Raw genomic sequence first — 57,671 nt, 5'->3', positions numbered from 1 at the left:
AGCGACAGGCCCACGGGGGAGACCAGCAGCTCGCCGATCGTCGCCACCAGCATGATCAGTGCGATCCACATGACTGCCACCATGGCAACGTTCACCTGGCTGAGGAAGATCAGGAACGCGGAACCCATCAACACGATGCCCAGCCCGAACTTGGTGGGCGTGGACGGCTGGCGGGTGCCGAGCTTGGTCCACAGGGCCGCGAACACGGGCGCCAGCACGATGATGAAGAACGGGTTGAAGGACTGGACCCAGGAGATGGGCATCTCCCAACCGAACAGCGACCGGTCCAGGCGGGTGTCCGCGTAGATCGTGAGCACCGTGAACTGCTGCTGGAACAGCGCGAAGAACGCCGCCTCACCGATGAACAGCGGGATGAAGGACAGGACGCGGGAACGCTCGTCACCGTCGACCTTGCTGCTGCTCAGCAGCAGCGTGAACACACCGATCGCCGCGATCACGATCAGGGTCACGATCACGTTGGCCAGATTGGCGGCGTTGAGGAGGCCCGTGACCACGGCAATTGCGATCAGAACGACGGCGACGACGACGATCCCGATCCACTTGGGGTACTGGGAACGAGGCAGCGGATCCGGAACGTGGTGAGCCGATTCGCGCATCGCACCGCGGGTCAACCAGTACTGCGCCAGACCGATGGCCATGCCGATCGCGGCCAGTCCGAAGCCCAGGTGGAAGCCCCAGGACTGCTGAACCAGACCGGTCAGCAGCGGGCCGAACAGACCGCCGATGTTGACGCTCATGTAGAACAGCGAGAAGCCGGCGTCGCGGCGCGGGTCCGTGCGCTCGTACAGGCCACCCACCAGGTTGGTGATGTTGGCCTTGAGCCCTCCGGAACCGACGGCGACCAGCATCAGACCCACGGCCAGGCCCGCCACGCCCGGTAGCAGCGCCAGCGCGATGTGGCCGGCCATGATCATGAGGGCGCTGACGAACATGGCCCGTTCGGAGCCCATCAGGCGGTCAGCCACCCAGGCGCCGACGATGGTGAACAGATACACGCTGCCGCCGTAGGCTCCGACGATGCCTGCGGCGACCGACTGGTCGATTCCCAAGCCACCGTCGGTGGTCTGGAAGTACATGTAGATCAGGACGATGCCCTGCATGCCGTAGAAGGAGAATCTCTCCCACAGCTCCACGTTGAACAGTGAGGCCAACATTCTGGGCTGGCCGAGGAAGGTTTTCTGGTCATTCTGACCAGGGTGGTTGTTGGTGGGGGACGGAGTGGCCGCGGGGTCAGCGGCGGTCTGTCCCCGGCTTTCGGGGGGTTGAATCGATGAATTCATGCGTCTACCTTGCGCCTCCTGCCCGCGATTGCACAGCAGGGATGCGGAACGGAGCCACGGTTTTCTCAGGCGGTGCGCACGACCATCTTTCCGGTGTTGGCCCCGCGCATCATGTCCAGGAAGGCGTCAACGGCGTGGTCGATTCCGTCCACCACCGTCTCGTCGTAGGCGATCTTTTCCTGGCCGAACCACTGCGCCATGCGCTGGTTGAACTCCGGCGCCAGGTCCATGTGGTCACCCAGGGTGAAGCCCCGGAGCGACAGGCCCTGCTGGATGATCTTGACCATGTTCTTGGGTCCCGGCACGGGCTCGTCCGAGTTGTACGCGGCGATCGCCCCGCACATTGCCACCCGTCCGTCCCGGTTCAACGTCCCCAGTGCCGCCTCCAGGTGGTCGGCCCCCACGTTGTCGAAGTACACGTCAATGCCCTGCGGCGCGGCAGCCGCCAACTGCTCTGCCACCGGTGCGTCCTTGTAGTTGAAGGCGGCGTCGTACCCGTACTTGGTGGTCAGCAGATCGACCTTCTCGGGTGAACCGGCGGAGCCGATGACGCGCTCCGCCCCGAGCAGGCGAGCGACCTGCCCGGCGGCCGTCCCAACCGCTCCGGCGGCGCCCGAGATGAACACCGTGTCCCCTTGCCGCACGGGCGCAATGCGGGTCAGACCCACATAGGCGGTCAGCCCGGTCAGCCCCAGAACGCCCAGATACAGGGACAGCGGTGCTCCGGGGAGTTCGGGAACCACACGGAACTTCTCGGCGTCGTCCTGCGCGATGTCCCGCCACCCGAGCGGGTGGAGCACGACGGCGCCGACGGGGACGTCGTCGTCCGTGGATTCGACCACCCGGCCGATCGCACCGCCGGTCATGGTTTCACCGAGTTCGAAGGGCGGGACGTAGCTCTTGGCGTCGTTCATCCGGCCGCGCATGTAGGGGTCCACGGAGATGAACTCGTTGCGGACCCGGACCTGCCCGGGGGTCAGTTCGCCGTAGGAGACGGTGGCGGTGCGGAAGTCCTCCGCGGACGGCCAGCCGGTGGGGCGGCGAACGAGCTGGATCTGTGTGCTGTCAACGGAAGTCATGAGTCCTCCAGGGGTTGAGGTCGTGCGGAATCTGCGGGTGATTGAGGGTGGCGTGGGTACGACGGCGCAGGCCGCCGGCAGGCCTCAGGCGGCCAGGCCGATCCCCAAGGCAATCACGCCGAGCAGCGGCAGGGTCAGTTGTTTGAGTGCGGCCGCCGTCTTGGTGCGGTCGGACAGGAGAAGCACCAGCCCGGCCGCGACCATGGATCCGGCGCCCGTGAAGATCAGGGTTGCGCCGACAGCGGTCGAGCCCAGTGCCATCAAGACCAGTCCCAGGAACACCGCGACGGCCAGGAACAAGTTGTAGAAGCCCTGGTTGAACGCCAGCGACTTGGTGGACTCCGCGAACTCGGCGGACGGGAGCCCGAAGGTGTGCCGGGCTGCGGGGCCGGTCCAGGCGAGGGACTCCATGTAGAAGATGTAGACGTGAATCAGGGCTGCCAACCCGGTCAGGATCAGGCCGATGACGGTCATGGAATACCTTTGCTCGATAGTTGAGGAGGGCCGAACAGAGCGAAGAGATGCTGAACCGGCCCACTAATTTGAACTGATCGTTCCAATATATGCTGATCTCGCGCGACCGCAACACGGGGGAAGGTCCGCGAGGGTCGAGCACCAGAGGTGGAGAGGGCGGATTCATGGGCCGGGCGCAGAGCTTTGACACGGACACGGTGGTTCGGGCTGCCCTGGGCGTGTTCTGGGAGCTGGGTTTTGAGGCGGCTTCCCTCCCGGATCTGGAGCGCGCAACCGGGCTGAACCGTTCCAGTCTCTACAACTCGTTCGGCAACAAGCGAGGACTTTTCGACGCGGCGGTTGAGGACTACCTGGACCGCGTGGTCCGGCCGCGACTGGCACCGATGACGGGTCCGGACGTGGCGCCGGAGGCCGTCGTGGACTATCTGCGTCAGCTACGGGCGTCCCTGGCCACTCCTGGGTCCTTGCCGGCCAGGTTCGGGTGCCTGCTGGTCAGTGTGGCCGGTGCGCCGCTGGGCCAGGATGACGTGGTGCGAGGCGTGATCTCCGGATACCGCACGGAGATGTTGGCCGCCATGACCCGAGGCGTGCAGGCGCACGCCCCGGACCTGTCCGACGAGGAGCTGCGGCAACAGGCCGAGATCACGACGGGTCTTGTCATCGCGGCTCTCGCCATGGCCCGGGTGGATCGGGGCGCGGCTCTGGCCAGTCTGGACGCCGCTCTGTGGCACCTGGGGGAGCGCTGACCCGAGTCGGGGGTGGCGCCGGTTCAGGGAGGGCGGGCCTGACAGGTGCGTGCACCGGTCGCTGATCGGAACCCGCGGTCCCGTGTGACCAATTGCCCCTGGAAGGCACTTTCCCGTAATGGTTCGCATGCGTAAACTCATGCGCTAGGAAATGCTTCCCGAGCCAATACCCGAGCCAACACCAGCGCCAGTATTCAAGCCAGTCGCCAAGGATCCAGAATCAGTACACGTACCGATGCTCCCTCACAGGGTCTCCGCGGAGGCCCCACCCGCCGCACCGAGATCCAGGGGCTGCGGGGTCTGGCGATCCTCCTGGTTGTCGGTTTCCACCTGTGGGGGACCGGTGTCTCCGGCGGGGTCGACGTGTTCTTCGTGGTCTCGGCGTACCTGCTGACCCTTTCCTTCACACGCAAGGCCGCGAGCGGCAAGCCACTGGACCTGCTGCACTACTGGTCACGGACGTTCGTACGCCTGCTGGTGCCGGTCGGAATCGTCCTGCTGAGTGTCCTGGTCGCCGCGATCGCCTTCTACCCCCGCTCGCGCTGGGAAGCCCTGTGGGAGCAGCTGCTGGCGGCGGCGACCTACCGCCTCAACTGGAATCTCGCGGAGCGATCCGTGGACTACTACGCCGGTGGAGGGGTCAATTCCAGCCCCGTCCAGCACATGTGGTCCCTGGCTGTTCAGGGCCAGGTCTTCGTGTTCTTCCCGCTCCTGATCGCACTGGCGCTGCTGGTGGCCCGATGGACCAACAGGTCCTTCCGAACCGTTGCCGTTTTGGTCTTCGGTGCGGTGTTCGTGGTCTCCCTGGCCACCTCCGTCCTGGTCACGCGACTGGATCCCGCGCCGAACTACTTCGACACGCGCTTGCGCCTGTGGGAGTTCGCGCTGGGGGCGCTGGTCGCACTGGTCGTCACCCGTCCGTTGCCGCGCCGCCTGGCGGTTGTGCTGGGGTGGACGGGCCTGGTCGCGGTGGTCAGCACCGGATTCGTGGTGGGACCGAACGCGCTGTTCCCGGGATGGGTGGCGATCATCCCCACCGTGGGCGCCGCCCTTCTTCTGATGGTCAAGGACGACGGCGGTGATCACGGTGCGCACGTGCCTCTCCGGGCGCGGTGGCTCACCTGGATCGGTGACCGTTCCTACGGGATCTACCTGTGGCACTGGCCGATGATGATCACCTACCTGTTGCGCACCGGCGCCCAGGACGTGCCGATCCACGTGGGGCTGGTGATCTTTGGTCTGTCGGTCCTGCTGTCCCTGGGGACGGAGCAGGCCGTCGCGTTCGTGACCCGGCCGCGATCTGCCAAGCAGAAGGCGTCCACGCGTCGGGAACTCGTGCGGCTGGTCGCCGTCGTCGGTGTCGTGGCCCTGCCTGTGACGGCGGCCCAGGCCTGGACGGACAGCCGCGCCCGTGCCCAGGCGTCCTACGAGCGCACCGCCGAGAACTACCCGGGGGCGGCCGTGCCGGCCGGAACCTACGACGAAACGGCGCTGCCGGACCTGGAACCGATCCCCATGTGGTCCGAGGTGAACGCGGAATGGGGCAGCCCGGGGGAGGCGTGCACGGAGGAGCAACAGCCGGACAGCTTCCAGGACAACTCCGAATGCTTCGTCTACGAACCCCAGCCCCAGGACGGCGGAACGGGTGAAGGCGGCGAGCCGCAGCGGACCGTGGTGTTGCTGGGCGATTCGCACGCCAAACAGCTTTCCGAACCTTTGAAGGCCGTGGCGGACGAGCAGAACTGGCGCGTCGTCAGCTATCTGTACCCGGCCTGTCGATACGCGGGTGAGACCGAAGGCAACACGGAGGAGTGCAACCGGTTCAACGCCGCCGCGCAGGAAGCGGTGCTCGAACTCGACCCGGACGCCGTGATCGCCCAAGGCACCCGGTCGCTCATGGACGGCGACCGCGAGGAGTTCGTACCCAACTGGTACGACGGGGTGGAGCCGTTCGAGGACGCGGGCATTCCCGTGGTGAGCGTGCGCGACAACCCGCGCTGGGACCGGGACATGTACGAATGCGTGGACCTCTACGGGGAGGACAGTCCGCTGTGCTCCGACTCCGCCGACGATGCCCTGGGTGGGCAGGAGATCCTGGACGAATGGGACAAGGAGAACCCCGGGGTGCCGCTGGTGGACCTGACGGACCTCTACTGCCCTGACGGTCATTGCGGTCCCGTGGTGGGCAACGTGATGGTCTACCGGGACCTGGACCACATCACCCGGACGTTCGGCCTGACCACCGCACCGGCCCTGGAGGAACGCCTGTTGGACGCGCTCCACTGGTGACGCCGCCCGTGATCGCGGCAGCCTTGCCGCGGATCGCGGCAGCGGTCGTGACGTTTCATGACGCCTCGAACTGCGGGGAACCCGCGCGAGGTGTCGGCCGTGTGGGGGTGGGGAGTGGGTCCAGCTGTCCCCATTTTCCGGGACGCAGGATTCCTCGGGGGAGGGGCCGACGCGGGCGGATCCGCCCGTCAACAGTGCCTCGGCGCCGAATTGGCGGGGATCCGCAGACTAGTGGGCATGCATAGAGTCGCCGCTGGGCCGTACGGTCGAGGAAACGGGAGTCTGTCAGGCTTTCACCAACGGCTCGACTTCTTCAGAGACCTCCGGGAAGCGTCCATCGTTGACCCGGAATCCGTGAGCGGGCTATGGCGTGCAAGGCATCGGGGGGTGCCTGCACGGTGAGTGGCTCGCCGCATCCGGGGGGAGAGCCGGCGAGCTGAGGGGTTGGGATCGGTCGGGGGGCCGATCCCAACCCCCACGCATTTCCTGACTCACACCGGCATCACCCGGAAGGCGATTCCACAGGGCGGATGACCGCCTGTTGTGTTGTCCGTGCACCTTGCCAGACTGGTCGCATGGCATCCCCGACTCCGCCCCTTGACCAAGCGCTGTACGCGCAGGCCGTCGATCTGCTGCGCGCGCTCACCGGTCGGCCCGATGCCACGTTCCACCCCGGTCAGTTCGAGGCCATCCAGGCACTGGTCGCCCAGGGGCGCCGAGCGCTGGTGGTTCAACGCACGGGCTGGGGGAAGTCCGCGGTGTACTTCATCGCATCCTTGCTCCTGCGCGCACGGGGCCGGGGGCCCACGCTCATCGTGTCCCCGCTGCTGGCACTCATGCGTGACCAGGTCGCGGCTGCAGCTCGCGCGGGCGTCCGGGCCGCCTCCATCAGTTCCGCGAACGCCACGGAGTGGGGCGAGATCCTCGGTCGGCTGGACTACGACGACGTCGACGTCCTGCTGATCTCACCTGAACGGCTCAACAACGCCCGGTTCCGGGACGAGCAGTTGCCGCAGCTCGTGCAGCGCATGGGGCTCCTGGTGATCGACGAGGCTCACTGTATCTCCGACTGGGGACACGACTTCCGGCCGGATTACCGCAGAATCCGTGATCTGATCGGGCGGCTGCCCACAACCGTGCCCGTCCTGGCCACCACGGCCACCGCCAACCAGCGGGTGGTCCACGACGTGGAGGAACAACTGGGCGTGGGGCTCGTGTCCCAGGACCGTGAGCCGGTGCTCACCCTGCGCGGGCCCCTGGCCCGTGAGTCCTTGCGCCTGGGGGTCCTGCGTCTGCCGTCGAACACGGTGCGGCTCGCGTGGCTGCTGGAACACCTGGGGGAGTTCGAGGGGTCCGGAATCGTGTACGCCCTCACGATCAGCGCGGCCGAGGACACCGCCCATGCCCTGCGGGAAGTGGGCTACCAGGTGGAGGCCTACACGGGCAGGACCGATCCGGCCGATCGGGAGCGGCTCGAGCTCGCTCTCAAGGACAACCAGGTGAAAGCACTCGTGGCCACCTCTGCCCTGGGAATGGGTTTCGACAAACCCGACCTGGGGTTCGTGGTGCACCTGGGGGCGCCGTCGTCACCCGTGGCCTACTACCAGCAGGTCGGCCGTGCGGGCCGTGCCACGGAGCGCGCGGACGTGCTCCTGCTGCCGGGGACCGAGGACCGGGAGATCTGGGAGTACTTCGCCACCGCGTCCATGCCCACGGAGGCCAAGGCGCAGGCCGTGTTGAAAGAGCTGGGTGCGGCCGAGCGTCCGCTCAGCGTCGGGGCTCTCGAAGCGCGGGTGGACATCAAACGGTCGCCCCTGAACATGCTGCTGCGGGTCCTGGCCGTGGACGGCGCCGTCGAACAGGTCCAGGGCGGATGGCAGTCCACCGGACAGCCCTGGAGCTACGACGCCGAACGGTACGGCCGGATCCGTCAGGCCCGGATCGACGAGCAGAACGCCATGCTGGACTACGAGAACAAGTCCACCTGCCGCATGCAGATGCTCGTGGAGCAACTCGACGACCCCCAGGCGGAGCCCTGCGGGCGGTGCGACAACTGCGCCGGGCCCTGGTATCCCACGGAGGTCAGCCGTGCGGCCTCCGAATCTGCGACGGCCACGTTGAAGCGAGTGGGCGTTGCCATCGATCCGCGGGCGCAGTGGCCGGTGGGCATGGACCGACTGGGGGTTCCCCTCAAGGGCAACATTCCTCCCGCCGAACGCGCCTCGGAAGGACGCGCGGTGGCCCGACTCACGGACCTGGGGTGGGGTAATCGTCTGCGCGAGATCTTCCACACCGATGAGCAGGGCCGCCCCGTGGACCAGGACGTCGATCAGGCGCTGGGGCGGGCCTGCGTGGAGGTCCTGGCCCAGTGGAGTCATGACGGTTGGGGTGGGGCTGGGCGACCCGCCGGCATCGTGGCCATGCCGTCCCTTGCAAGGCCCCGTCTTGTGCATTCCCTGGCTCAGGGACTGGCGGCAGCCGGGCACCTGCCGTATCTCGGTGACTTGGGTCTGGTTGAGGGGCATCCAGGTGGCGGCGGGGGTAACGGCGCCTACCAGTTGGCTGCGGTGTGGGGGAAGTTTGTGGTGACCCCGGACCTTCGCCAGGCCTTGGAGCAGATCGACGGGCAGCCCGTGTTGCTGATCGACGACCTGGTGGACAGCAGGTGGTCGCTGACCGTGGCCGCCCGCGAACTCCGCCTGGCCGGGAGCGGACCTGTGCTGCCGTTCGTGCTCGCCTCCCGGGGGTGACGGCCCGCCTGACCGACCACGTGGTTTTGACCCGAGTCACGCGCTCCGACTAGCATGGCGCGTGCTGTTTCCTATCGGGGTCCATGGCCTCCGCGGGGTGCAGCGGGGAGACGTGCCAGAGCGGCCGAATGGACTTCACTGCTAATGAAGGATCCGGGGAAACCTGGATCGAGGGTTCAAATCCCTCCGTCTCCGCCGACCGAAGTGAATCTGGCCGGGGTCGATGTCCTGCCGAAAGGAGGACATCGACCCCAATCTTTTTCGTTTCGCCACTGGCGCCAGGCGGCCGGTGTGCGGTGAGGTCACGCACTTCCTATCCTGGAACAGTGGTCCGAGTTCACCCGCGACGCAGCGGGGATTCTCCGGCATCGACGAGACGCACCGGGCGGGCCCGAACACCTGGATGGGAGCCACACGTCCCAGCCGACCCGCGATCGTTGACCACCCCCGAGGCCGCCCAGGGCCCCGGGATCTCCGGGACTCGGCCGCTCGAGAAATCCGGCCTGGACGGCGACTTGACCAAGATCCAGGACGCCCACGCGCTCCCAACCCAGGACGTGGAGCAGTGTCTGGCCGTGGACCCGCACCGGGGGTTGTCCACCGAGGAGGTCAGCCGTCGTCGTGATGTGCTGGGGCCCAACAAGCTCCCGGATCCGCCGCGCGACAGCGTCATCGTCCGCTTCCTGCGGCATTTCAACGACGTTCTGATCTACGTCCTCCTGGCTGCGGCCGTCCTCACGGCCGTGCTGCAGGAATGGGTGGACACCGGCGTGATTGTTCTGGTCGTGGTGATCAACGCGGTGATCGGCTTCGTCCAGGAAGGCCGGGCGGAGAAGGCGCTGGAAGGCATCCGCCAGATGCTCTCGGCCAGCGCGAGTGTGCGTCGGGACGGCCTGTGGTCCACCGTCGAAGCGGAGGACTTGGTACCCGGCGACATCGTTCGCCTGAGTGCGGGGGACCGGGTCCCCGCGGACATTCGACTCCTGGAGGCCGCCAACCTGACCGCGGAGGAATCCGCGTTGACCGGTGAATCCGTCCCGGCGGACAAGACGACGGCCGCCGTGGAGAAGGACGCACCCCTGGGGGACCGCACCGGAATGCTGTTCTCCAGCTCGATGGTGGCCTCCGGGCCGGGCACCGGCGTCGTCGTCGCCACCGGGGCACAGGCCGAGATCGAGCGCATCAACGCCATGATCTCGGAGGTGGAAACCCTGGAGACCCCGCTGACCCGGCAGATCGCGTCGTTCAGCACGTGGCTGTCAGCCATCGTGTTCATCGCCTCGCTCGTGCTGATCGCGGTGGGTCGGTTGGTTCACGGGACGGACCTGCTGCCGGCCGCCGTCGGATTCGCCGTCGCCGCGATTCCCGAAGGGCTCCCGGCACTGATCACGATCACCCTAGCGCTGGGCGTGCAGACCATGGCCAGGCAGAAGGCGATCACGCGCAAACTGCCCGCCGTGCAGACCCTGGGCGGCGTGACCACCATCTGCTCCGACACGACGGGCACCCTCACCAAGAACGAGATGACCGTGGTCAAGGGTGTGGTCGGTGACCTCGAATTCGACGTTTCCGGGGCCGGCTACGAACCCCGCGGATCCGTCACGGCGGGCGGGCAGGACCTGGACCTGTCCCACCCCGGCATCCGCCCCTGGTGGAGGCAGTAGGGACGGTCAACGACGCCGATCTGACCGAGAACGGCGACGGCTGGACGATCGTCGGCGAGCCCACGGAAGGTGCCCTGCGCACGTTCGCCGCCAAGCTCGACCTGGACCACCAGGCCGCCCGGCGCCACGCCACCCTGCCGTTCAGCTCGGACTACAAGTTCATGGCCGCGGCCCTGGACCTCCCCGACCGGGAAGACACCTACGTGCTGGTCAAGGGCGCACCGGACGTGCTCCTTGCGCGGTCAACCACCCAGATCGAGGCGGACGGGCAGAGCTCCGAACTCCAACTGGAGACCTGGCAACAGCGGATCGAGGACCTCAGCAACCAGGGCCTCCGCGACCTGGCGGCCGCACGGAGAACGGCCTCCGACCAGGACACGGGAGAAATCACCCCGGATTCCCTGGGCCACGAGCTGCAGTTCCTCGGCCTGGTGGGCATCGTGGATCCGCCCCGCGAGGAAGCCATGGCCGCGGTGCGCAGCTGCCGGGACGCGGGGATCGTCGTCAAGATGATCACCGGGGACCACGCGGGCACTGCCACCGCGATCGTCCGGCAGATGTGCATCGACGACGGCGCAGGTGCGGTCACGGGCGTCGAACTCGAGGCGGCCGACGATGCCACCTTGCAGCACCTGGCCCTGACGCACAACGTGTTCGCGCGGACCAGCCCCGAACACAAACTGCGCCTGGTCAGGGCGCTGCAGGACCACGGTGACGTCGTGGCCATGACCGGCGACGGCGTCAACGACGCCCCCGCTCTCCGGCGCGCTGACGTGGGCGTGGCCATGGGCATCAAGGGCACCGAGGTGACCAAGGAATCCGCCGAAGTGGTCCTGGGGGACGACAACTTCGCCACGATCGAGACCGCCGTGGAGGAAGGTCGGCGGATCTACGACAACCTGCGCAAAGCCATCGTGTTCATCCTCCCGACCAACGGCGCCCAGTCGCTCGTGATCCTCCTGGCCGCCCTTCTGGGGTGGATGCTCCCGCTGACGCCGCTGCAGATCCTCTGGGTCAACATGGCGGTGGCGGTGACTCTTGCCTTTGCCTTTGCCTTCGCCTTCGACACCCGGCCCCTGGGAGCGGATGCTTTGCTCATTGCGACGGCGATGGGTGCGGCCGTGTTCGTGATCGTGGAGGTGACCAAGGCCCTGACCAACGCCGTGGTCAGCCGGAGGAAGCGGGCTACAGCGTCCCCGTGACGCAGCGCCACAGGAACTCGGAGGACAACGCGTGCGAGCGGGCGGCCTGCTTGTTGTCGCCCGCTCCCGCGTGGCCACCTTCCAGGGTCTCGTGGAACCACACCCGTTCGTGGCCCTGCTCCTGCATCAACGCGGCCATCTTGCGCGCCTGCACCGGGCCCACCCGGTCATCGCTCGTGGCGGTCCAGAACAGGACCGGCGGGTAGTCGGCATCCGCCCGCACCAGGTGGTACGGGGAGAAGGTGCGGATGAACTCCCACTCCTTCGGGTCCTCCGGGTCCCCGTACTCGGCGACCCAGGAGGTTCCCGCGGACAGTTTGGTGTAGCGGCGCATGTCCAATAGGGGCACGCCGCAGGAGATACCGCCGAACAGGTGCGGATAGGTCGCGAGCATGTTCCCCACCAGCAGCCCACCGTTGGAACCGCCCGAACAGGCCAGCGACGCCGGACTGGACACCCCGCGGTCGTGCAGGTCCTGGGCCACGGCGGCAAAGTCCTGGTAGGCGCGGTGTCTGTTCTTCTTGAGGGCAGCACGGTGCCACTCGGGTCCGAATTCACCACCGCCGCGGATGTTGGCCACCACGTACACACCGCTGCGACCGGCGGCCACGGGCCCGTCGTCGGCTCCGTCGTCGTCGTTGCCGGGGGTGAAGGCCCGGGTCAGCCAGGAGCGGCCGGTGACCCCGGAATAGGCGGGTGTGCGGGAGACCTCGAACCCTCCGTACCCGGAGAGCAGGACGGGATTGCGGCCGTCCAGCGGCAGCTCGGCGGGCCCCACCTGGTAGTACGGGACGCGGGTTCCGTCGGCTGAGGTGGCCCAGTGCTGCTCCACGCGCAGCCCGTACGCGTCGAAGAACGACGGCGCCCGCTTCACCTCCCGCGGAGCCTCGTCCCGGGTGGGGTCGGCGCCGAGTGTGCCGCGCATGATCGTGGTCGGCCGGAGGAACCCCGAGGTCGAGACCCAGATGTCGTTGCCGTCCCGCGGATCCTCGTCGTCGACGGCCCAGACGCTGGTCGAGTGGTGGGCCAGGGCGGTGGCCAGGGGGCGGGAGGTCCAGGTGCCCGGTTCGACCACGCGCACCTCGGAGGAGACGTCGTGCAGCAGCTGCAGGACCAGTCGATCCGCGGTCCACGACCATCCCTGAAGACTCACGTGCGGGTCCGGTTCGAACACCACGTGAAGATCGCGGTCACCCGCCTGGTACCGATCGAACTCGGCGGCCAGCAGCGTGCCCGGGGCGAACGTGCGGCCTTCGAGCTCCCAAGCCTCCTGCGGACGAAACAGCACCCACTGCTTGTGGATGTCCACCTCCACGGATTCCGGGACCTCCACCGGCACCGGATGCCCCGCGGCGTCGAAGACGTAGGTCACGGAGCGGAAGAAGTCGATCACGTCCAAGGCCAGCGTGCGTTCGTGTCCGGGCGTGTGATCGTGACCGGCCCAGGCCTGCACGTGGTCGTGGGCCACCTCGAAGACCACCGGAGCCTCGGTGAGCCCCGTCCCGCGGGACAGACGACGAACCTGCGCGGGGTAGGAGGAGGCAGTCAATGATCCCGGACCGGCCTCCGTGGCCACCAGGAGGGTGTCGGCATCCAGCCAGGACGCGGAGGTCTTGGCCACCGGGATGTCGAACCCGCCGTCGGAGGGGTCCACGAAGGAACGGGTGACCAGGTCGAATTCACGCACCCTGCGGGCATCGCCGCCGTCGGGGCTCAGCGAGATCAGCGCACGGCGCCACTGCCCGTCCGTGTAGCGCGGACGCAACAGCCGTGACCCCGCCCAGACCCACGGCGTGCCCTCCCGCTCGGAGAGTTCGTCAAGGTCCAACAGGACGTCCCACTCGGGGCGCTCGCTGATCCACGACTCCCAAGAGGTCCTGCGGAACAGACCCCGCGGGTGATCTGCGTCGCGCCAGAAGTTGTAGTAGAAGTCGCCCTGCTTGGAGACCATGGGGATCTTGTCCGTGGAGTCCATGACCTCCAACGCACCGGCCTCCAGCCGCAACAGATCGTCCGTGACCAGCAGGGATTCGGTGCGTCGATTCTGTTTCTCGACCCATGAGAGTGGCTCGGTGCCGTGGATCTCTTCGAGCCACAGGAAATCGTCAGGATGGTGATGGGTCATGCCGTCGAGCCTATGCGTGACCGTGCCCGTTCCGGCGTGGTTCTATGCTGAAATCCATGACCTCCCCCTCCGAGTCTGCGCCGATTGCCCCTGCTCCCACCCCGTCTGACCAGCCCGCTCACGGCGCGGCGGGGGTGCCGGAGCCATCGGGTGAAGCCGCACGTGCGACGGGCGTGCCCCGGGTGGTCGTCATCGGCGCGGGGCCACGCGGGCTGTCGGCCCTCGAACGGATCGTGGCCCACAGCGCGGCCACCGGCAGGCGCGTCCAGGTGGACGTCGTGGACCCCTTCCCTCCCGGGCCGGGTCACGTGTGGCGCACCAATCAGTCGCCGCGGTTCCTGATGAACACCCCCAGTCTGTTCCCCACGGTGATCGCCGATGACGGGGTGCTCCCGGTGGACCCCCTGCCCGCCCTGCGGGGTATGAGTTTCGACGCCTGGCGTGCGTCGATTGCCGACGGCTCCCTGGTCCTCGAATCCCTGAACGACGACGACGCCGCCCTGCTGAAGACCATGACGCGCACGGACTTTCCACCCCGCCGGATCTACGGTCTGTACCTGGAATGGGTGTTCACCACGATCCGACGAAATCTCCCGGAGTCGGTGGAACTGCTGGTTCACCGGGACGCCGCGGTGGCGGCGCGACCCGTGGACGCGGGGCGTCACCGGTTCGCGGTGGAGATCGCCGGACAGCAGGAGCTGCCCGCCGACCACGTGGTCCTGGCGCTGGGGCACTTGGACGCGCACCTGCGCCGGGACCAGAAGGACCTGGTGGACGCCGCCGCGGAACACGGTTTGCAGTACCGTCCACCGGCGGTTCCCGGGGACGTGCACTGGGAGGAACTGCCGGCCGGTGAGACGGTCCTGTTCCGCGGGATGGGGTTGAACTTTCACGACGTGGTCACCGAACTGACCGAGGGCCGCGGTGGTCAGTTCGTCGAAGCTCCGGGCGAGGACGGTGCGGGGCGATTGGTGTACCGGCCCTCCGGGCGGGAACCGTTCGTCGTCGTCGGGTCCCGGCGTGGAACGCCGTACCGGGCCAAAGCGGAGATCGACGGGTACTACGCCCGGAGCCTGGACCACAAGTTCCTGACCCCTGAGCGGGTGCGGGAGCTGGCCGACGGTGAGCCGCTGGTATTCGACACGGACCTGTTGCCCCTGGTGCGCAAGGACGCCACCCGCGCCTTCTACCAGACCCTGGCCAGGGTCAGTCCAGGCGCCTTCGACCGGCCCGCGGACCAGTTCCTGGCGGACCTGGACCGCGCGCTCGGACTGGGCGGGCCCGAAGATCCCGAGGACCCGACGCCGTGGGACGTGCACGTGGAGCGTCTGGTCAACCAGGCCGTGGCCTACGAGAACCGGCTCAACATCAAGTGGCAGTCCTATCCCTTCCTGGACGAACGGTTCAGCTCCCACGAGGAGTACGCCGCGGCCCTCGTGCACTGGCTGGACCGCGATGCCGCAGGCTCCGCGGCCGGGGAGGACGATCCCGCCAAGGTCGCCTTCTCGTCACTGAACTGGTCGCGCACGCTGCTCAAGCAGGTGGTGGCCGAGAGGGGGTTGCAGGACGAGTCCTGGTACGAAGAACTCATGCGCGCGTTCTCCCCGCTGGTCGAGGGCCTGGCCTCCGGCCCGCCGGCCTTGCGCATCCGGCAGCTGGCGGCGCTGGCCAGAGCCGGGGTGGTGCGCTTCCTGGGGCCCAATCCCGTGTTCCGTGTGGACACCGAACGCGGTTGCTTCGAGGCGAGTTCCCCCTGGGTGGCGGATGAACCCTTCCGAGCCGGGTGGATGATCGAGGCGATGTCCCCGCCCAACGAGGTGCGCCGCAACGTTTCACCGTTGCTCACCGCCATGCACGAGCACGGCCTGGTCCGCGCCAAGTCGCTGCACGTCGACGACGGCGCCGCTCACGTGGCGGGTCCCGGGCTGGACGTCACCGCCGCACCGTACCGCGCCGTCGGGACGGACGGTCAGGCGCGGGAAGGGGTGTGGGTCCTCGGACTGCAACTGGCCTCGGCCCAATGGGGCACGTCCATCGCAGCCGAGGCGGGAGCCCCCGCCGCGCTGGGCTCGCGGACCTTGGCCGACGCCGACCGGGTCGCGGCAGCCATCCTGGGCTGATGCTTTGCGCAGCAGCACCTTCCGGACGGTACGGGGCTACTGCTTGTGGTCCTGGGAGTCATCGGGCCGGAGGCCCCTGAGGTAGATCTCGACCAGCCACGCGTCCATCTCCTCGTGGGGGAACACCCTGGAGGCAGGCTCCGGCAGTGGGCGGGTGATGGCCCCCAGGCCAATGAAGAACCGCTGCGGCGTCAACGTGGGTTCGATCAGCCCGTGGGACCGGGCGCGATCCAGGACCGGGGTCAGCACCTGCATCAGCCGATCGCGGCGCTCCATGAACGGGCCCAAGTCCTTTTCCGCCAGGGCAGTCGGGGCATTTGAGCCCGTGGCAATCGCACCCGTCCGCAGCGCACCACACCCCCGGACGAACTCCGCCCACGCACCCTGGGGGCCGGCCTCCCAATCAGCCAGAGCCTTGGTCGCCAGGGCCTCGACTTGCTGGGCGATCTCATCCACGATGCCCAGGATCAAGTCCGGACGCTCGGGGAAATGACGGTAGAGAGTCCCGACTCCGACGCCCGCGGTCTGGGCTATCTGACGCGCGGTGAGCGGGCCCGAGATGGGGGTTGATGCGATGACCGATCAACTCGAGACCGCCAACCCCGGCGCATTCGAGACCACCACGTATGACTCGGCCGACGAGGTGCGGGACGCGGTCGAGAACCGGGAGGCCATTGGCGGCGTGAGCCTGAGCCCGGAGGGTGCAACGATCACCACGGCTGCCGGGGCCGGGACGCCTTACGCCACCATGCTCACGCAGATGGGCGCGGGCCTGGAACAGAGCGGGCAGTCCGTGACGTACCAGGAAGTGGCACCCATGACCGCCGACGACCCCAATGGCGCGGGCCTGAACGCCCTGGGCCTGCCACTCGTGTTCGGCGGCATGATCTCCGGGGTTCTGCTCTCGACCGTTCTCAAGAACCGTCCCGTGCACAAGATCCTCGGATCCCTTGGGATTGCGATCTTCGGAGGGGCCGCCGTCGCAGCAGTGCTGCAGTTCGGATTCCACTCGACCGACGGCAATTACTGGCTGCTGGCCGCAGGGGTGTCGTTGGGTATCGCGGCCGTGTCCCTGACGATCCTGGGACTCGAATCCACCCTGGGTAGGGCGGGGCTGGCGCTTGGTGCCCTGGTGATGATGTTCGTCGCGAATCCGCTGTCCGGCATGACGGCCGGTGCCGCGTGGCTGCCCCAACCCTGGGGTGCCATCGGTCAGCTCCTGCCGCTGGGTGCCGCCAGCACGTTCATCCGTTCCGCGGCGTACTTCGACGGCGCCGGGGCCGGGACTGCGCTGACGGTTCTGGTGTGCTGGATCGTGCTCGGCCTGGCGCTCATCGTCCTGGGCAGCTTGCGCCGGCGTTCGTCGTCGGTGGCGAAGTGAGGCGCTGAGGAACTTTGACAGGGAAAGGGCCACGAATCGAGCAGATTCGTGGCCCTTTCCCTGTCAAAGTTCACCGCTTGGGGTGCCCAGCCGTGACGCAGGGTCCTGTTCAGGCGGTATCAGGCCTGAGGCTCGGCCCAGCACAGGCAGAAGGGGTGGCCCGCTGGATCGGCGTAGACCTGGAAGCCCATGGGGGAGTGCAGGTCCTCCGCGGCCTGGAGCAGGGTGGCGCCCAATTGCACCACCTCCTTGTGCGTCGCATCCAGGGCATCACGTTCCACATAGAGATCGAGATGGATCTGTTGCTGTTGATCACCCGAGGGCCACTGCGGCGGCTGGTGGGTCGGCGACCACTGGATGCCGAGTTCCTCACGCCCCTCGACCACGACGGTGTGCCAATCCACCTCCTCGTGATTGACCATGCCGCGTTCGACCGTGCCGCCCAGGACCGCGGCCCAGAAGGTGCTCTCCGCCTCGATGTCGGTGGCATCGAGAACCGGGTACTTCTTGATGATCTTCATGGGACGTCCTCCTGAAACCGCACTTCGCGGGGTTAGTTCTCTTTGAGCAGGTGGTTCGGCAGCCGGTTGCCCGGCGCGCGGCCGCGGATTTCCAGCATGTCCCGCGCCAACTGCCACAGGCGCTTGTCCTCCGACGACGACGGCTCCCACCGTGGCACCGGAACTGACGTTCCCTCGTCGTCGCGGGCGACCATCACGGTGATGCAGTTGGTCGTCACGCGGAGGTCACCACTCTTGGGGTCGCCCGAACGGACCTCCACCCAGACGTGCATGCCCTTCCTGCCGGTGTAGATCAGGCGGGCATCGACCTCGACCAGGTCTCCGATGTGCAGCGGCTGCAGGAATCGGATGCCACCGGAGAACACCGCCACCGTGTCCTGACCGCAGTAGCGGCTGGAACACAGATGGGCGGCGGAGTCGATCCACTCCATCACGATGCCGCCGTGGACCTTCCCGCCCCAGTTCACATCGGTGGGTGCCGCCAGGAAGCGGAGGACCACGCGCTCCGCGGTGCCCTCACCGGCGGGTTCCTGGCTGTTGAGCAGGGCGGTGATTTCGTTGCGCACGGGCACGCGATCCAGTGCGTACTGCTGGGCGAGTTCCTGTTCCAGGGACTGCGGCTCGAACCGCGGGACTTGGGTGGACTTCCCGTTGCCGTCGACCGCCACGAAGATCACCAGGCAGCGGGCGCGTTCCTCGAGTTGTCCGGTCTTGGGATCGCCCGATCGCACCACGGTGTTGATGTGCATGGACGAGCGCCCGGTGTGCAGGACGGTGCCGGTGACCTCGACCATCTCGCCCACCTGGACGGGGTAGCGGAAGTGGATGTTGCCCACGTAGGCAGTCACACAGTAGGACCCGGACCAGGCCGTGGCCGCGGCGAAGGCCGCCTTGTCCACCCATTCCAGAACCCGGCCTGCGTCCACGGTGCCGGAGTGGCCCAGGTCGGTGGGTGCGGCCAGGAAGCGCAGCGTCACCTCGTGGCGGCGGTCGTGGGCGGAGGAGGGCGACGGCGTCGTTGCGGTGTCCATGGGAGTCAAGTTACCCGCTGGCCGGAAACGTTGTGCTCAGATCAGGGTGCAGGCCTTGTCAGGATTGCCGTGGGTATATCGCCGTCGATAACCCTGGCTGTAGGGTCGGTTCATGGACATCAGAGCCCAGCGCCTGGCCGCAGGGATGAGTCAAGCTGAGCTGGCGCAGGCAGCGAACGTGGCGCAACCCAACTTGTCCGCCTACGAGAACCGCCGGCGGACACCAACGCCAGAAGTGCTCCACCGCATTGCGCAAGCACTACGGAAGAGGCCGTCGGCGCGCGTTGCAGAACATCGCCAAACGGTCTTGGAGATCGTGGCGCGCCACCGCGCCGCGGCGCCGCGCATCTTCGGCTCGGTGGCCCGCGGGGAGGATGACGACGAATCCGATCTGGACATCTTGGTGGATTTCGCTCCGGACGCGACGCTGTTTGACGAGGTCGGGCTTCGGGTGGACCTGCAGGAGCTGCTGGATGTCAGAGTGGACGTGGTTGCCTCCGACTCCTTGCGCGGAGAGATCCGCTCACGGGTCTTGGCCGAAGCGGTCCCGCTGTGAACCAGCACGAGCGGAAAGCATTGGACACCCTGACGCAGATCGTCGCCGTCTGCGACGTCTTGGACCAGATGACCAAAGATGGATCGGCCGTTTTCCTCGCTGACATCCGGTCACAGTGGGCAGCGGAAATGGGGCTCATTCGAATCGGGGAATACGTGAATCGCCTGCCGGTGGAACTGCTGAGGCAATACCCGGAGCAGCCCTGGCGGACGGTGGTGGCCATGCGCAACTTTGCAGCCCATCAGTACGACGACCTTGAACCGCGGCGTGTATGGCAAACCCTTGTGGTCAACATCCCATCCCTGCGCGACTACGTTTCCACCGTGATCATTCCAGGGCTCGGGAACGCTGCACAGCCGGACGGCGACACCGCAAAATCCCACGAGTGACTTCGAGTCCATCCAGCTGGACTGATCTCCCGCCCATGAGACCGCCCGGGTACGACGAAGGCCCCGAGTCCCGCGTGATTTCGCGGTTCTCGGGGCCTTTGCCGAATGCGGAAGGTGTAGGATTCGAACCTACGGTACGGGGTTACCGCACACCGGTTTTCAAGACCGGCTCCTTCGGCCGCTCGGACAACCTTCCATGTACCGAGTCGGCTTCCACCGCCCGTACGGGGGAACACATTAGCACACCCGGTGGTACGGCGGCCCCGCCGGCGGTGCCACCGGCATCGCCCACCGGTACACCCGAGCTAGAGGTCAGGAGCGCCCATGCGAGTCGTCGTGAACAGCCGGCCGGGAGGCCCTGAGGTCCTGGAAGTGCAGGAGCGGACACCTTCGGAGCTGCCTTCGGACGGGGTACGCATCAAGGTCGCGGCCGCGGGGATCAACCGGGCCGATGTCCTCCAGAGAGAAGGTAATTACAAGATTCCGCAGGGGGCCTCAGAGGTCCTCGGCCTGGAGGTCGCCGGCACCGTCGTCGAGGTCGGCCCCGACGTCGACCCTGACTCCGGGATCGAACACGGCGCGGAGGTGTGCGCCCTGGTGGACTCCGGGGGCTACTCGGATGAGGTGGTGGCTCCCGCCGCGCAGGTGCTGCCCGCCCCGTCCGCTGTCACGCTGGAAGAAGCTGCGGGCCTGCCCGAGGTGGCCGCCACCGTGTGGTCCAACATCTTCATGGAGGCTCGCGCGCAGGAGGGCGAGACCGTTCTGATCCACGGGGGTTCCGGAGGTGTGGGAACCGCGGCGATCCAGATCTGCAAGGCCGCGGGACTGCGGGTCCTGACCACCGTGGGCAGCGCCGAGAAAGCGGCCTACGCGCAGCGGCTGGGTGCCGAGCCGATTCGATACGACGTCGAGGACTTCGCCGCCCGGGTCAAAGAACTGACCGACGGCAGGGGAGTGGACGTGATCCTGGACGTCGTCGGCCCGGACTACCTGGAGGGCAACCTCAAGTCCCTCGCGGTGGACGGGCGGCTGGTGATCATCGGCATCCGCGGGCGAACCGGCCAGATCGACCTGGGTCGACTGGTGGCCAAGAGGCTGCACGTGGCCGGCACCGCCCTGCGCCCGCGACCGGCGGCTCAGAAGGCGCACATCATGCAACAGGTCCGCGACCACGTCTGGCCCATGATCGAGCGCGGCCAGGTCCACGTGGTGGTGGACCGCATGTTCATGTTGAGCCAAGTTACCGAGGCCCACGAGTACTTCGATTCCGGTGCGCACAAAGGCAAGGTGCTGCTGCGCCCGTGATGATCCCTGCTCACACGGCATCCGTGGCGGCCCGTGGTTGACCGAGCGGACCGACGGCGCAACGGTGCTCAGGCCTGGGCCACGGCAATCGACATGTTCCGCGTCACAATTGAGCCTAGACTCACGGTGTCTCGAGGCTGACCACACCCCTCAAACGAGCATCCTCAACCTTCCTCAGGAGCATCATGAGCACCACAGTTCATCCCCCGAGCGGCGGTGGTTCCGGGTCGCAACCCGACATGGAACTGCCCCCGGTCGCCGTCGACCCCGAAGTCCTGGAAGCGGAACACCGCCGCTGGACCCCCGCCAAGATCGCCATCTGGGTGGCCATCGCACTCCTGGGCGGCGTTGCCTGGGCCATGATCGCGATTGTCCGTGGCGAGACCATCAACGCGATCTGGTTCGTGCTGGCGGCCGTGTGCAGTTACCTGATTGCGTACCGGTTCTACGCCAAGTTCATCGAGGCCAAGTTGGTCCAACCCGATGACACCCGGGCGACCCCCGCGGAGTACAAGGCCAACGGTCGCGACTACCTGGCCACGGACCGTCGGGTCCTCTACGGCCACCACTTCGCCGCGATCGCCGGTGCCGGACCCCTGGTCGGCCCCGTCCTGGCAGCTCAGATGGGTTACCTGCCCGGCACCATCTGGATCGTCGTCGGCGTGATCCTGGCCGGTGCCGTCCAGGACTACCTGGTGCTGTTCTTCTCCATGCGCCGCGGCGGCCGTTCCCTGGGCCAGATGGCCCGGGAGGAACTGGGCGTGGTGGGAGGCTGGGCCGCGATCATCGCGACCCTGACCATCATGGTCATCATCGTGGCCATCCTGGCCCTGGTGGTGGTCAACGCCCTGGGTGAATCCCCGTGGGGGGTCTTCTCCGTGGGCATGACCATCCCGATCGCGCTCTTCATGGGCCTGTACCTGCGCTACATCCGCCCCGGCAAGGTCATGGAGATCTCCGTGATCGGCTTCGCCCTGCTCATGCTGGCGATCGTGGCCGGTGGTTGGGTTGCAGAGTCCTCGTGGGGTGCCGAGCTCTTCACCCTGGAGCGCACCACCCTGGCGTGGCTGGTGATCGCCTACGGTTTCATTGCAGCGATCTTGCCCGTGTGGCTGCTGCTCTCCCCGCGCGACTACCTCTCGACCTTCATGAAGGTCGGCGTGATCGTGTTGCTGGCGCTGGCGATCGTCGTCGTACGTCCCGAGATTTCGGTGCCCGCCGTGTCCGAATTCGCCGGGCGCAGTGACGGACCCGTGTTCGCGGGCGCACTGTTCCCGTTCCTGTTCGTGACCATCGCCTGCGGTGCGCTGTCCGGGTTCCACGCCCTGATCGCCTCCGGAACCACCCCCAAGATGGTGGAGAAGGAACGCCAGACCCGCATGATCGGCTACGGCGGCATGCTCATGGAGTCCTTCGTGGCGATCATGGCCCTGGTGGCGGCGATCTCCATCGACCGCGGCATCTACTTCGCCATGAACTCCTCGGCAGCAGCGACCGGCGGAACAGTCGAAGGCGCCGTGGCCTGGGTGAACTCCCTGGGTCTGACCGGCGTCAACGTCACACCGGAGATGCTTCAGGGCACCGCCGACGCCGTGGGTGAGGAGACCATCGTCTCCCGCACGGGGGGCGCACCCACCCTGGCCGTGGGGCTGGCCCACATCATGCAGCAGTGGTTCGGTGGACCGGGGATGATGAGCTTCTGGTACCACTTCGCGATCATGTTCGAAGCCCTGTTCATCCTGACCGCGGTCGACGCCGGTACGCGTGTGGCCCGCTTCATGCTGCAGGACTCCCTGGGCAACTTCGTTCCCAAGTTCGCGGACACCAACTGGCGGCTGGGTTCCTGGCTCACGATGGCGATCATGGTCGCCGGGTGGGGATCCATCCTGATCCTGGGTGTGACCGACCCCCTGGGCGGGATCAACACGTTCTTCCCGCTGTTCGGCATCGCCAACCAGTTGCTCGCGGCGATCGCGCTGTCCGTGTGCCTTGCCATCGCTGCGTCGCGCGGAAGCTTCAAGTACCTGTGGATCATCGTGGTTCCGCTGGCCTTCGACCTGGTGGTCACCGTGGTGGGTTCGTACCAGAAGATCTTCTCGGACAACCCCGCCGTCGGGTACTGGGCCAACCACAACGCGTTCAAGCAAGCGCTGGCTGCGGGCGAGTCCAGCCACGGCACAGCCAAGACCGTGGAGGCCATGGAGGCCGTGGTGCGCAACACCGCGGTCCAGGGCACCCTGTCGATCGTGTTCGTGGTGCTCTCCCTGATCGTGGCAATCACCGCGATCCTGCGCACCATCCGTTGCTTCCGCGAACGGACCCCCGAAGTGCACGAGGACCCCTACGTGCCCTCCAAGTTCTTCGCCCCGGCCGGATTCGTTCCCACCGCTGCGGAGAAGGACCTGGAGAACCAATGGGCAGAGCTCCCACTGGAGGTTCGCACCCCGGGAGCCGCACACGGTCACGGGCACGGCCACTGACGTTCGCGTCGGCAGGGTCGGTCACATCGACTCACGGTTCGACGACGGCGCCACCCGGCGTCGTCGTCGAGCCCACCGAACGGGTTGGGCCTTCGAGGCCCCGTCCCGAGGATCGAATCAACTGAGAGGAGCCGAGCCACCGTGAATGCACTCAACACTGTGCTGACCTCGACGGGTCGGCGCGCAGGGCAGGCCAGGCGCTGGTTCTCCGGGGTCATGGGTGCCGACAAGTACCAGCGCTACCTGGAGTTCCACGCCGCACACGGGCAGCCCGGTGAAGCACCCATGACCGAACGGGAGTTCTGGCGGGACTGGCAGGACTATCAGGAGAAGAACCCGCAGGGCCGTTGTTGCTGACGGTCTGAGAACATGTGAGCACCATGGGCTTCTTCAGCGAACACATTGCCGCACGCCGGGACGAGAAAGAACTCGGCCGGGGCGCTTGGCGGCGGGCACACGACCGGTTCCGGCGCGGACTGGACCGGTTCCACCAGGTGCTCGAGCAGTTCCAGGATCCTGCCGTGCTGGACGCCGTGGTGCCCGTGGCCAACGAACTCGCGGACCTGCTGCCCAGGATGCGGGGTCTGTGTTCCCGCTTGCAGACTCTCGCTCCCGCTGAGACGGAGGACATCCCGCCGTCGGAGGGTGGGTGGCTGCACGACGTCCACCGCGAACTCTCCCGCGCGGGCAACGATTTGGCGCAGGCGGCCGAAGCGCTCGCGATGGCCCGGTTCCATGGGCAGGGGACTGCGACGGATTCGAGTCAGCGGCCCGATGCGGCCCGCTTGCGGCTCGATGCCATTGCGCGACGTGCGGCGGCCGTGGCCGAACGGGTCGACCGGGCGGAGCAACTCTTCACGCTGCACGATTCCTGAATGCTTTCAGGTGGGCGTCGAACGACCGGCTGGAGCAGGTCAGAAGCTGTTCGGCGACCAGTCGTAGTCCGAACGACGTGACCGCTCGAAGCGGTAGGACATGAAACCGGTGACGGTCACGGGGCTCGTCGTTCCCGTGTTGGTCACTCTCAGCAGCAACACGTCCCCCGCGTCGAGTTTCTCGGCCCGGGTCCACCAGGGTGCCTGATAGCCGCTGTCGAAGGCACGGTCCAGAGCGTTGGTCTGCAGCCCGCCCACCCTGCTGTTCGTGCGTGGGTTCCACACTTCCACCACGGCGGTGTTCGGGCCTGAGACGATGTACCGGCCCATGTCAAAGACCACGAGGTCCCGGCGTCGGCGTGGGACCCGCAGGTGGCCAAGAACAGCGGAAGATCCGGGGTCAACCGTGGCAGTTCCGTGCAGACGTTCCGTGGGCATGGCGCCGATTTCGCGCCGGTCTCTGCCTTCGACGGCAATCCCGGTGGACATCGTGGCCGCGAAGTACCCAGACCAGTTGGACGAGAAGAACCGCGAGTTCATCCAGAACCGCGACTTGCCGTCCCGTGGACCCACGCATTGCACCGACAGCGGCCCGCCCCACTCACCTTGCCCGGGGACGGTGCCGACCTCGTGGACCTCCAGACCTTCGTCACCCACGATGTACAGGTGACAAGCGGTGTCGATGTTGGTGTAGGCGCTGTCATTGGATCCGGACATCATCCAGCGTGTGCCCTGGGGGTCCAGCGGCCAGGCCCACCAGTTGCTCGAGTTGGTCCGGAACGTCTTCTCCACCTGCGGGTTGGTGGCACCGATCTGGTCCCTTGCCATCCGGAAGATGCCCAGTTCCGAGGAATTGTCCGTGCCCCACACGATGTGATTCGGGAAGAACATCAAGTCGATCGCACAGGCCAGATAATTGGGAACCTGGGTGTTGAGCAGGACCGGTTCTACACCGGTGCCGTCAGCGGTCACCCGGTAAATGCCACCACCGGGCTGTAGGTCACCCACGGTCAGGTAGAGGCGCTGGGAATACTGGTCCCAGGTGATCGAGTGGATGTGACGGGTGACGGGTTGCCCAGTGGTCGAGGACATCCCGGGAAAGACATGGAACACGCTCCAATTCACCCCTTGGTCCGTGGAACGCCACAGGCGCAACTCGGGCACGCGGTCGGCCCCGGACGGCAGGTAGGCACCGAAGTAGAGGTGTCCCGAATTGGGATCACGTCCCATTGAAGTGGCGCCCAGGGGCTGGTCCCCGGTGAGCAACGTTCCGGATGCGGCGTTCGTCCAGGTCCGCCCGCCGTCCGCGGAATACATGGGTTGCATGACTGGTGCCGTGAATGTTCCTGCGTTACCCATTGCCACGATCCGTTGGAGGTCTGTGTCCGGAATGGGCATGAAGACGTCTTTGTATCCCGGGATGGGGTCGTTCGGCCCAGGGGAGTGGAGCCGAACCCAGTCCACTCCGGAAGACTGGGTTCGCATCAGGAAACCGTCCTGGTGCACGGCGTATGCGTTGTCACCGTCGCCCCAGATGATCCGCAAGGGGAAGGCGTCTGCGGGGAAGGTGCGTACGGCCGTGATGGTCGGTTGGCGCTGTCGCGGTGGTTGGTCTCCGGAGATGTCCAACAGGGTCGCTCCCGCGGCCACCGGTGTGGTGTTTTCAGGGGTCGGCGTTGTCATCCCGATGCCTCCTCATCGATTGGCATTTCGGCCAGTCTGAAGGCAGCGGCGGCATGGGACCAGAGATGTGGGCGGAAGTGTCCAACCTGTGTGACGAAGGTATGGGCGGAGCGTGTGGAGGGTTCTGGGCCCTGGCGTCTGATCGGTGCGGCACTCGGGCGTTCCATGAGACGAAAGGAGCCCGGTACCGTGGGGTACCGGGCTCCTTGACCGAGCCGCCTGCCGGAATCGAACCGGCGACCTATTCATTACGAGTGAATCGCTCTACCGACTGAGCTAAGGCGGCGCACAAAAGTGCGGCGCTGCGAGCAGCGCGCACGACACTTTAGCACCGCCGCGGGTCAGCACCACAAATCACCCGGGGTTCGGCTCGGGGATCTTCAGGGTTGGGTGTCATCCGCGCACGTGAACGACTGTTCTCCCAGCGTTCACCCGGCCGTCGACCCCAGGTCGGACCTGGGATTGTCCGCCCCTGGACGATGTGTGCTTCGAGATATTCCACGCACACGAACGCGGCGGTGAGTTATGGGGCACGACCTCACCCGTGGCCTGAAACTGGCCTTCATCGACATGTCAGGGACGACCTTCCAGGACAACGGGTTGATGGAGCGCGCCTTCATTCGGACCGTCCAGGACCTGGGTGTGGATACGGGCTCCCTGCGTTTCGCCGGGATGCTGGCTTATCTGCGGGACACGCTGGGACAGTCCAAGGTCCGGGTCTTCCAGCAGCTCTTCCAGGGCGACCCCGCCACGGCTCTCCGCGCCACCCACGAGTTCGAACGGCAACTGGACGAGTTGTTGAGCGCGGAGGGCGTCCAGCCCGTCGAGGGTGCGGCGGAATCCATCGAAAGACTGCACAAGGCCGGCCTCAAGGTCTGTTTGGCCACCGGGTACAACCGGCACAGCCAGAACATGATCCTGGAGTCCCTGGGGTGGATGGGTCTGGCCGACCTGAGCCTGTGCCCGGCGGATGCGGGACGCGGCCGGCCTTACCCGGACATGATCCTGACTGCGTTGCTGGCGCTGGACATCGGCGACGTCCGGGAGGTCATGGTCGTGGGGGACACCACGGCCGACATGCAGGCCGGGACGCGGGCCGGGGCCGGTTTGAAGGTGGGTGTGCTCACGGGTGCGCACCTGGGGCCGGCGTTGAAGTCGGCCGGGGCGGACGTGGTGGTTGATTCCATCCGCGCCGTCCCTGCACTGCTGCAGTTGCCGAGCTCGCACCGCGATTCGGGCTCGCACGGTTCCAGGGGAGAGTCCGTCCGCCGCCTGGCGATGCCCGGGTGACGCTGGGGGCATCCGGGAACGACGGCGGTGCCCACCTCGCGGACGGCTAGTTGTACTGACCGGGGACGTTGATCAATCGCGAGAAGGGCGGCTGGTTCCCGCAGGCCGTGTGAGGCCGGTGCTGGTTGTAGTAGTGCAGCCAACCATCCAGCTCGCCCCGACGCTCAGCCTCGCAGGTGTAGTAGCGGGCGTAGGCCCAGCCGTCAGCCAGGGTGCGGTGGAAGCGCTCCACCTTGCCGTTGGTCTGCGGACGATACGGGCGGGTACGTTTGTGCTTGATGCCGAGTTCGGTGCAGGCATCGCGCCACAGGTGTGAGCGGTAGGCGCCGCCGTTGTCGGACAGGACTCGCTCGACGGTGACGCCGCGGGCGTTGAACCACTCGACCGCCCGGACCAGCACGGCCGTGGCGGTGAGGGCGGTTTCGTCGTCGTGGATCTCAGCGTAGGCGACGCGGGAGTGGTCGTCGATGACGGTGTGGACGTAGGCCTTGCCCATCAACGGGTCGCTGTACTTGTTGCGGGGCTTGTCTGGGGTGGCGGCTCGGTTCTTCTCGCCTTGTTGGCGGCCGACGTAGCACCAGCCGCCTCCGTTTGGGATGTTGCCGAGCTTCTTCACATCGACGTGCAGCATGGCGCCGGGATGGTCGTGTTCGTAGCGCCGGACGGGTTCGCCGGTGGCGCGGTCCACGTGGGACAGTCGGTTCAGATGCGCGTCCGTGAGGATGCGGTGGACCGTCGAGGGAGCGATGCCGAGCCGGCAGGCCAACTGCACTGGCCCCTCTCGGAGGCGCAGCCGCAGGTTGATGCAACGCCGGGTGGTCGTTGGGCTGGTTCGGTTCGGCGAGCGGCGTGGGCGCGAGCTGCGGTCTTGCATGGACTCACCGCTGCGGTAGCGGTCGGCCCAGCGCTTCACGGTTGGCCAAGACACTTGGAAGCGGGCGGCGACCTCGCTAATCGGCCACCCGTCGTCGATCACCAGGCGAGCAACGATCAATCGGTGGCGCGGCGTGAGGGCGGCGTTGGCGTGGGACATGTGCGAGCTTTCTGGACGGGTCGCCGCGCTCGCCCAGGCTCACTCCGGATGGTTCGCGTCGGTGTAGTGGTGCAGTGCGTGGGCGGCGAAGGTGGCGGCTTCGGCGCTGCCGAAGGCGGGATGGAAGGCGGGGTTGGTGGCGTAGAGGTTGGCTATGCCGTGGAGCATGGCGCGGGTCTTGGCGGTGTCCCCGTCGTGGGCGGGGGTGCCGGGGATCTGGGCGAACCAAGCTGCGTGAACTGCTGCGTGGTCTTGGGCGGCCGTGTCTGTTGGTGCGATTCCGTGGGCATGCAGCTCGCCCCAACGGGCCAACAGCGCTTCGGCGTCGGCTTGGAACTGTCGTTGCTGGTCGATGCTCTTGGTGTGCCACCAGCGGTTCGACTGCTCGAACACGTCACGGCCCCACCGCTGGGTGACCTCGTCCTCGTAGCGGTCGTTGAAGCCTTCGAGCATCATGTCCATCCGGGGCTGGCGACCCTCGCGCCGCATCGCCACGGTGTGCTCGACAGCAGCAATGCGCCTCGCAAGGGCATCCTGGTCCCGGCGCAGCCGGAGCAGGTGGGCTTCGAGAGCTTCGACTTCGACACCATGGTCGGCCTCGCCAGCCAGTACTGCCTTGATGGCAGTCAGCGACAGACCGGCTTCACGCAGCAGCAGGATCCGTTGGAGTCGCGCAACCGCAGTGGGCCCGTAGTAGCGGTAGCCGTTGGCGCCGATCCGATCCGGGGCCAGGAGGCCGATCTGGTGGTAATGGCGCAGGGTCCGTGGGCTGATACCGGCCCGGTCTGCGAGTTCACGGACAGTCCACTCCACCATCGCGCTCCTCCTGTCAGCCGTCGTGTCGCGTCAGGCCCAACTGTGGCAGGGCGACGTCCAAGATCTCAGCGGCGGGCGTGGTGACACACTCGGCTGCCGTGCGACCGGTCGCCTCCAGATATGCCTGGGCAATGCGGGCCCCGGCCGCGTATCCGGCGCCGGTGGGCAGTCCAACCGGCGTGGAACCGAACAGGCGAGCACTGGCGTCGCCGAGGACCCAGGCGGCTAAGTCCTGCATCCCTGTCACGTCCAACCCCTCGACGACCCTGCGCAGAACGTCGTCACTGCGGCGGGTCTGATCGGTGACGAAGTGCGTGTAGCCGCGCCGGCTGTGGGACTGGGCAGCAAACAGGTCGGCGAGCCCCTCGGCAACGACGTGTTCACCGACCGTGACGGTCTGCGGGTTCCACACGATGCCACCGGGCGAGTAGCGCACGTTGTGGTGCAGTTCGTGCAGGGCGATCGCTTCCAGTCGGTCGAGGACCTCGTCGGTGGGCCAGACCGTGATCGCGATGTAGCCACTGATCCCGCCGAAGGCCGACAGGCCACCGATCTCGTCCATGAAGTGTCGGTTGGTGGGATCGCCCAGGATCAGCAGCACCGTCAGTTCGGGAATCGTTGCCACAGGACAGGCCGCCGCCAAGTCCTCAGTGCCCTGCGTGAGGGCCCGCTCCATGCGGTTCCACGCGTCGGCCTGCTCCAACCGATGGAGTGCGTCAAGCATGTCCTGGCGCGGGGCGCTCGGCCCGAAGCCGAAGTTCTGCCCGTGAACTGCGGCCATGTCGGGACCATCAGGGATGAAGAAGTACATGCCGACCATCGGCTCCCACAACCGGCGGGCCGCCTCCGGCCACTGGTCAGGGGAGCTATCGAACATGGCGTGCATGCCTGCGGCGCTGTCGAGCATCGTGATTGTCATGCCTTGGACGCTAAGCATTGACGTTACGGCAAGGTCAACCCTGCAGGTCGATCAACGTGTCCGGTCAGTACAGCTAGTAGGGGCCCGTTATCGGGTGGCGCCGGTCAGCTCGCGGCGCACACCGTCCCCTGGTCCGGCAGGTCGCCGTCGACCAGATAGGTGTTGACGGCGGAGATCACGCACGAGTTCCCGCTCGTGTACGCACCGTGGCCCCAGCCGTCGTAGGTCAGCAGACGGGCATTGCCCAGCTGCTCGGTCAGGGCCTCCGCCCACGGATACGGCGTGGCCGGGTCGTGGCGGGTTCCCACCACCAGGATCTGCGAGTCACCGTCGTACTCGGCCGCGGCCGGTTGATCCACGGACTCCACCGGCCAGCCCTGGCACGCTGCGTCCGAGTAGCCCAGGAACTCACCGAAGGTCGGTGAGACCTGGTTCAGTTCGTCCTGGTTCCGGGCCATCTGTTCGTCGGTCACCGCGTCGGCGTCGTAGTCCAGACAATTGACGGCGGCGAAGGCCACGCTCGAATTGCCGCGGTAGCTTCCGTCGGCCTCCCGCCCGTGGTTCGAGTCCGAGATCTCCAGCAACGCCGTGTAGTCGCCGCCCTGCGCATCCACCAGCGCTTGGTTGAGGGTCGAGTACCCGGAGGGGGAGTACAGCGGGACCAGAACCCCCTCGACGGCGGAGACCGACGAGACCTCGCGCCCGTCGTCCGCGGTCACGGACCCGTCCCGGGTGCGGTCGATGATGCTCTGGATCTCCTCCAGCCCGTCGTCCACGGATCCGTCGGTGAAGCACTCGCTGTTGGTCTCCGCGCAGTCCTCCACGAAACGCCGCAGGGTTTCCTCGAAGGAAGCGGCCTGGCCCACCGTGACCTCGGAATTGGTCAGCTCGGGATCCACGGCGCCGTCCAGAACGAACCGCCCCACGCGGTCCGGGAACAGGCCCGCGTAGGTCGAGCCGATCTGCGTCCCGTAGGAGAACCCCACGTAATTGGTGGTCGCATCACCCAGGACGGCGCGCATGACGTCCATGTCCCGCGCCACGGATTCCGTGTCCATGTGTTCCAGAACGGGACCTGAGTTCTCCTCGCAGGCCTGACCGACGTCCTCGTACTCAGAGCGGAGGTCGTCCAGGGACTCGGTCTCAGGGTCGAAGGCCGACTCCGCCCGCCACTCGTCCACCTCGGCGTCGTCCAGACACTCGATCCCGTCGGAGCGGTAGACCCCGCGAGGGTCGAAGGAGACCAGGTCGTAGGTCTCCTGGACGTCCTCGTCGAAGTACGCAGGGGCCGCCTGCATGAGGTCCACACCGGATCCGCCGGGCCCACCGGGGTTCATCAGCAACGATCCCTTACTGGCGTTCCCGCCGGAGGTTGACCGGGCCATGACCACGGTGGTGGTTTCACCCTCCGGGTCGGAGTAGTCCACGGGCACGGTCAGGTCCGCGCACTCGAGGTCCGACCCGCGGGCGACGTCCTGGCAGTCATCCCAGGTGATCTCCTGTTCGTAGTACTCGGCCAGCGCCGGGTCCGTACCGTCCAGGGCCGCCGAATCAGCCGTCGAGGTCTCCTTGGGGGCGCAGCCGGCCAGGGCGAGCACGGTGGCCATCAGCGCGACGACGGCCGCGGCCACAAGTGCCCGCGACGAAGAGAGCCGGTGGTAGCAGGACCGGCTCAGGGAAGATCGGCGTGGGGAAAACCGGCTGGGAAACCTCGTCACAACAACGACACCGCCATTGCCTCGAAGGCCAGGCCCGCGGCGGCGTTGGTGCGGATCCTGGAACGCGTCCGGGTGATCACGTCAATGCGCTTGAGGGATTCCTCCGGCGAACTGTTCGCGGCGTAGTCCTGCAGAGGCCCCTCCAGATGGGAATTGACCAGGTGGGACCCCGTTCCCAGTTGGAGGGTCAGCACGTCGCGGTAGAACGTGGTCAGATCGATCAGGAACCGGTCCAGGGTGTCCGTGCGGATGCGCTTGGAGCGCCGCTTCTGATCGTCCTCGAGTCGCTTCAAGGCGCTGCGCACGCTGGGGGGCATCCGCCCGGATTCCGGTGCTCCCAAGGCCACCATCAGGTGGGCGCGCTCCTCCTCGTGGCGGGTCTCCGCGTCGGCGGTGGCTTCTTCCTCGGCAAGTTTGGTCAACCGGTCGGCCTCCCGCACGGCGTCGGCCACGCCACCCAGGCGAAGCGGCAGTTCCACCACCCGACGACGCCGCTCGCGGGCGTCGTCGTACTGGGCCAGGCGCCTGGCGACGCCCACGTGCGACTGGGCGAGCCGGGCGCATTCCGCGGCCAACGCGGGGGGAACGCCGTCGCGGGTTTCGAGCAGTTCGGCCACGGCCTCGACCGGTGGGATCCGGAGGGTGACCGGGCGGCACCGGGAGCGGATGGTGACCAGCACGTCCATGGGGCTGGGGGCGCACAGGAGCCAGATCGTGTTGGGCGGCGGTTCCTCGATGGCCTTGAGCATGACGTTGGAGGTCCGCTCAACCATACGGTCGGCGTCCTCGACCACCATGACCCGCCACCGGCCCACGGAGGGTTTGTCCTGGGCCCGGACCACGAGCTCCCGGGCATCGTCGATGCGGATCTCGTTGTGTTCGGTGCGGAAATGCGTGAGGTCCGCGTGCGACCCGGATGCGACCGTGCGGCAGGACGTGCAGCGCCCGCACCCGCGCTCCGCAGGGTCCGGCTGTTCACACAGCAAGGCGGCGGCCAGCGCCAGGGCCGCGCTGGATCGCCCCGAACCCGGGGGGCCCGTGAACAACCACGCGTGCGTGGGGCGTTCGTCCTGTGCTGCGCGCTGCAACTGGGCCACCACGGCGTCCTGACCCACCAGTTCGTCCCAGACCGTCACGGCAACCGCCTCGCTCCCAGCATCTCCTGTGCATGTGCGGCGATCCGCTCGGCCAGGGCGGGAACGGGGGAGTCCGCCGGAAGGACCAGGTAGCGGTCCGGGGACTGTGCGGCGAGGTCCAGGAAGGCCTGACGGACCTGGTCGTGGAACTCCTCGGATTCCTGCTCCATGCGATCCTCCGTGCGGGAGGACCGGCGCGCGCGCCCCGTGGCCGCACTCACGTCCAGCAGCACCGTCAGATCGGGCATGAGTCCGCTCACGGCCCAGGTGTTGAGGTCGCGCACCACGGCGGTACCCAGTCCACGGCCTGCGCCCTGGTACGCCACCGAGGAATCGAGGTAGCGGTCGGTCACCACCACCTCCCCGCGCTGCAAAGCAGGGCGGATCACGGTCTCCACGTGGGCACTGCGCGAGGCGGCGAACAGCAGCGCCTCCGTCCGTGCGTCCACGGGGGCGTACGCAGGATTCAGGACCAGGTCACGAATCTCCTCACCCATGGGTGAGCCGCCGGGTTCGCGGGTGGTCAGGACGGTGTGGCCGGTGTCCTGGAGGTTGCGGGTCAACCGCTTGATCTGGGTGCTCTTGCCTGCGCCGTCTCCGCCTTCCAACGCGATGAACAGCCCCGGGTACCGTTCGACCGAGCCAGGTTCGTCTGAGCTGCGGTCCTCGGAGGCCTGGCCGGTCGGATCGCCATGGGGAGCGGTGGAAGTCACTGCTCAACTGTAACGGCGGGATCGGACGACGCGACGGGCGAGCCTATTCTTGTGGCATGTCTGATTCCACGGGCCTCCGGCCTGACACGGTCGTGGTCACCGGCGGCCGTCCCGAACCCGTTCACGACGCACCCGTGAGCCCCGCCGTCGTCCTGACCTCGACCTATCGCGGAGCCGGGGAGATGACCGACACCGACCGTGGGTACGGTCGGATGTCCAATCCCACGTGGGAGGACTTCGAAGGGGTGCTCGGTCGGCTCGAGCACGCGGACCTGCCCGCACTGGCGGTGGCCTCCGGGCTGGCCGCCGTGGGGACCGTCATGTCACTCGTACCCGTCGGTGGGCGGGTGGTCATGCCCACCCACGCCTACCAGGGCTCCCAGGTCCTGGTCGACGACGCACAACGCGCGGGCCACTTCACCGTGACCCGGGTGGACGTCACGGACACGCAGGCGGTCCTGGAGGCTGCCGACGGTGCCGACCTGGTCTGGCTGGAGTCTCCGACGAACCCCATGCTGGAAGTGGCCGACCTGCCCGAGATCCTGGCGGCCACCCGTGCCTCTGGGGTGCTGACCGCCGTCGACAACACCTTTGCCACGCCCTTGCTGCAACGGCCCCTGACTCTCGGCGCGGACATCGTGGTGCACTCGGTGACCAAGTACCTGGCCGGGCATTCCGACGTCGTCCTGGGGGCCGTGCTGACCACCGACCCCGACCTGTGGGCGCGGTTGAAGCACCACCGCACCATCAACGGTGCGATCCCCGGGACTTTCGAGACCTGGCTGGCCCTGCGGGGCATGCGCACCCTGTCGCTGCGGGTCGAGCGTTCGGGCCGCTCAGCGCTGGACCTGGCCGCGCGCCTGGCCGCGCACCCCGCCGTGACACGGGTGCGGTACCCCGGCCTGACCTCGGACCCGGGGCACTTCCGGGCGGCGGCCCAGATGGACGGTGGGTACGGGGCGATCATCAGCGTCGAGCTGGCCACGGATGCCGACGGCGCTCAACGAGTGGTCGAAGCCCTCGAGGTGTGGACCCCGGCGACCTCGCTGGGAGGAGTGGAGTCCCTGGTGGAGCGGCGGCGAAGGCACCACGACGAACCGGCGACCGTCCCCGAATCACTGCTGCGGCTGTCCGTGGGGATCGAGAACGTCGAGGACCTGTGGGCGGACCTGGATCGCGCGTTGGCGACCGTTAGGCTCGGATCATGACCCTCTCGCCCTTCGAGTACCTGATCTCGCAGCTCGTCACCTGGACCGATGTGGCGGCTGTTGTGTTCGTGGCTGTCCTGTGCGGCCTCGCCTTCTTCCACTGCCTGGCCAGGACCAAGGCCGTCCAGTTCCAGCGCGCGTTCAAGCGGACGCGGAGCTTCTGGCTGGCCGCGACCGGCGCTTGCTTTGCCGTGATCGCACTGGTCCTGGCCATGATTCTCACCGGGCAGTTGGCAAGCAGCAGCTCCTACTTCGTGGCGCTCATCACCGCCACGGTCTGCGGCGTCTATCTCGCGGACGTCAAGCCCGCCGTCGACGTGGAATCCTCCGGTCCCTCTGCCTGGTGACCCGCGGTCCCGCGGCGATCCCAGACCTTTCAGCACGCGGAACCACGAATTCACACAGGAACGCAGACACAGGGCTGCAACACGAGACATCGGCGGTCGCCGCGGTGAAATACTGGGCGCATGGCTACTGAAGCGAAGTACAAGCTGATCCTGCTGCGCCACGGGCAGTCGGACTGGAACGAGAAGAACCTCTTCACCGGCTGGGTTGACGTGCCGTTGACCGAGAAGGGCAAGGGCGAGGCCACCCGCGGCGGTGAGCTGCTCAAGGAACGCGACATCCTCCCGGACATCGTGCACACCTCCCTGCTGCGTCGCGCGATCATGACCGCCAACCTCTCCCTGGACGCCGCGGACCGTCACTGGATCCCCGTCAAGCGGTCCTGGCGCCTCAACGAGCGTCACTACGGTGCGCTTCAGGGCAAGGACAAGACCCAGGTGCGTGACGAGTACGGCGAAGAGCAGTTCATGACCTGGCGCCGTTCCTACGACGTGCCGCCGCCCGAGTTGGACGACGACGACGAGTTCTCGCAGGCCCACGATCCCCGCTACGCCGACGTGCAGGACGCCCCGCGCACCGAGTGCCTCAAGGACGTCCTGGAGCGTTTCCTGCCGTACTGGGAAGAGCAGATCGTCCCCGACCTCAAGGCCGGAAACGTGGTTCTGGTCGCCGCGCACGGCAACTCGCTGCGCGCGCTGGTGAAGCACCTGGACGGGATCTCCGACGACGACATCGCCGGCCTCAACATCCCGACCGGCATCCCCCTGTACTACGAGCTGGACCAGAACTTCCGCCCCGTGACTGCGGGCGGCGAGTACCTGGACCCGGAGGCCGCAGCGGCCAACATCCAGGCCGTGGCCAACCAGGGCAAGAAGTGACCTGATCCTGGCGGGCCCCCACCGACGGCCTCAGCACAAGGGCGGGGCCCACAACCGGATGGTTGTGGGCCCCGCCCTTGTGTGTTGATCCCGCGGGTGACTCAGGCGTCAGAGCCGACGTGCCCGTGACCCGTCGGGTGCTCCACGGAGGCCGACGGGGTCCATTCACCCGTGACCAGGTAGGCAACCTTGCGGGTCACGGAGACCCCGTGGTCTCCGATGCGCTCGAGGTAACGGGCGGAGAGGGTCACATCCACGGCGGTGGAGACGGGGGAGTCCCAGTCCTCGTTGGTCAGCGCGGTGAAGACGCTCTGGTGCAGCTCGTTGACCTTTGCCTTCTTTGCGTAGATCGAGTCGGCCACCCCCATGTCGCGGGTTTCCAGGACCTGGATGACACCCTCGATGATCTCCAGGTCCAGATCGAACATCTGGGTGAACGTGTCCACCAGCTGCGGGGGCAGAACGGGCTCCGGGTAGCGACGACGGGCGTCCTGGGCAAGGTGGCGCGCCAGGTCGCCCATACGCTCGAGCGAAGAACTCATCCGCAGCGCACCCACGATCATCCGCAGGTCGGAGGCCACGGGCGCCTGCAGGGCCAGGATGTCGATCGACCGCTCGTCGAGTTCGTTCTGCATGAAGTCGATGCGGGCGTCTCCCGCGATGACTTCCTGCGCGGTCTCCAGGTCGGCGTCCAAGAAGGCCTGGCGGGCCTCGCTCAAGGCCTTGTCCACCAGTTTGGCGATTTCAACCAGTTCCTCGCCGACCTGCTTCAGTTCAGCCTGGAAAACTTCGCGCATCGCGCGCTCCTCTCACATCGCGTGTCCAGCGCGGGAGGAAACGGCGGCCGGATCAGTCGGCCGCGTCCCCCGTGTGGGCATCGACAATTTTCGGGCGCACGGCAGCACCCGTAGATCCATCAGAAGAGTTTACCGGCGGTGCCGACCCCGTGCGTGCCCGGGCCGGTCCCGACGGCGGTCGGGTGGGTGAACGTCTGACCAACTCGTGCGTAACCGTTCATGACCAGGTGACGCGCGGGGTCCCCACGGGGGTGGTTCTGCCCCCACCGGGTAGTTCGGCCGCTTACTCTAGGTGCCGTGGACTCATCCGTCGTCGCCGCCGTCTCCGGGCTCATCGGCCTGCTGCTTGGCCTGAGCGGTCTCCTGGTGCTCCGGGGGACCCCCCGTCGCCGTGCGGACGCACTGGAGATCGACGAACCGGGCCTGCCCGACGGAGCCGCCGACGTGCTGTCCGTGATCGGACAGGCCTACGTGGTGGTGGACGGTGTGGACGGTGTTGTCAGGGCATCACCGGCCGCCTACGCCTTCGGACTGGTGCGCGGATACTCCGTGGCCCAGGAGGACTTGCTGAAGATGGTCCGGTCCGTGCGGGCCACGGGAGTGACGGAGGAATACCGCCTGGAACTCGGACGCGGTCCCAACCACTCCGGTGCCACGGTCCTGGACGTGCGCGTGGCGATCCTGGGCGACGAGTACGTCCTGCTGCTCGCGGAGGACCAGACGGAGATCGTCCGGGCACAGTCCGTGCGCAGCGACTTCGTGGCCAACGTGTCGCACGAACTTAAGACCCCCGTGGGTGCCATCCGCCTGCTGTCCGAAGCCATCGGCGACGCCGCCGACGATCCCGACGCCATCCGTCACTTCACCCAGAGCCTGCACAAGGAGTCAGAACGCCTGACCGCGCTGGTGCAGGACATCATGGAACTCTCCCGCCTGCAGGGCACCGACGTCGTCGCGGCGGGCCGCCCCGTGGACCTGGACCGGGTCATCGGTGAGGCCGTGGACCGGAACCGCCTCACCGCTGAGTCGCGCGAGATCAAGATCGTCGTGGGCGGGCAGGTCCAGGCCCAGGCCTTCGGCGACGCCGACCTGCTCACCACCGCCCTGCGCAACCTGATCGACAATGCCATCCGCTACTCGCCGCCCGCAACACGCGTGGGGGTGGGTGTCCGGGAGCGCGAGGGCATGATCCAGATCTCCGTGACCGACCAAGGCCCCGGCATCTCCGAAGAGGAGCAGGAACGGATCTTCGAGCGCTTCTACCGCGTGGACGCGGCGCGCTCGCGGCAGACCGGCGGCACCGGGCTGGGACTGAGCATCGTCAAGCACGTGATGCAGCAGCACGGCGGTGAGGTCACGGTCTGGTCCCGGGAAGGGCAGGGCTCCACCTTCACTCTGTCGGTTCCGGTCATGGAGGAAATGGACGCCCTCGATCAAGCGGCCGAGGGGACCGAGAAGCCCGGCGAACCACCGCAGCCCGCAAGGAACCAACCGACCGACCGCGGTGCCGGAGAGCTCGCGGCGCCGATGACCAACCAAGACGCGAACGGAGAACTACGATGACCCGGATCCTGATCGTCGAAGACGAGGAATCCCTGTCGGATCCCCTGTCCTACCTGCTCGGTCGTGAGGGGTTCGAGACCGAGGTCGTGGACAACGGCCTCGACGCCGTCAGCGAATTCGAACGCGCCGGGGCCGACCTGATCCTTCTGGACCTCATGCTCCCGGGCCAGTCAGGAACCGAGGTCTGCCGTCAGATCCGCCAACGCTCCGCAGTGCCCATCATCATGCTCACCGCCAAGGACGCGGAGATCGACAAGGTCGTGGGCCTCGAGCTGGGCGCGGACGACTACGTGACCAAGCCCTACTCCTCCCGCGAGCTCGTCGCCCGGATTCGGGCCGTGCTGCGTCGTCGTACCGAACCCGAGGAGGTGGAGACGGCCACGGTGGCCGCCGGACCGGTCCGCATGGACGTCGAACGCCACGTGGTCAGCGTCGCGGGCGAGGACATCAGCATGCCCCTCAAGGAGTTCGAGCTGCTCGAGATGCTGCTGCGCAACGCCGGTCGGGTGCTGACCCGCGGCCAGCTGATCGACCGCGTGTGGGGTTCCGACTACGTCGGCGACACCAAGACCCTGGACGTCCACGTCAAACGTCTGCGCTCCAAGATCGAGCCGGACCCCTCGGATCCCAAACACCTGGTCACGGTCCGTGGCCTGGGGTACAAGTTCGAACTGTGAACCCTTGCGCCTGAGCGCCGCGCAACCCTGAGCGCTCCGTCGCTGGGTGCGGGCACGACGAAGGCCGGGGAGGAACCCATCCAGTGGGTTCCTCCCCGGCCTTCGTCGAAGCGTAGGAGTTTGATGCGCAGACGGGTCAGTGCCCGCCTTCTTCACCCTCCGGGGCCGGGGTGTTGGACGGGTTGCCCGGCGTGGACGGCGCCCCGCCCGGGATGTACTCCGCGTAGCGCGGGAACGTGTGGTCCAGAACCGGGACGGACTTGGTCAGGGAACCGCCGTCGGTGGTGAAGGTGACCTCGACCATCTCACCGGGCTGGGCTCCGGCGGGTTCCAGCAAGGTCTGGTTGTCGGTGTCCTCGAGCCGCGTCTCGCTGTCCGCCGGGACCTCGATCTGCGCGTTGGCTTCGGAGGTCTTCAGCTCCAGCGTGATGTCCTGGTCCGAATCGTTGACCACGGTGCCCAGGACGCGGCCGGGATCCTGCTCCGACTTGGCAACGATCAGGATGTTGTTCAGTGAGACGTCGTCGATCTTCTCCACCAAGCCGTCCGAACCCGAGTACTCAAACGTGGTGGCTTCGGGGTTGACGTACGAGCAACCGGTCACTGACACGGTGGCTGCGACAACTGCAGCACACAGGCCAACCATCCTGACCTGCTTGCGGGCGGCGATGTTCACGGCGCGAACTCCTCGACGGTTCGATGTCTTTTGGATCTCATGCTATCCGCTTGACGACGGTTCGTCCGCATCCGAGACCCGGATGGCGGCGCAGGTTGCAGGCCGCTACATGGTTCGAACGTCCGGGCCGGGGCCGATCGCAGCCCGCGGACGCCCGGAAACACGCCGCAGCGCCGTGCTAGAATCGGTCGTCGGAAAGGGGCACAAAACATGGTTTTCGAGGTTGGCGAGACAGTCGTCTACCCCCACCACGGGGCGGCACTGATCGAAGAGATCAAGACCCGCACCATCAAGGGCGAAGAGAAGATGTACCTCAAGCTCAAGGTCACCCAGGGTGATCTGGTGATCGAGGTACCCGCGGAGAACGTCGACCTGGTGGGCGTCCGCGACGTCGTCGACGAAGAAGGCCTCAAGGAGGTCTTCGCGGTCCTGCAGGCGCAGGACGTCGAGGAAGCCAGCAACTGGTCGCGTCGCTACAAGGCCAACGTGGAAAAGCTCGCCTCCGGTGACGTGCTCAAGGTTGCGGAAGTCGTCCGTGACCTCTGGCGGCGGGACAAGGACCGTGGCCTGTCCGCTGGCGAGAAGCGCATGCTCACCAAGGCTCGTCACATCCTGACCTCGGAGCTGGCGCTGGCCAAGGACATCGACGAAGAAGAGGCAGAGAAGCGCCTCGACGACGTCCTGGCGGCCTGATCCGCTCGATCACGCACGGTCACCGTCTCCGACGGCGGACCTGCTGACTCCCGCGCCATGACGCCACAGCCACCACAAGTTCAGACGACGGCGAACCCACCCATTCCCGGTGGGTTCGCCGTCGTCGTCGTTGCGGCAGGATCCGGAACCAGGCTGGGGCAGGGCATCCCCAAGGCCTTGGTCCGGGTGGGTGACCGCACGATCCTGGAACACTGCCTCACCGGCATCACCACCTCCGGCGTGACCGCCGACGACGGCGACTGGGACGAAGGCCCCGTGGTGGTCACGGTGCCCGCCGGGGACACCGGCCTGACGGACGTTGCTCGCAGCCAGGGCGCTGTCGCTGTGACCGGCGGTGCCGATCGTGCGGACAGCGTGCGCAACGCCCTGGAGCACCTCCGCGCCCTCGGGTGCCGACCCCGGGGCGTTCTGGTTCACGACGCCGCCCGGTGTCTTGCACCCACGGAGGTGTTCGCCAGGGTTGCCCGAGCGCTGGTGGACGGTCAGGAGGCGGTGATCCCGGTCCTCCCCGTCGTGGACACCATCCGTGCGGTGGATGGAACGGGTGCTTGTCAGGGCGTGGTCGATCGCAGCGGCCTCCGCGCTGTTCAGACCCCGCAAGGCTTTGACTGGGATCTCCTGTTGGCGGTCAACGACGCCGGCGCAGACCACCCGGAGGTCTCCGTCACGGACGATGCCTCCTTGGTGGAGAAGTTCTCCGACCGCACCGTCCACACCGTTGCGGGGGATGACGCCGCCCTGAAGATCACCCGCCCCTTGGACCTGGTCCTCGCCGAGGCGCTGCTGGCCAGAACGCTGAACAGGACGGAGCCCCGACCGTGACCGAACCGGTACTGCCCCGCACGGGAATCGCCGTGGACGTGCACGCCTTTGCCGATGACCAGGAGTGCGCCGCAGCCGAGGACGGACTGGTGCCCCTGTGGCTCGCGGGCCTGTACTGGCCGGGGGAGCGCGGGCTGTCCGGACACTCGGACGGCGACGTCGTCGCCCACGCGGCCGCGGACGCCTTGTTCTCCGCCGCCGGGTGCGGAGACCTGGGCTCGAACTTCGGGGTGGACCGCCCCGACATGAAGGGCGCCTCCGGGCTGCGGATCCTCGCGGAGGCGGCGGAGATCGTCAGTCGGGCGGGGTTCACCCCCGGGAACATCGCCGTGCAACTCGTCGGCCAGAAGCCCAAGTTCGCACCCCGCCGGGACGAAGCCCAAGCCGCCCTCACCCGCGCTGCCGGGTGTTCCGTGACCGTGTCCGCCACGACCTCCGACCACCTGGGATTCACCGGACGTGGCGAGGGCCTGACCGCGGTGGCCACGGCCTTGGTGGTCCCCACGCCCTGACCCGGGGCGGGTGCCGAGCGGGTTCCCGCACGGTCCAGGCGACCGGAGGGTGAGGGCGGCCCACCGGGCCGCCCCCGGGGTCGATAGACTTGCCCGCGTGACCTTGCGCTTCTACGACACCGCGACCGCCTCCGTCCGCGACTTCACGCCCGTCCACCCGGGGGAGGCCAGGCTCTACTACTGCGGCGCCACCGTGCAGGGCCGACCCCACATCGGCCACGTCCGCTCGGCACTCGTGTTCGACATCCTGAGCCGATGGCTGCGCTTCCGCGGGTACCGGGTCACCTCGGTCCGCAACGTCACGGACATCGACGACAAGATCCTGACGAACTCGGCGGCCTCCTACCGGGAGGACTTCGACGGCGAGCACCCCCTCGAACCCTGGTGGGCGCTGGCCTACCGGTTCGAAAAGGTCTTCACCCAGGCCTACGCAGCTCTGGGCATCGAGGACCCGACCTACGAACCCCGCGCAACGGGCCACGTGCCGGAGATGCACGAACTGATCGCGGAGCTCATCGACGCCGGGCACGCCTACCCGGCTCAGGACGGATCCGGCGACGTCTACTTCGACGTGCGTTCCTGGCCCCGTTACGGCGAACTGACCCGGCAACGCGTCGAGGACATGCAGGACGCCCCCGACGCCGATCCGCGCGGCAAGCGCGACCCGCGTGACTTCGCCCTGTGGAAGGGACACAAGGACGGGGACCCGCAGACCGCGTCCTGGGATTCGCCCTGGGGCCGAGGACGCCCAGGGTGGCACCTGGAGTGCTCGGCGATGGCGGGCAAGTACCTGGGCGAGACCTTCGACATCCACGGCGGCGGACTGGACCTGCGTTTCCCGCACCACGAGAACGAACTGGCCCAGTCCGCGGCGGCCGGACGCGGGTTCGCGAACTTCTGGTTGCACAACGGCCTGGTCACCTACGAGGGCGACAAGATGTCCAAGTCCATCGGCAACACGATCGCCCCGGACGAGATGCTCCGGTTGGCCCGGCCCCTTGCCGTGCGCTACTACCTGGGCCAGGCCCAGTACCGGTCCGTGCTCGACTACCGCCCGACCTCCCTGGAGGAGGCCACGGCCGCAGTCGAACGCGTCGAGGCCTTCCTCAAGGCCGCCGCGGAGGCCGGACTGGACCTGACCTGGACGGCCGAGGACGTGCCGGAGGCCTTTGCTGAGGCCATGGACGACGACCTCAACGTGCCGCGCGCTCTCGGCGCCCTGCACGACGCCGTACGGCAGGGCAACGCCGTGCTCCATGGTGAGCAGGCCGGTGGGAACAGCGACCAGGAGCACGACGGTGTGGCGGCCTCCCAGGCGCGTGCCGTTGCGGCCATGACCGAGATCCTGGGGCTGCGTCAGCTCATGGACCTGGAGGGCACCGCCGGCGGGGGTGAGCACGCTGCACTGGACCACCTGGTCCGGGACCTCCTGGATCGCAGGGCCGCGGCCCGGGCGGACAAGGATTGGGCGGAAGCCGACCGGTTGCGGGATACTCTGTCGGCCGCCGGTGTGAGCGTGGCCGACGGTGCGAACGGGTCCACCTGGACCCTGGGCTGACACCCGATCCAGGGCCGACACGGCACGACACGGACCGAGCACGGCGAGCAACCGAGGCCTCCACGGAACACGGGGCCGGACGAACAGGCGGGATGAGGACAATGGCAGCAGGTCGACGACCGGGCGCGGGCAACAGCAAGAAGAAGGGGCCCAGCGTGGGAACCGGGGGTCACGGACGCCGTCGTCTCGAAGGCAAGGGCCCCACCCCCAAGGCCGAGGACCGGCCGTACCACAAGGCCCACAAGATGAAGAAGGCCGCCGAGCGCCGCAACGCAGCGCGCCCCAAAGGTGCCGCCGACCGCGGACCGGCGAAGACCCACAACCGCCGCGGGCCCGGCAAGACCGAGGACCTGGTGACCGGACGCAACTCCGTGCTCGAGTCGCTGCGCTCGGGCATCCCGGCCAAGACGCTGTTCATCGCGACCAGGATCGAGGTCGACGACCGGATCCGGGAGACGCTCAAGCTGTGCGCCGAGGCGAACGTGCCGGTGCTCGAGGCCACCAAGCCCGAACTCGATCGCCTGACCGAGGACGCCGTGCACCAGGGGGTCGTGCTCCAGGTGCCGCCGTACGAGTACGAGGACGCCGAGGACCTGCTCGAGTCCGTCATGGGCCAGTGGCAGGACCGCGCCCAGGGGGAGGACCGCCGCCCGCCGCTGGTCGTGGCCCTGGACGGCATCACGGATCCCCGGAACCTGGGAGCCATCATCCGCAGCGTCTCCGCCTTCGCCGGCGACGCCGTGATCCTTCCCGAACGCCGTTCGACCGGGGTGACCGCAACCGCCTGGAAGACCAGTGCGGGCGCTGCCGCCCGGGTGCCCGTCGGCAAGGCCACCAACCTCAACCGTGCGGTGGAGAAGGCCAAGGCCAACGGGTACTTCGTGGTGGGTCTCGACGGCGGAGGCGACGTCGACCTCCCGGGTCTGGAACTGGCCACCGAACCGTTGCTCGTGGTCGTCGGCTCCGAAGGCAAGGGCCTCTCCCGACTGATCACGGAGAACTGCGACCAGATCGTGTCCATCCCGATCGACTCGGCCATGGAGTCCCTCAACGCGTCCATGGCGGTGGGCATCACCCTCTACGAGATTGCGCGGCGTCGTGCCGGCTAGCGACCGCCCGCTCAGTTCCAACCACCCGAGACCCCGTTCACGTCCCCTGGGGGTCTCGCGGACACCGGGGGAGAGCCTCGCGGCGAACGTCGCGGTCTGGGCCCCCGGCTTGGAGTCGGTGGATCTCATCTGGGCCGAACCGGGCCAGTCCTGGCAGCGTCACACGTTGCGGCACCTGTCGGGTGGGATCCACTTCGATCTCATCCACGTCAGCCCCGACCGTGCACTGGCCGCGGCCAACAGCGACCTCGACCCGTACACCTTCATGGCTCTGCCGCCCGGGACCCGCTACGGGTTCATCCCGTCGTCCTCGCCCATGCTCCGGGAGGGCAATCGGACGCCGGAGACCGAGCAGATCCTGCTGGACCCGCACGGCCTGGGCCTGGAGCGGGTGGGAAGGCCGGACCATCTGCCGATCCACGACCCCCGGACCGATGCCTACGGAACCCGCTACGTCTCCTCCGTGGTGGACGAGCGCTTCGATTGGGACGGGGACGTACACCCGGACATCCCATGGCGTGACACGGTGATCTACGAGGCCCACGTGAAGGGTCTGACGATTCAGCACCCGGAAATCCCCGAGGACCTCCGCGGAACGTACGCGGGCCTGGCCCACCCGGTCATGACTGACTACCTCAAGTCCCTGGGCGTCACCACGGTCGAGCTCCTGCCCATCCACGCGCACCTGGACGAAGCGCACCTGACCGAGAACGGTCTCAGCAACTACTGGGGCTACAACACGCTGTCCTACTTCGCCCCGCACGCGGCCTACGCGACGCCACAGGCCCGCGCCCGCGGATCCCAGGGCGTGCTGGATGAGGTCAAGGCCACGATCAAGGCCTTGCACGCCGCCGGGCTGGAGGTCGTGCTCGACGTCGTCTACAACCACACGGCCGAAGGCGGGGCCACGGAGCAGGCCTACTGTTGGCGCGGTCTGGGGGACCAGCAGTGGTACCGCCATCACGACGGCCACTACCTGGACATGACCGGATGCGGGAACACCCTGGACTTCGCCAACCCCAACGTGGTGCGCATGGCCCTGGACTCCCTGCGGTACTGGGTGCGGCAGCTCCACGTCGACGGCTTCCGCTTCGACCTGGCCCCCGCGTTGGCGCGGGACGCCAACCACCACTTCACCGCGCGCCACCCGTTCCTGGTGGCCGCCAACGCGGATCCCGCGATCGGCGCCTCCAAGCTGATCGCCGAACCGTGGGACGTGGGCATGGGCGGCTGGCAGACGGGCAACTTCCCTCCCGGTTGGGCGGACTGGAACGATTCCTACCGGGACACCGTGCGCGACTTCTGGCTCACCGATCAGCGGGCCATCGCGTCCGGGGGCACCGGCGGCAGCCTGTCCCGGCTCGCGGACGCCCTTGCGGGGTCGAACAGCCGGTTCGCCGCCTCCGGGCGAACCCCGCTGGCGGCCGTCAACTTCGTCACGGCGCACGACGGATTCACGCTCTACGACCTGACCGCCTACGACCAGAAGCACAACCAGGCCAACCGCGAGGACAACCGGGACGGGACGAACGACAACCACTCCTGGAACCACGGTGAGGAAGGCCCCGCCGGCACCGCGTCGGTCCGGGCCGCGCGAGCCCGCACCGCGCGCAACATGATGGCCACGTTGTTGCTCTCCCAGGGCACCCCCATGATCACGGCAGGGGACGAGTTCCTGCGCTCGCAGGGCGGCAACAACAACGCCTACTGCCAGGACTCACCCATCGGGTGGGTGAACTGGAGCATGACGCCCGCGGACCGTGCCATGCTCTCCTGCACCCGGGAGCTGCTCAAGTTGCGGCGACGCTTCATGAACGCCCAGCCGGACGACTACATGCACCGCGTGCAGGACGTGCGGATGGACTGGTTCTCCCCGAACGGCACCCCCATGCAGCCCGACGAATGGCAGGCCGCGGGATTCCGGACGGTGCAGATGGCCGTCGGGGCCCGGTCGGGAACGGCGAAGGGCATGGTCCTGGTCAACGGTGGCCCGAACGACGTCGAGGTGAGGCTGCCCGACCAGGACTCCGTGGAAGCGTTCACGGGCACGGAGACGCCCGACGACGCCGACCGTTCGGTCTTGACCGGATTCGAGCTGCTGTTCTCGACTGACGCGGCCCTTCGACCCTTCTACGGAACGGCCATCCCAGCGGGAGGTTCGACCGTGGCCCCTGCGATGTCGGTGACGGTGCTGCACCTGGTCTGACCCGGTCCGCACCACGTGTCCGACACAGTCGCACCCACCAAAAAGCGAACGGCCGTTCCGGGAAAATTCCCGGAACGGCCGTTGCCGTACTCCTGGAGTCAGGCCGTGGCCACCAGACCCAGTTCGGCCCTGTTGGTCAGGGACTCGTGCTGCGGGAGGACGCGCACCGTGTACCCGAACGGGCCGGAGCGGTCGATCGTGATCGAACCGGTGAAAGCCCACTTCCCGTCGTCGGTGCTGCGCACCTGGTCCAGCCGCGCGAAGCTGCGCTCGTGAATGTGATCGGACTCGGAAACCCGTCCGTACCCGATTTCCACGTTCACATCCGTTGGCTCGAGTTCGCCCAGGTTCACGTACGCGGTCACCGTGAGGTTGTCACCGATCTGCGGCACCTCGGCCACGGCGTCGGCCTCAACATGATCGACCCGGACCTCCTGCCAGTGACGCCGGACATTCTCGGTCCACTTGGACGCAACACGGGCCGCGGCGTGGTCCTCGGCCGCCACACTCCGCCCCGAGTCGGCTGCGGGCACGTAGAGCTGCGTGACGTAGTTCTCGAGCATGCGCTTGGAGGACACCTTGGGGCCGAGGGTCGCGAGGGTGTGCTTGACCATGGCCAGCCACTGGTGGGGCACGTTGTCACCGCCGTCGGCCGACTTCTCACCGTAGAACCGCGGCGCCACGTGGTCCTCGATCAACTCGTAGAGTGCGGCCGCCTCGATGTTGTCGCGTTCGTCGGTCGAGGCGCGGTTGTCCGCCGTCGGAATGGCCCAACCGTTCTGGCCGTCGTACATCTCGTCCCACCACCCGTCGAGTACGGACAGGTTCAGGCCCCCGTTGATGGCGGCCTTCATGCCCGAGGTTCCGCAGGCCTCGAGGGGGCGGAGCGGGTTGTTCAACCAGACGTCGCACCCCGGGAACAGGGTCCGGGCCATGGCGATGTCGTAGTTGGGCAGGAACACGATCCGGTGCCGGACCTCGGGGTCGTCCGTGAACTTCACCAGGTCGCGGATCATCTGCTTGCCCATCTCGTCGGCCGGGTGCGACTTGCCCGCGACCACCAGCTGGACGGGGTGCTGCGGATCCAGCAGCAGCCGCTTGAGCCGCTCAGGGTCGCGCAGCATCAGGGTCAGGCGCTTGTAGGTGGGGACACGACGGGCGAAGCCGATGGTCAGGACATCCGGATCCAGCACGGATTCGGTCCACCCGAGTTCGGCGTCGGCCGCGCCGCGCTTCTTCCAGGACGCGCGCAGCCGCGTGCGGACGTCTTCCACCAGGGCTTCACGGAGTTCACGACGCACGGCCCATAGCTTCGCGTCGTCGACCTTGAGCACGGCGCGCCACCGGGAGGCGAGATCCGGCTGGGAGCGGTCCACCGCGAGTTCCTCGATCCGCGGATCGATCCAGGACGGGACGTGGACGCCGTTCGTCACGGAGCTGATCGGGACCTCGTCGTGGTCGAATCCCGGCCAGAGTCCGGCGAACATCTCGCGCGAGACCTTGCCGTGCAGCTGTGCCACACCGTTGGCGCGCTGCGCCAGGCGCAGGCCCATGACGGCCATGTTGAACTTGCTCGGGTCGCCACCTTCGTAGTTCTCATCGCCCAGCGCCAGAACGTTCGCAGTGGGGACCGCCGGGACCAGACCGGCAGAGAAGAACCGGTGGATCTGGTCCTTCTCGAAGCGGTCGATGCCTGCGGGCACGGGAGTGTGCGTGGTGAAGACGGTAGCCGAACGAACGGCGGTCAGGGCCTCTTCCCAGGACATGGGAACCCCGGTCTCGCCAGGGGCCATGAGCTCGGAGATCCGTTCGATCCCCAGGAACCCGGCGTGGCCTTCGTTGCAATGGAAGACCTCGGGCTCCGGTGCTCCTGTCAGGCGGGAGAAGATGCGCAGCGCGCGCACGCCACCCATGCCGAGCAGCAGTTCCTGCTGGAGCCGGTGATCGCCGCCGCCGCCGTAGAGGCGGTCCGTGACGTTACGTGCGTGTTCGTCGTTGTCGGCGATGTTGGAGTCCAACAGCAGCAGCGGCACGCGACCGACGTCGGCCCGCCAGATCTGTGCGAGCAGTCGCCGACCGTCGGGCAGCGGCAACTCCACGCGGGCCGGGGTCCCGTCCTCCTCGCGCAGGAGGCTCAGGGGCAGTCCCTCGGGGTCCAGGACCGGGTAGTTCTCGAGCTGCCAGGCGTCGCGGGACAGGGACTGCTTGAAGTACCCGTGCTGGTAGAGCAGGCCGACGCCGACGATCGGGATGCCCATGTCGGAGGCGGTCTTGAGGTGGTCGCCGGCCAGGATGCCCAAGCCGCCGGAATACTGCGGGAGAACGGAGGTGATGCCGTATTCGGCGGAGAAGTAGGCGATGGACTTGGGTGCGTCTGCGGAGAGTTCCTGCTGGTACCAGAGGGACTCGGTCAGATAGGTCTCCAGGTCGGCGTCGAGCGCGCGGATGCGTTCGACCGTTTCCGGGTCGTCGGCGATCTGTTGGATTTCTTCGCGCGTCAACGAGCCGAGCAACTTGACCGGGTCGTGGTTGACGCTGTCCCAAGCCTGCGGGTTGAGATCGGCGAAAAGCTGTTCGGTGGGCTTGTGCCACGACCAGCGGAGGTTGTTGGCGAGCCTGCTCAGAGGGCGAATCGACTCGGGGAGGACAGTGCGTACGGTGAACCTGCGGATAGCCTTCACAGGTGCAGGATAGCCGCTGCCGGGCCGCCGCACGATTTCGTTGCACGTCCTCTCACGATTACCGGTTGTGCGGCTCCGCATGACGCCGGACAGGTCCTACTTTCGCGACCGACTACTACCGGAGCGGTCCGACTGACTACGGTGTGAGATGTGACTTCGAATGACTCGAACAAGCCCGCAGCCATCAAGCCCGAAGCCGTCGATCCCCGCGCTCCACGCCGTTCGTCGACGGACGGAGCCGTCACGAACCCGGCCCCGGCGTCCTCGCCCCTGCCGGCGACCGGTGTCGCCGCAGCAGGTACCACCGAGGCCGAGGCGGTCCTGGACCGTTCCGGGTTGGTCTACGGGCGTATCCCGATCGAACAGGTCTCGCCCGTGGTGCACGACGGGCGACGCCCCGCGACCGCACTGCCCGGGGAGGACATCCGGGTTCAGGCCACGGTCTTCAGGGAAGGCCACGACGCACTCGGCGTCTCCGCGGTCCTCTTCGACCCGCAGGGTGAAGTGCGTCAGCGCGTGCCCATGAAGCTGACGGCACCGGGTACCGACCGGTACGAAGGATGGCTCCGGCCGGAATCCGTCGGTGACTGGAGCTTCGAGGTCGAGGGCTGGTCCGACGTCTTCGGCACCTGGCACCACGACGCGTCGATCAAACTGGCCGTCGGCCAGGACGTCGAACTCATGATGGATGAAGGCGCCCTGGTCTTCGAGCGGGCCGCGGAGGAGACCGATCGCCCCGAGGCCCAGCGGCGGCACTTCGCGTCAGTCGCCGAACACTTGCGGGACCGCTCCGTGCCCGCCGGGCAACGCTTCGCGCAGGCCACCGACCGAGGCATCCTCTCCGCGGTGGAGCACCAGCCGATCCGCGCCCTGGTGACGACGTCGCAGCGCTACCCGTTGCGGGTCGAGCGCGACGAGGCCGGACGCGGCGCCTGGTACGAGTTCTTCCCGCGTTCGGAAGGCGCGGAATGGGACCCGGAGACGGGCCGCTGGCGCTCGGGCACGCTGGTCACGGCGGCGGAACGCCTCGACGCGGTGGCCGGAATGGGCTTCGACGTCATCTACCTGCCGCCGATCCACCCGATCGGTGTCGCGCACCGCAAGGGCCCCAACAACTCGCTGACCCCCGCCCCCGGTGATCCCGGATCGCCCTGGGCCATCGGTGCCGCCGAGGGCGGGCACGACACCATTCACCCGGACCTCGGCGGTTTCGAGGAGTTCGATGCCTTCGTGGCACGGGCCGAGGCCTTGGGGCTGGAAGTCGCGATCGACCTGGCGTTGCAGGCCTCTCCCGACCACCCGTGGGTCACGGAGCACCCGGAATGGTTCACCACGCGAGCGGACGGAACCATCGCCTACGCCGAGAACCCGCCCAAGAAGTACCAGGACATCTACCCCCTGAACTTCGACAATGACCCCGAGGGCCTTTCCCTGGAGGTCCTGCGGATCGTCAAACTGTGGATGTCCCACGGCGTGCGGATCTTCCGCGTGGACAACCCCCACACCAAGCCCCTGTGGTTCTGGGAGTGGCTGCTGGCAGAGGTCCACAAGGTCGACCCGGGCGTGGTGTTCCTCGCGGAGGCGTTCACCCGTCCCGCCATGATGCAGGGGTTGGCCAAAGCCGGTTACCAGCAGTCCTATTCCTACTTCACCTGGCGCAACGCCAAGTGGGAGCTCGAGGAGTACCTGCGGGAGATCTCGCAGGAGACCGCCGGGCACTACCGTCCGAACTTCTTCGTGAACACCCCGGACATCCTCACGGACTACTTCGTCCAGGGCGGGCGTCCGGCCTTCAAGATCCGCGCGGCCCTGGCGGCAACGGCGTCGCCGCTGTGGGGCATGTACGCCGGCTACGAGTTGTACGAGAACGTGCAGCGCCCGGGCGCCGAGGAAGCCAACGACAACGAGAAGTACCAGTACCGCCCCCGGGACTTCGACGCCGCCGAGGCCCGTGGCGACTCCTTGGCCCCGTACGTGCGCCGCCTCAACCAGATCCGGCACGAGCACCCCGCACTGCTCGACCTGCAGAACCTCACCCTGCACAACACGGACGACGACGCCGTCCTGTGCTTCTCCAAGACCAAGACGGTGCAGGACGACGATGGCGAACACGAGGACACACTGATCGTCGTCGTCAACACGGATCCGCACGCGGTGCGCATGGCCAACATCAACCTGGACCTGGCGGCGTTGAAGCTGCGCCCGGAGGATCTGGGTGAGGACGGCACCTTTGCCGCCGACGACCTGCTGACCGGTGCCTCGTGGCACTGGGGCGAGCACGTGTGGGTGCGACTCGACCCGTTCTACGAGCCCGTGCACATTGTTCAGGTGCGCCGTAGCCGATAATCGACAGAAATCAGCAGGAGGCTGAGGGTGTGCTCGCCCCGGGCAGGGGAGAGCACACCCTCACCGCCCCGCACGAATGACGCGCGAACCGACGTAGCCCAGGAGAAGTTGACTCTGTGAACGCCATCAATCCTTCCAACTTCGGGATCAACGCCCCGGGAATCTCCCACGATCCCGACTGGTTCCGCAAGGCCGTCTTCTACGAGGTCTTGGTCCGGGCCTTCTCGGACGCCAACGGCGACGGGTCGGGGGATTTCTCCGGGTTGATCGACAAGCTGGACTACCTGCAGTGGCTGGGAATCGACTGCCTGTGGATCCCACCGTTCTACGAGTCGCCGCTGCGTGACGGCGGGTACGACATCTCGGACTACTACTCGGTCCTGGACGAGTTCGGAACGGTGTCGGACTTCAAGCGGCTGGTCGCCGAGGCGCACGCCCGGGGGCTGCGGGTCATCACCGACCTTCCGCTGAACCACACCTCGGACCAGCACCCCTGGTTCCAGGCCTCCAGGGAGGATCCCGAGGGCCCGTACGGGGACTTCTACGTCTGGTCGGACACGGACGAGTTGTACCAGGACGCGCGCATCATCTTCGTGGACACCGAGGAGTCCAACTGGACCTTCGACCCCGTACGGCGGCAGTTCTTCTGGCACCGGTTCTTCTCCCACCAGCCCGATCTCAACTTCGAGAACCCCAAGGTCGAGGAAGCGGTCTTCGACGTCGTCAAGTTCTGGCTGGACATGGGGATCGACGGGTTCCGGGCCGACGCGATCCCGTACCTGGTCGAGGAAGACGGCACCAACTGCGAGAACCTCCCGGGAACCCACGACTTCCTGGTGCGGTTGCGTCGCATGGTCGACGAACAGTACCCGGGGCGCGTGATCATCGCGGAGGCCAATCAGCCGCCCGAGGAAGTGGTCGAGTACTACGGCAGCGAGGAGGACCCCGAGTGCCACATGTGCTTCCACTTCCCGATCATGCCGCGGATCTTCTACGCCCTGCGGGACCAGAAGGCGGCCCCCATCGTGGAGACCATGGACAACACCCCGGCCATCCCCAACGGGACCCAATGGGGAACGTTCCTGCGCAACCATGACGAGCTGACCCTGGAGATGGTCACTCCGGAGGAGCGCCAGGCCATGTTGGGCTGGTACGCCCCGGACTCCCGGATGCGTGCCAACGTGGGCATCCGGCGCCGTCTGGCCACGTTGCTGGACAACTCCCGGGCGGAGACGGAGCTGATCCACGCCCTCCTGTTCGCCATGCCGGGCAGCCCGTTCCTGTACTACGGGGACGAGATCGGAATGGGCGACAACATCTGGCTCGAGGACCGGGACGCCTCACGGACTCCGATGCAGTGGACTCCGGACCGCAACGCGGGGTTCTCCACGGCGGATCCCGGCAAGCTCTACCTGCCCGTGGTGCAGTCTCTGGTCCACAACTTCACGCAGACGAACGTGGAGGCCCAGCTCGCCTCCTCGTCGTCGCTGTTGCACTGGATCCGGCGCATGCTCTTGGTCCGCCGCGAACACCCCGCATTCGGCATGGGTGACTACCGCAACGTGCCCACCGACCACGAGTCCGTGCTGGCTTTCGTCCGTGACTACCGAGCCGAGGACGGGGACAAACACGCTCCGCAGTCGGAGACCCTGATCTGCGTGTTCAACCTGTCGCACACCCCTGCCAGGGCCACGCTGGACCTGGCCGAGTACGCGGGCCGGGGCTTGCGCGAGGTCTTCGGGGGAGAGACGTTCGGCGCCGTGGGCAACGACGGGAACTTCCACGTCACCCTGGGAACGCAGGACTTCTACTGGCTGCGCCTACGCGGGGCTCCCGACGCCGACGGCAACCAACCGGAGACCCGGGCACTGCCGATCGTCTCGTCCCTGGGCTGACGGGATGCACACCATGTGGAATCGGGCCGAACCACGGCGTTGACCCGCACCATGGCATGTTTCGACTACCAGGATTCGACCACCAGGATTCGACGATCAGGAGGGCTCCGTTGAGTACCACCGCCACACTTCCCGAACGAGTCCCCGGGGCGCTCGAAGAGCTCCTGACCGCTTGGCTGCCCACTCGCCGCTGGTTCCCGTTCGACGCCGCAGCAGGGTCTCCCCGCGTCTCGGTCATCGCTGAAGTACCGGTCCCCACGGCTTCTCCGGACACCGATTCCGCCGGGCAGACCGACGCCGGGCACATCGACGCCGGGCCTGCAGACGACGTGCACGTCCTGTACCTCGTCCGCGCCGAACTGAACGGCCGGAGCGAGCTCATGCAGGTTCCGTTGACCTTCGGCACCGCCGGGAGCGGGAGCAGCATCGGGTCCGTGCGAACCAGCCGCGGCACCGTGGAGGTCCGGGAGGCCGTCGACGACCCCCGGTTCCTGGAGGCCACGCTCGCTCTCATGCGGAACAACGGCCGCGTCGGCACCGGAGAACACGGATTGGTGGGGGCCGCCAACGGCTCCTTGAACGCCGTCAGCGCCGTACGTTCCGAGGACCAGGTACAGGTCATCTCCGCGGAACAGTCCAACACCTCCGTGATCGTGCGCCCGACCGAACCAGGCGAGGCCGCAGTGATCCTCAAGTTCTTCCGCGTGGTCTCTCCCGGAGCCAACCCGGACGTGGAAGTCGGCCGCGAACTGACGGATCTCGGGTGCTCCGTGGTCCCCAGGACCTGGGGATGGGCCGACCTCACCTGGGCCGCGGACTCGGGCGACGCCACGGGTCAGGTCGTCGTCGTCACCGAACTGATCGACGGCGCTTCGGACGCGTGGGCCGGAGCCGTGGAAGCAGCCACGGCCGGACAGGATTTCACCACTGAGGCTCGTGAACTCGGCCGTGCGACGGCCCGGATGCATCGCGACCTGGTCAGTGCTTTCGGGGCCAAGAAGCCCGACGACGAACAACGCCGGAGCCTCTTGGGCGCGATCCGGCAACGGATCGACTGGGCTCGCGAGGAGCTCTCGCCCCGGTTCGACCAGGACTCCACGCAGTTCGACGGCGCACTGACCGAACTCGATGCCGCGTCCAAGCTGCCACCCCTGCAGCGCATCCACGGTGACTACCACCTGGGGCAGGTTCTCCGGGGCGCGGACGGCGCGTATCGCATCCTGGATTTCGAGGGCGAGCCCCTGCGGCCCATCCAGGAGCGTGTGCTGCCCGACCTGGCGCTGCGCGACGTCGTCGGAATGCTGCGATCGCTGGACTATGCGGCGGCCTTCGGCCAGAAAGCCGCCGGTGCCGATCGCACCCAGTGGGGTGAATCGGCGGCCGACGCGTTCCTCGAGGGCTGGTCGGAGGTCAGCCATAGGCCCGTAGACCGGCAGGATCCTGTCTTCCGTGCCCTGTGGCTGGACAAGGCCCTCTACGAGGTGGTGTACGAATCACGCAACCGTCCGAGCTGGGTGGACGTGCCCGCACAGGCGGTTGAAACTGCGTTGCGTCCGGTCGCGAGTACGTCTCAGGCCACGCCCGCGGACGGATCAACGGCACCCGCCACACCGTCCACCGAGGGCTCCGTAACCGCACCACCGGCCGGTCCCGATGCACTGCCGCAAACGCAGACGTCACCAGTAATGTCGCCCGAAACATCGCCCGCGGATCCCCCCGCGGAGCCCGAACACACCGGAAGTGAGCACCCCGTGGAACACACCGTCTCCGTGGACGTCCTGGCCGCTGTCGCCGAGGGTCGGTATTACGACCCCCACCAGATCCTTGGTGCGCACCCCGCCGGCGACGGGACCGTGATCATCCGAACCCTGCGCAGGTTCGCGAAGGAGGTCTCGGCGGTACTCGCCGACGGCAGCACGCACCGCCTCAGCCACGAATGGGGCGGCATCTTCACGGGCCGGGTACCCGCCGACGGCGACGGCGTCCCCGACTACCGACTGCTCGTCACCTGGGGTGAGCAGGAGCCGGTCGAACTCGACGACCCCTACCGGTACGCGCCGACGCTCGGGGACCTGGACCTGCACCTGATCGGGGAGGGACGCCACGAGACGTTGTGGGACGCCCTCGGTTCCCACGTCCGGTCCTGGTCCTCGTCCTTCGGCGAGATCAAGGGCACGAGCTTCGCCGTGTGGGCCCCCAACGCACAAGCTGTCCGGGTCATCGGTGACTTCAACGGTTGGGACGGCACCGAACACGCCATGCGCTCGCTGGGCGGCAGCGGCGTCTGGGAGGTATTCATCCCCGGGGTTGGCGTGGGCACCACCTACAAGTACCGCTTGCTGGGTAAGGACGGCCAGTGGCGGGACAAGGCAGACCCCATGGCGCGCTGGACGGAGGAACCCCCGCGCACCGGATCGCGTGTGTGGGACGGCGGCTACGAGTTCACCGATGACGCCTGGATGACGCGTCGTGCGGAGACCGATCCCCACAACTCGCCCATGAGCGTCTACGAAGTCCACATCGCCTCCTGGCGCCAGGGCCTGTCCTACCGGGACCTGGCCACGGAACTCGTGGACTACGTCCGCACGCACGGCTTCACGCACGTGGAGTTCATGCCGGTGGCCGAACACCCGTTCGGCGGGTCCTGGGGTTATCAGGTCACGGGTTACTACGCGCCGTCGTCGCGGTTCGGTGACCCCGATGACTTCAAGTACCTGGTCAATGCCCTGCACGAAGCGGGCATCGGGGTCCTGGTCGACTGGGTGCCCGGGCACTTCCCCAAGGACGACTGGGCGCTGGCCAAGTTCGACGGCGAACCGGTTTACGAACACCCGGATCCCCGCCGTGGCGAACACAAGGACTGGGGCACGTTGATCTTCGACTACGGCCGTACGGAGGTGCGCAACTTCCTGGTGGCCAACGCCCTCTACTGGCTCGAAGAGTTCCACGTGGACGGTCTGCGGGTCGATGCGGTGGCCTCGATGCTGTACCTGGACTACTCCCGCGAAGACGGCGAATGGGCACCCAACCAGTACGGCGGGCGGGAGAACCTGGAAGCCATCGCGTTCCTGCAGGAGGCCAACGCCACGGCGTACCGGCGCAACCCGGGCATCGTGATGATCGCCGAGGAATCCACCGCCTTCCCGGGCGTCACGCAGCCGACCGAGAACAACGGTCTGGGCTTCGGCATCAAGTGGAACATGGGTTGGATGCACGACTCCCTGGAGTACGTGGCGGAAGACCCGATGTACCGGCACTACCACCACGGGAAGCTGACCTTCTCGCTCGTGTACGCCTACTCGGAGAACTTCATCCTGCCGATTTCGCACGACGAGGTCGTCTACGGAAAGGGCTCCCTCCTGCGCAAGATGCCGGGCGACCGTTGGAAGCAACTTGCCGGGGTGCGCGCCTACTTGGCCTTCATGTGGGCCCATCCGGGCAAGCAGCTGGTGTTCATGGGGCAGGAGTTCGCCCAGGAAGCCGAGTGGAACAACGAACGCAGCCTGGACTGGTGGCTGGCCGACACCGAACCACACCGGGGCGTGCAGAACCTGGTCTCCCGGGTCAACGAGGTCTACAAGGACACCCCCGCGCTGTGGGCCCAGGACAACACGCCCGACGGGTTCACGTGGCTGGACGCGAACGACGCCCAGCGCAACACGCTCTCCTTCGCACGGTGGGATCGGGAAGGCAACCCCCTGGTGTGCGTGGTCAACTTTGCCGGTAACCCGCACCACGACTACCGGGTCGCCCTGCCCATGGCGGGTGAATGGGAGGAAGTCCTGAACTCCGACGCCGAGATCTACGGCGGGTCGGGCGTGGGCAACGGCGGGAAGATCGTCGCAGTGCAGGAGCCGCACTACGCTCAGCCAGCCCACGCGAACATCACGGTCCCGCCGCTGGCCGCACTGTGGCTGCGTCCCGTGGGGAAGTGACCCCCACAGCAGGCAGTAGCCGGGATCTCGTTGGACCGACCGAAGCGGGTCCCGAAGGCGAACGGGCGGGGGGGCCGCCCCCCGCTTAGCGGGGGGGGGGGCGCCCGCGTGCTGGTTTCTTCCGGGGGCCCGGGGCGCGCGGCCAGGGTCGCG

45 protein-coding genes and 3 tRNA genes (1 of these 48 cut by a window edge) are annotated in these 57,671 nt (G+C 67.4%); 29 read left to right on the top strand and 19 right to left on the bottom strand.

Going from position 1 to position 57,671, the window contains the following annotated elements; genetic code table 11:
- From GWK18_RS09855 to GWK18_RS09845, 3 genes are all read right to left on the bottom strand, one after another.
- Positions 1–1,301: the 5' portion of a peptide MFS transporter gene (locus tag GWK18_RS09855; RefSeq protein WP_166834961.1), read on the bottom strand. 223 nt of this gene lie to the left of the window's left edge; the window shows 1,301 of its 1,524 coding nt (coding positions 1–1,301); it begins with the start codon at positions 1,299–1,301; the stop codon falls past the left edge of the window.
- A 65-nt stretch (positions 1,302–1,366) separates the two neighbouring features.
- Positions 1,367–2,380, bottom strand: coding sequence for an NADP-dependent oxidoreductase (locus GWK18_RS09850; protein ID WP_166834959.1), 1,014 nt, complete (start codon positions 2,378–2,380; stop codon positions 1,367–1,369).
- A gap of 84 nt (positions 2,381–2,464) precedes the next feature.
- Positions 2,465–2,854 (bottom strand): DUF1304 domain-containing protein, encoded by a 390-nt coding sequence (locus GWK18_RS09845; protein WP_166834957.1) that lies wholly within the window; start codon positions 2,852–2,854, stop codon positions 2,465–2,467.
- A 164-nt stretch (positions 2,855–3,018) separates the two neighbouring features.
- Between GWK18_RS09845 and GWK18_RS09840 the strand changes: the two genes are divergently transcribed.
- The 6 genes from GWK18_RS09840 (at position 3,019) to GWK18_RS12930 (ending at position 11,505) form a co-directional block, all read left to right on the top strand.
- Positions 3,019–3,600, top strand: coding sequence for a TetR/AcrR family transcriptional regulator (locus GWK18_RS09840; protein WP_166834955.1), 582 nt, complete (start codon positions 3,019–3,021; stop codon positions 3,598–3,600).
- 192 nt (positions 3,601–3,792) lie between these two features.
- Positions 3,793–5,889 carry an acyltransferase family protein gene (locus tag GWK18_RS09835; protein WP_166834973.1) on the top strand — a complete coding sequence of 699 codons (2,097 nt, stop codon included), beginning with the start codon at positions 3,793–3,795 and terminating at the stop codon, positions 5,887–5,889.
- Between the two features lie 575 nt (positions 5,890–6,464).
- Positions 6,465–8,639 (top strand): DEAD/DEAH box helicase, encoded by a 2,175-nt coding sequence (locus tag GWK18_RS09830; protein ID WP_166834953.1) that lies wholly within the window; start codon positions 6,465–6,467, stop codon positions 8,637–8,639.
- Between the two features lie 106 nt (positions 8,640–8,745).
- Positions 8,746–8,834 (top strand) — tRNA-Ser (locus tag GWK18_RS09825).
- A gap of 242 nt (positions 8,835–9,076) precedes the next feature.
- The gene (locus GWK18_RS12935; protein WP_209280931.1) at positions 9,077–10,303 is read left to right on the top strand and encodes an HAD-IC family P-type ATPase; all 1,227 of its coding nucleotides are present in this window, start codon (positions 9,077–9,079) and stop codon (positions 10,301–10,303) included.
- Positions 10,291–11,505, top strand: coding sequence for an HAD-IC family P-type ATPase (locus GWK18_RS12930; protein ID WP_209280930.1), 1,215 nt, complete (start codon positions 10,291–10,293; stop codon positions 11,503–11,505). The genes GWK18_RS12935 and GWK18_RS12930 overlap by 13 nt, the downstream gene beginning before the upstream one ends.
- Here GWK18_RS12930 and GWK18_RS09815 read toward each other — a convergent pair.
- Positions 11,489–13,630: a prolyl oligopeptidase family serine peptidase gene (locus tag GWK18_RS09815; RefSeq protein ID WP_123826196.1), complete on the bottom strand. Its 2,142-nt coding sequence runs from the start codon at positions 13,628–13,630 to the stop codon at positions 11,489–11,491. The genes GWK18_RS12930 and GWK18_RS09815 overlap by 17 nt on opposite strands.
- Before the next feature lie 56 nt (positions 13,631–13,686).
- Between GWK18_RS09815 and GWK18_RS09810 the strand changes: the two genes are divergently transcribed.
- On the top strand, positions 13,687–15,750 hold the full coding sequence (locus GWK18_RS09810) for an FAD/NAD(P)-binding protein (RefSeq protein WP_166834952.1): 2,064 nt from the start codon (positions 13,687–13,689) through the stop codon (positions 15,748–15,750).
- Positions 15,751–15,786: 36 nt separating this feature from the next.
- Here GWK18_RS09810 and GWK18_RS09805 read toward each other — a convergent pair whose 3' ends face one another.
- Positions 15,787–16,206, bottom strand: a complete 420-nt coding sequence (locus GWK18_RS09805) for a hypothetical protein (protein ID WP_245193172.1) — start codon at positions 16,204–16,206, stop codon at positions 15,787–15,789.
- Between the two features lie 118 nt (positions 16,207–16,324).
- On the opposite strand from GWK18_RS09805, the gene GWK18_RS09800 reads away from it, so the two are divergent.
- Complete coding sequence (locus GWK18_RS09800) at positions 16,325–17,131, top strand: ABC transporter permease (RefSeq protein ID WP_166834950.1); 807 nt, start codon at positions 16,325–16,327, stop codon at positions 17,129–17,131.
- A 119-nt stretch (positions 17,132–17,250) separates the two neighbouring features.
- On the opposite strand, the gene GWK18_RS09795 is transcribed toward GWK18_RS09800, so the two are convergent.
- The gene (locus tag GWK18_RS09795; RefSeq protein ID WP_166834948.1) at positions 17,251–17,652 is read right to left on the bottom strand and encodes a VOC family protein; all 402 of its coding nucleotides are present in this window, start codon (positions 17,650–17,652) and stop codon (positions 17,251–17,253) included.
- Between the two features lie 32 nt (positions 17,653–17,684).
- Complete coding sequence (locus GWK18_RS09790; RefSeq protein WP_166834946.1) at positions 17,685–18,683, bottom strand: acyl-CoA thioesterase; 999 nt, start codon at positions 18,681–18,683, stop codon at positions 17,685–17,687.
- 112 nt (positions 18,684–18,795) lie between these two features.
- On the opposite strand from GWK18_RS09790, the gene GWK18_RS09785 reads away from it, so the two are divergent.
- Both GWK18_RS09785 and GWK18_RS09780 read left to right on the top strand, forming a co-directional pair.
- Positions 18,796–19,239 carry a helix-turn-helix domain-containing protein gene (locus tag GWK18_RS09785; RefSeq protein ID WP_123826182.1) on the top strand — a complete coding sequence of 148 codons (444 nt, stop codon included), beginning with the start codon at positions 18,796–18,798 and terminating at the stop codon, positions 19,237–19,239.
- Positions 19,240–19,259: 20 nt separating this feature from the next.
- Positions 19,260–19,628 carry a HepT-like ribonuclease domain-containing protein gene (locus GWK18_RS09780; RefSeq protein ID WP_166834944.1) on the top strand — a complete coding sequence of 123 codons (369 nt, stop codon included), beginning with the start codon at positions 19,260–19,262 and terminating at the stop codon, positions 19,626–19,628.
- Between the two features lie 108 nt (positions 19,629–19,736).
- On the opposite strand, the gene GWK18_RS09775 is transcribed toward GWK18_RS09780, so the two are convergent.
- Positions 19,737–19,824 (bottom strand) — tRNA-Ser (locus GWK18_RS09775).
- Positions 19,825–19,952: 128 nt separating this feature from the next.
- Between GWK18_RS09775 and GWK18_RS09770 the strand changes: the two genes are divergently transcribed.
- From GWK18_RS09770 to GWK18_RS09755, 4 genes are all read left to right on the top strand, one after another.
- Positions 19,953–20,933, top strand: coding sequence for an NAD(P)H-quinone oxidoreductase (locus tag GWK18_RS09770; RefSeq protein WP_166834942.1), 981 nt, complete (start codon positions 19,953–19,955; stop codon positions 20,931–20,933).
- A 185-nt stretch (positions 20,934–21,118) separates the two neighbouring features.
- Positions 21,119–23,413, top strand: a complete 2,295-nt coding sequence (locus GWK18_RS09765) for a carbon starvation CstA family protein (RefSeq protein WP_166834940.1) — start codon at positions 21,119–21,121, stop codon at positions 23,411–23,413.
- 141 nt (positions 23,414–23,554) lie between these two features.
- Positions 23,555–23,770, top strand: coding sequence for a YbdD/YjiX family protein (locus tag GWK18_RS09760; protein WP_166834938.1), 216 nt, complete (start codon positions 23,555–23,557; stop codon positions 23,768–23,770).
- 23 nt (positions 23,771–23,793) lie between these two features.
- Positions 23,794–24,288: a hypothetical protein gene (locus GWK18_RS09755; RefSeq protein ID WP_166834936.1), complete on the top strand. Its 495-nt coding sequence runs from the start codon at positions 23,794–23,796 to the stop codon at positions 24,286–24,288.
- 39 nt (positions 24,289–24,327) lie between these two features.
- Here GWK18_RS09755 and GWK18_RS09750 read toward each other — a convergent pair whose 3' ends face one another.
- Complete coding sequence (locus GWK18_RS09750) at positions 24,328–25,971, bottom strand: hypothetical protein (RefSeq protein ID WP_166834934.1); 1,644 nt, start codon at positions 25,969–25,971, stop codon at positions 24,328–24,330.
- A gap of 213 nt (positions 25,972–26,184) precedes the next feature.
- Positions 26,185–26,257, bottom strand: a tRNA-Thr gene (locus GWK18_RS09745).
- Positions 26,258–26,496: 239 nt separating this feature from the next.
- On the opposite strand from GWK18_RS09745, the gene GWK18_RS09740 reads away from it, so the two are divergent.
- The gene (locus tag GWK18_RS09740; protein WP_166834932.1) at positions 26,497–27,261 is read left to right on the top strand and encodes an HAD-IA family hydrolase; all 765 of its coding nucleotides are present in this window, start codon (positions 26,497–26,499) and stop codon (positions 27,259–27,261) included.
- Positions 27,262–27,307: 46 nt separating this feature from the next.
- Here the strand turns inward: GWK18_RS09740 and GWK18_RS09735 are convergent, their stop codons facing one another.
- The 6 genes from GWK18_RS09735 to tmk form a co-directional block, all read right to left on the bottom strand.
- Complete coding sequence (locus GWK18_RS09735; protein ID WP_166834930.1) at positions 27,308–28,294, bottom strand: IS481 family transposase; 987 nt, start codon at positions 28,292–28,294, stop codon at positions 27,308–27,310.
- Positions 28,295–28,333: 39 nt separating this feature from the next.
- On the bottom strand, positions 28,334–29,110 hold the full coding sequence (locus GWK18_RS09730) for a MerR family transcriptional regulator (protein WP_166834928.1): 777 nt from the start codon (positions 29,108–29,110) through the stop codon (positions 28,334–28,336).
- Positions 29,111–29,123: 13 nt separating this feature from the next.
- Positions 29,124–30,029 carry a DUF2268 domain-containing putative Zn-dependent protease gene (locus tag GWK18_RS09725; protein WP_209280929.1) on the bottom strand — a complete coding sequence of 302 codons (906 nt, stop codon included), beginning with the start codon at positions 30,027–30,029 and terminating at the stop codon, positions 29,124–29,126.
- Positions 30,030–30,133: 104 nt separating this feature from the next.
- Positions 30,134–31,636, bottom strand: a complete 1,503-nt coding sequence (locus tag GWK18_RS09720) for an alpha/beta hydrolase (RefSeq protein ID WP_166834923.1) — start codon at positions 31,634–31,636, stop codon at positions 30,134–30,136.
- A 107-nt stretch (positions 31,637–31,743) separates the two neighbouring features.
- Positions 31,744–32,883 carry a DNA polymerase III subunit delta' gene (locus GWK18_RS09715; protein WP_166834921.1) on the bottom strand — a complete coding sequence of 380 codons (1,140 nt, stop codon included), beginning with the start codon at positions 32,881–32,883 and terminating at the stop codon, positions 31,744–31,746.
- Complete coding sequence (gene tmk / locus GWK18_RS09710) at positions 32,880–33,503, bottom strand: dTMP kinase (RefSeq protein ID WP_166834969.1); 624 nt, start codon at positions 33,501–33,503, stop codon at positions 32,880–32,882. The genes GWK18_RS09715 and tmk overlap by 4 nt, the downstream gene beginning before the upstream one ends.
- 149 nt (positions 33,504–33,652) lie before the next feature.
- On the opposite strand from tmk, the gene GWK18_RS09705 reads away from it, so the two are divergent.
- The 3 genes from GWK18_RS09705 to GWK18_RS09695 all read left to right on the top strand — a co-directional run bounded on the left by GWK18_RS09705 (position 33,653) and on the right by GWK18_RS09695 (position 36,027).
- Complete coding sequence (locus GWK18_RS09705) at positions 33,653–34,804, top strand: PLP-dependent aspartate aminotransferase family protein (protein WP_166834920.1); 1,152 nt, start codon at positions 33,653–33,655, stop codon at positions 34,802–34,804.
- Entirely contained in the window at positions 34,801–35,151 is a 351-nt protein-coding gene (locus GWK18_RS09700) for a DUF2516 family protein (RefSeq protein WP_166834918.1), read from the top strand. The genes GWK18_RS09705 and GWK18_RS09700 overlap by 4 nt, the downstream gene beginning before the upstream one ends.
- A 120-nt stretch (positions 35,152–35,271) precedes the next feature.
- Complete coding sequence (locus GWK18_RS09695) at positions 35,272–36,027, top strand: phosphoglyceromutase (RefSeq protein ID WP_166834916.1); 756 nt, start codon at positions 35,272–35,274, stop codon at positions 36,025–36,027.
- Between the two features lie 101 nt (positions 36,028–36,128).
- Here GWK18_RS09695 and phoU read toward each other — a convergent pair whose 3' ends face one another.
- The gene (gene phoU / locus GWK18_RS09690; protein WP_123826156.1) at positions 36,129–36,824 is read right to left on the bottom strand and encodes a phosphate signaling complex protein PhoU; all 696 of its coding nucleotides are present in this window, start codon (positions 36,822–36,824) and stop codon (positions 36,129–36,131) included.
- A gap of 297 nt (positions 36,825–37,121) precedes the next feature.
- Here phoU and GWK18_RS09685 point away from each other — a divergent pair, with 297 nt between their 5' ends.
- Together GWK18_RS09685 and GWK18_RS09680 are read left to right on the top strand one after the other, a co-directional pair.
- Positions 37,122–38,387: an ATP-binding protein gene (locus GWK18_RS09685; RefSeq protein WP_166834914.1), complete on the top strand. Its 1,266-nt coding sequence runs from the start codon at positions 37,122–37,124 to the stop codon at positions 38,385–38,387.
- A complete protein-coding gene (locus GWK18_RS09680; protein ID WP_123826152.1) occupies positions 38,384–39,064 on the top strand; it encodes a response regulator transcription factor in 681 nt (226 codons plus the stop codon). Before GWK18_RS09685 ends, GWK18_RS09680 begins: the two co-directional genes overlap by 4 nt.
- A 136-nt stretch (positions 39,065–39,200) precedes the next feature.
- Here GWK18_RS09680 and GWK18_RS09675 read toward each other — a convergent pair whose 3' ends face one another.
- Positions 39,201–39,740: a hypothetical protein gene (locus tag GWK18_RS09675; protein ID WP_166834912.1), complete on the bottom strand. Its 540-nt coding sequence runs from the start codon at positions 39,738–39,740 to the stop codon at positions 39,201–39,203.
- Between the two features lie 210 nt (positions 39,741–39,950).
- On the opposite strand from GWK18_RS09675, the gene GWK18_RS09670 reads away from it, so the two are divergent.
- The 6 genes from GWK18_RS09670 to glgX all read left to right on the top strand — a co-directional run bounded on the left by GWK18_RS09670 (position 39,951) and on the right by glgX (position 46,661).
- Positions 39,951–40,433 carry a CarD family transcriptional regulator gene (locus tag GWK18_RS09670; RefSeq protein ID WP_123826148.1) on the top strand — a complete coding sequence of 161 codons (483 nt, stop codon included), beginning with the start codon at positions 39,951–39,953 and terminating at the stop codon, positions 40,431–40,433.
- 57 nt (positions 40,434–40,490) lie between these two features.
- Positions 40,491–41,276: a 2-C-methyl-D-erythritol 4-phosphate cytidylyltransferase gene (locus GWK18_RS09665; protein WP_166834910.1), complete on the top strand. Its 786-nt coding sequence runs from the start codon at positions 40,491–40,493 to the stop codon at positions 41,274–41,276.
- Positions 41,273–41,788 (top strand): 2-C-methyl-D-erythritol 2,4-cyclodiphosphate synthase, encoded by a 516-nt coding sequence (ispF, locus tag GWK18_RS09660; protein ID WP_166834908.1) that lies wholly within the window; start codon positions 41,273–41,275, stop codon positions 41,786–41,788. Before GWK18_RS09665 ends, ispF begins: the two co-directional genes overlap by 4 nt.
- Before the next feature lie 97 nt (positions 41,789–41,885).
- On the top strand, positions 41,886–43,346 hold the full coding sequence (gene cysS / locus GWK18_RS09655) for a cysteine--tRNA ligase (RefSeq protein ID WP_123826142.1): 1,461 nt from the start codon (positions 41,886–41,888) through the stop codon (positions 43,344–43,346).
- Positions 43,347–43,447: 101 nt separating this feature from the next.
- Entirely contained in the window at positions 43,448–44,455 is a 1,008-nt protein-coding gene (gene rlmB / locus GWK18_RS09650) for a 23S rRNA (guanosine(2251)-2'-O)-methyltransferase RlmB (RefSeq protein WP_166834906.1), read from the top strand.
- Between the two features lie 118 nt (positions 44,456–44,573).
- Positions 44,574–46,661 (top strand): glycogen debranching protein GlgX, encoded by a 2,088-nt coding sequence (gene glgX, locus GWK18_RS09645; protein WP_348535919.1) that lies wholly within the window; start codon positions 44,574–44,576, stop codon positions 46,659–46,661.
- A 98-nt stretch (positions 46,662–46,759) separates the two neighbouring features.
- Here glgX and glgP read toward each other — a convergent pair whose 3' ends face one another.
- Entirely contained in the window at positions 46,760–49,342 is a 2,583-nt protein-coding gene (glgP, locus tag GWK18_RS09640; RefSeq protein ID WP_348535918.1) for an alpha-glucan family phosphorylase, read from the bottom strand.
- 321 nt (positions 49,343–49,663) lie between these two features.
- Here glgP and GWK18_RS09635 point away from each other — a divergent pair, with 321 nt between their 5' ends.
- The 3 genes from GWK18_RS09635 (at position 49,664) to glgB (ending at position 57,518) form a co-directional block, all read left to right on the top strand.
- The gene (locus GWK18_RS09635; RefSeq protein WP_166834965.1) at positions 49,664–51,688 is read left to right on the top strand and encodes an alpha-1,4-glucan--maltose-1-phosphate maltosyltransferase; all 2,025 of its coding nucleotides are present in this window, start codon (positions 49,664–49,666) and stop codon (positions 51,686–51,688) included.
- A gap of 125 nt (positions 51,689–51,813) precedes the next feature.
- Positions 51,814–53,583: a maltose alpha-D-glucosyltransferase gene (treS, locus tag GWK18_RS09630; RefSeq protein WP_123826266.1), complete on the top strand. Its 1,770-nt coding sequence runs from the start codon at positions 51,814–51,816 to the stop codon at positions 53,581–53,583.
- Positions 53,584–53,693: 110 nt separating this feature from the next.
- A complete protein-coding gene (glgB, locus tag GWK18_RS09625) occupies positions 53,694–57,518 on the top strand; it encodes a 1,4-alpha-glucan branching protein GlgB (RefSeq protein WP_245193168.1) in 3,825 nt (1,274 codons plus the stop codon).
- The last annotated feature ends 153 nt before the right edge of the window (positions 57,519–57,671 follow it).

The sequence above is a fragment of the Kocuria sp. JC486 genome (genome assembly GCF_011602805.1).
Classification (GTDB): domain Bacteria; phylum Actinomycetota; class Actinomycetes; order Actinomycetales; family Micrococcaceae; genus Kocuria; species Kocuria soli.
The sequence above is the reverse complement of the archived record's forward strand: the minus strand, read 5'-3'. Positions and strand labels throughout refer to the sequence as shown.

What these genes read in the sequence shown, in the direction of transcription:
- GWK18_RS09850 (WP_166834959.1), bottom strand. Translation starts at nt 2,380, where the DNA reads ATGACTTCCGTTGACAGCACACAGATCCAGCTCGTTCGCCGCCCCACC.
- GWK18_RS09845 (WP_166834957.1), bottom strand. Translation starts at nt 2,854, where the DNA reads ATGACCGTCATCGGCCTGATCCTGACCGGGTTGGCAGCCCTGATTCAC.
- GWK18_RS09840 (WP_166834955.1), top strand. Translation starts at nt 3,019, where the DNA reads ATGGGCCGGGCGCAGAGCTTTGACACGGACACGGTGGTTCGGGCTGCC.
- GWK18_RS09830 (WP_166834953.1), top strand. Translation starts at nt 6,465, where the DNA reads ATGGCATCCCCGACTCCGCCCCTTGACCAAGCGCTGTACGCGCAGGCC.
- GWK18_RS09815 (WP_123826196.1), bottom strand. Translation starts at nt 13,630, where the DNA reads ATGACCCATCACCATCCTGACGATTTCCTGTGGCTCGAAGAGATCCAC.
- GWK18_RS09810 (WP_166834952.1), top strand. Translation starts at nt 13,687, where the DNA reads ATGACCTCCCCCTCCGAGTCTGCGCCGATTGCCCCTGCTCCCACCCCG.
- GWK18_RS09800 (WP_166834950.1), top strand. Translation starts at nt 16,325, where the DNA reads ATGACCGATCAACTCGAGACCGCCAACCCCGGCGCATTCGAGACCACC.
- GWK18_RS09795 (WP_166834948.1), bottom strand. Translation starts at nt 17,652, where the DNA reads ATGAAGATCATCAAGAAGTACCCGGTTCTCGATGCCACCGACATCGAG.
- GWK18_RS09790 (WP_166834946.1), bottom strand. Translation starts at nt 18,683, where the DNA reads ATGGACACCGCAACGACGCCGTCGCCCTCCTCCGCCCACGACCGCCGC.
- GWK18_RS09785 (WP_123826182.1), top strand. Translation starts at nt 18,796, where the DNA reads ATGGACATCAGAGCCCAGCGCCTGGCCGCAGGGATGAGTCAAGCTGAG.
- GWK18_RS09770 (WP_166834942.1), top strand. Translation starts at nt 19,953, where the DNA reads ATGCGAGTCGTCGTGAACAGCCGGCCGGGAGGCCCTGAGGTCCTGGAA.
- GWK18_RS09765 (WP_166834940.1), top strand. Translation starts at nt 21,119, where the DNA reads ATGAGCACCACAGTTCATCCCCCGAGCGGCGGTGGTTCCGGGTCGCAA.
- GWK18_RS09755 (WP_166834936.1), top strand. Translation starts at nt 23,794, where the DNA reads ATGGGCTTCTTCAGCGAACACATTGCCGCACGCCGGGACGAGAAAGAA.
- GWK18_RS09750 (WP_166834934.1), bottom strand. Translation starts at nt 25,971, where the DNA reads ATGACAACGCCGACCCCTGAAAACACCACACCGGTGGCCGCGGGAGCG.
- GWK18_RS09740 (WP_166834932.1), top strand. Translation starts at nt 26,497, where the DNA reads ATGGGGCACGACCTCACCCGTGGCCTGAAACTGGCCTTCATCGACATG.
- GWK18_RS09735 (WP_166834930.1), bottom strand. Translation starts at nt 28,294, where the DNA reads ATGTCCCACGCCAACGCCGCCCTCACGCCGCGCCACCGATTGATCGTT.
- GWK18_RS09730 (WP_166834928.1), bottom strand. Translation starts at nt 29,110, where the DNA reads ATGGTGGAGTGGACTGTCCGTGAACTCGCAGACCGGGCCGGTATCAGC.
- GWK18_RS09725 (WP_209280929.1), bottom strand. Translation starts at nt 30,029, where the DNA reads ATGACAATCACGATGCTCGACAGCGCCGCAGGCATGCACGCCATGTTC.
- GWK18_RS09720 (WP_166834923.1), bottom strand. Translation starts at nt 31,636, where the DNA reads ATGGCCACCGTGCTCGCCCTGGCCGGCTGCGCCCCCAAGGAGACCTCG.
- GWK18_RS09705 (WP_166834920.1), top strand. Translation starts at nt 33,653, where the DNA reads ATGTCTGATTCCACGGGCCTCCGGCCTGACACGGTCGTGGTCACCGGC.
- GWK18_RS09700 (WP_166834918.1), top strand. Translation starts at nt 34,801, where the DNA reads ATGACCCTCTCGCCCTTCGAGTACCTGATCTCGCAGCTCGTCACCTGG.
- GWK18_RS09695 (WP_166834916.1), top strand. Translation starts at nt 35,272, where the DNA reads ATGGCTACTGAAGCGAAGTACAAGCTGATCCTGCTGCGCCACGGGCAG.
- phoU (WP_123826156.1), bottom strand. Translation starts at nt 36,824, where the DNA reads ATGCGCGAAGTTTTCCAGGCTGAACTGAAGCAGGTCGGCGAGGAACTG.
- GWK18_RS09680 (WP_123826152.1), top strand. Translation starts at nt 38,384, where the DNA reads ATGACCCGGATCCTGATCGTCGAAGACGAGGAATCCCTGTCGGATCCC.
- GWK18_RS09670 (WP_123826148.1), top strand. Translation starts at nt 39,951, where the DNA reads ATGGTTTTCGAGGTTGGCGAGACAGTCGTCTACCCCCACCACGGGGCG.
- GWK18_RS09665 (WP_166834910.1), top strand. Translation starts at nt 40,491, where the DNA reads ATGACGCCACAGCCACCACAAGTTCAGACGACGGCGAACCCACCCATT.
- rlmB (WP_166834906.1), top strand. Translation starts at nt 43,448, where the DNA reads ATGGCAGCAGGTCGACGACCGGGCGCGGGCAACAGCAAGAAGAAGGGG.